Here is a 57,671-nt window from a genome sequence, read left to right as displayed (position 1 = left end):
AACCGGCAACGCGATAAGTTTTAGACAAACCATTGAAGGTCACCGTCAGTAAATCAGGTGCCAGTGCAGCAATCGAATGATGCTGAGCTTCATCGTATAAAATCTTATCGTAGATCTCATCGGCGAAAATAATCAGGTCATTCTGGCGGGCGATTTCGACAATTTCCAGCAACAGCTCTTTGCTGTAGACCGCGCCTGTGGGGTTATTTGGGTTGATAATCACTATCCCGCGAGTGCGTGGCGTGATTTTGCTGCGGATATCATCTAAATCAGGGAACCAGCCTGATTCTTCATCACACATATAATGTACAGCTTTGCCGCTTGAAAGCGACACTGCCGCTGTCCATAACGGATAGTCGGGTGCGGGTACCAGCATTTCATCGCCAAGGTTCAACAATGCTTGCATGGATTGCACGATTAGCTCAGAAACGCCGTTCCCAATGTAGATATCCTCCACTGTCAGGTCGCGCATATTGCGAGCCTGATAGTGCTGCATAATGGCTTTGCGCGCCGAATATAGGCCTTTGGAGTCGCAATAGCCCTGTGCAGTCGGCAAATTACGGATCACATCCACCAGAATTTCATCTGGTGCATCGAAACCAAACGGGGCAGGGTTGCCGATGTTCAGTTTCAGAACCTTGTTACCTTCTTCTTCAAGACGCTTAGCTTCTTTTAGCACTGGGCCACGAATGTCGTAACAGACGTTGTCCAGTTTGCTGGATTTCTCAATGGGGGACATAAAAAATTGAGCCTTTTGCTGGTAAAAGCGTGTCCTCGCGTAGAACACGGTAAGGCGTCCAATGTACTCCGACGCCGTTGATTTTTGAAGCTCTATGCACATCTTTAGTGCAAATGACTGTTGAGTGAAAAGGGCAGGTGATATTGCCGGTATTTTTGTTGTCGAACCCACCCGTTGATGTTTGATTGATGAGTTTACCTGAAGCTTTTTCTGACAGGATTTGGCGTCTGCGGGTTTCAGCAAAAAATAGTTACCAATAAAATAAGGTCCGTTTTTTTAACTGCATGAAGACAGACGGATATGGCAATTATTGGCATCCAATCACGTTGAGTTTTAATGGTTAGGATCTGAATTCAACAGTTTATATCATCATACATATATAGCGGGGTGAAGAAAGCCAAATTTGTAAATAGGAAAACTATTAAGAATAACTAATGTTATCCTTATAGTGGCTTATCGATTATCAAATGTTAATATTTGAAATTACTCAATTAAATAAAAAAAACAGCTAAGAAAATATTGATATTTTTAATATTTTATGACGAGTTAGTCTGGGTGATTTATTTAAAATGGGGTTCTGCCGCTTTATAAATGTTTCAAAAAAGCAGAGTTTATAAAGGAAAAAATCTTCATTTATCGAAGATTTAGCGATTTTTTATGATCATATCCACAAACAAATACAGAATTTCGCCAATAGTTTTTTTTAAAAAGAGATAGCGGTAACGAAATATAAGTAAATTTTTTGCCCTACTCTAATGAGTGGGGTACTGTCATACTTAGCGTTATTCTTTATTGATGGCGCTAATACTTAAACACCAGGGTAGTTTGTAATTAGAATTCAAAAAAGTGAAGAATACACTATGACAAATGCAAATCGTCCGATAATTAATCTCGACCTCGATCTGCTTAGAACCTTTGTAGCTGTTGCTGACTTGAATACTTTTGCCTCTGCTGCGGCAGCGGTTTGTCGAACTCAATCAGCAGTTAGCCAACAAATGCAACGGTTAGAACAGTTAGTTGGTAAGGAGTTATTTGCCCGTCACGGGCGTAACAAATTACTCACTGAACATGGTCTCCAGTTACTTGGCTATGCTAGAAAAATATTACGTTTCAATGATGAAGCTTGTACGTCGCTGATGTATAGCAATGTAGAAGGGTCACTTATTATCGGCGCATCTGATGATACTGCCGATACACTGTTACCTTTCTTGCTAAACCGAGTGGCGACGCTATATCCTCGGCTGGCTATTGATGTGCGGGTAAAACGTAGCCCACTCATTGTTGACATGCTGAGTGATGGCGAAGTGGATCTGGCTATTACCACCGCTAAGGTCGACACCCACCCTCATGTAATTTTAAGAACATCACCGACGCTTTGGTATTGTTCTGCCGATTATCAGTTCCAACCCGGTGAATCAGTCCCTTTAGTCGTTATGGATGAGCCAAGCCCATTCCGTGATATGGCAATAGAATATCTGACCAGGGCCGGTATAGCATGGCGTATTGCCTATGTTGCCTCTTCGCTTTCTGCCATCCGTGCAGCAGTGAGAGCAGGGCTGGGTGTGACCGCCAGACCGATAGAAATGATGAGCCCTGATTTGCGCGTATTGGGAGAAATAGAAGGGCTACCTCGTCTGCCTGAAACCCATTATTCATTATGCAAAGTCAGTGAGTGCGGCAATGAATTGGCCTTGGCCATTTTCGACGCCATGCAGACGGGTCATCAACATGGTTTGCAGTCCGGTGTGGATTTAATGCTAGATTCTGATTATGTCATAGACGATAAAAGTTAAGTTTCTGTTTGCATAAATCATCATAAGCCCCTTATTTTAGGGGCTTTTTTTATGTTCATTTTTATGAAAAACCCTTTTTTATCACTTTCAGTTTAATTCCATGAGTAAAATGTCGTTTTATTTTACTTATAGCGATTTTTTCTACCGCGTACAGCAGTAATAGACCTTATTAAACTGGTGGTTAATATCGTTTTTTTATTAAAAACTTATTTTTTATTAAAACATCGTTTCATTTTTTTAAATAAAAAAACACAACTTTTCGTGCCGAATATTTATGAAATAACACTCAAAACGTGTTCTGGATCAAAAAAATACCCCTAGCTAGTGAGTGGAAGAACCGGTTATTCCTGAGACAATGGTATAGTTATAACGAAACATCCACATTGGTTTATAGGTGTATGTTCTGACTTAACAAATTACTGACTCGATTTAGCTTGCAGGTTCGCACCAATTGTTAAGTAAGATCGTGCGTTTGTAAATTAATCTGTAGTTACTTTTGTCAAAGTTGACAAAAGGTTACTGAAAGGAGTAAAAAGCCCACAGTAAAACACTGGCTAAACAGTTGTAAAGACAGTGTGTTTTGTGTGGTTTTTATCCTTCCCTTTGAATCGATGTGGTGCACTAACTGCCAACACAAGAGCAGGATGTTCGACGCCACTTTTGATGAGTAAGCAATGAGTATGTCAACAACCACTGAAGTTATCGCTCATCATTGGGCGTTTGCTGTATTCCTGATCGGCGCTATCGGGCTGTGCGGTTTGATGCTGCTAGGTGCGTTCTTTCTGGGCGGGAGAGCTCGGGCCCGTGCCAAAAACGTCCCTTATGAGTCGGGTATTGATTCAGTAGGCTCCGCGCGCATGCGTCTGTCTGCCAAATTTTACCTGGTCGCTATGTTCTTTGTTATTTTCGATGTCGAAGCCTTGTACCTGTATGCGTGGTCAATCTCTATTAGAGAGAGTGGCTGGATAGGCTTTATCGAAGCAACCATTTTCATTTTGGTGCTCTTGGCTGGTTTGGTTTATCTGGTGCGTATTGGCGCTCTAGATTGGACTCCTACGCGTTCTAACCGCCGCGTGAGCAAACCGAGCATAGTCAGATACGCCAGCAGTCATCCGCAAGATATACCTAAAGAAATTGATGTTGCAGGTCGGCAGCAAGCGAGCGAATCCCGATAAGTTTACCCAGGTAAGCAATTCAGGTGAGGGCGCACAGCTAACAACCCTGTGGCTTCAAGCACAAAAGGTATAGTGGTCAATAAATACAGCGAGGCATTAACATGGACTATACGCTCACCCGCATAGACCCTAACGGTGAGAATGACCGTTACCCCCTGCAAACTCAGGAAACCGTCAGCGGCGATCCTCTCGAGCAACATGTCCACCGTAGTGTTTACATGGGTAAACTTGAGCATGCCATGCATGACATGGTGAACTGGGGGCGTAAGAACTCTCTTTGGCCGTATAACTTCGGTCTTTCCTGCTGTTATGTCGAGATGGTGACTTCGTTCACTGCCGTGCATGACGTGGCACGTTTCGGTGCCGAAGTATTGCGTGCCTCCCCGCGCCAGGCCGATTTCATGGTCGTGGCCGGTACCTGCTTTACTAAAATGGCCCCAGTTATTCAGCGTTTGTATGAACAAATGCTGGAACCAAAATGGGTTATTTCCATGGGCGCCTGTGCCAACTCCGGCGGTATGTACGATATCTATTCTGTCGTGCAAGGTGTGGATAAATTCCTGCCGGTAGATGTGTACATCCCTGGCTGCCCACCGCGCCCAGAAGCCTATATGCAAGCATTGTTGTTGCTACAGGAATCTATCGGTAAAGAGCGCCGTCCTCTCTCTTGGGTTGTGGGTGATCAAGGTGTTTATCGCGCCAACATGCAGCCAGAAAGAGAACGTAAGCATGCTGAACGAATTGCAGTAACTAACCTGCGTACCCCTGACGAAATCTAATATTGCCTTTAGGCGTAAGATTTTGGTGCGTAAGTGATTTGTTTTTGGAGAGATCCGTTTTTTTTCCAGAACATGTGTGCGGCAAATAACCACAAAATGACACATTCAGTGTGGTGAAAAAACAGTGTGGTGAATAAATAATGACCGATTTAACGACGTCCGACAGCACCCAGCCAGCATGGCAGACCCGAGACCATCTTGATGACCCGGTGATGGGTGAACTGTCGAACCGTTTTGGGCCAGAGGCCTTTGTTGTTCAAGCCACTCGTACCGGTATGCCCGTGGTATGGGTGAAGCGTGAACAATTGCTGGAAGTAATGACGTTCCTGAGAAAACAACCGAAGCCGTATGTCATGCTGTTTGACCTGCATGGTGTAGATGAGCGACTTCGTACTCACCGCCAGGGCCTCCCTGCTGCGGATTTTTCTGTTTTCTATCATCTGCTTTCCATCGAGCGCAACCGCGACATCATGCTGAAAGTGGCACTGTCTGAAAAAGACTTGCACGTGTCCACAGCAACCAAGATTTTCCCTAATGCCAACTGGTATGAGCGCGAAACTTGGGAAATGTTCGGTATTACCTTTGATGGTCACCCGCATCTGACGCGCATCATGATGCCGCAGAGTTGGGAAGGTCATCCGCTGCGAAAAGACTATCCCGCTCGTGCTACCGAGTTTGATCCCTTTGTGCTGACCAAGCAGAAAGAAGATCTGGAAATGGAATCACTGACTTTCAAACCTGAAGATTGGGGTATGAAGCGCGGGACCGAAAATGAGGACTTTATGTTCCTTAACCTCGGCCCAAACCACCCCTCTTCACACGGTGCGTTCCGTATCGTGTTGCAGCTTGATGGTGAAGAGATTGTCGACTGTGTGCCAGATGTGGGTTACCACCACCGTGGTGCGGAGAAGATGGGCGAGCGCCAGTCTTGGCACAGCTACATTCCTTATACCGACCGTATTGAATATCTTGGCGGCTGCGTTAACGAAATGCCTTACGTGCTGGCAGTTGAAAAACTGGCGGGCATTGAAGTGCCGGATCGCGTTAAAACCATCCGCGTCATGCTGTCTGAGTTATTCCGTATTAACAGTCACTTACTGTACATCAGTACTTTCATCCAGGACGTCGGTGCCATGACGCCGGTGTTCTTTGCCTTTACCGATCGGCAGAAAGTATACGATTTAGTGGAAGCAATCACTGGTTTCCGTATGCATCCGGCTTGGTTCCGTATTGGCGGTGTTGCGCATGACCTGCCGCGTGGCTGGGAACGTTTGCTGCGTGACTTCCTTGACTGGATGCCAAAACGCCTTGATTCCTACGTCAAAGCAGCTTTGCAGAACAGTATCCTGAAAGGGCGTTCTGTCGGTGTGGCCGCCTATAATTCCAAAGAAGCATTGGAATGGGGGGTGACCGGTGCTGGCTTGCGTGCTACTGGCGTTGAGTTTGATGTGCGTAAATGGCGTCCATATTCCGGCTACGAAAACTTTGATTTCGAAGTGCCCGTCGGTAACAACGGCGACTGTTATGACCGCGTGATGTTGAAAGTGGAGGAATTGCGTCAAAGCCTGCGCATTCTGGAGCAATGTTATAAAAACATGCCAGAAGGCCCATTCAAGGCCGACCACCCACTCACGACTCCGCCACCGAAAGAAAGAACGCTGCAACATATCGAAACGCTGATTACTCACTTCCTGCAAGTTTCATGGGGCCCAGTGATGCCAGCTAACGAATCATTCCAAATGGTTGAAGCGACCAAAGGGATCAACAGCTACTATCTGACCAGTGACGCCAGCACCATGAGCTATCGCACTCGGATACGCACGCCAAGCTATGCCCATTTGCAGCAGATCCCATCGGTTATCCGTGGCAGCCTGGTATCTGACCTGATCGTCTATCTGGGCAGTATCGATTTTGTAATGTCTGATGTGGACCGCTAATTATGAGCTACCAAAAAGAGACTCAGGTGAGTAACGAAAGCCAAAATGTGGCGAATCTGGCAGTCAATGCGGCTGAACCAGCCATCACAGCTGAAGTTTTCGAATTGAGCGCTGAAGAACGTGATGCTATCGAACATGAAAAGCACCATTACGAAGATGCCCGCGCCGCGTCGATAGAAGCACTGAAAATTGTGCAGAAACAACGCGGTTGGGTGCCGGATGGGGCGATTCACGCCATTGCTGAAGTGCTGGGTATCCCGGCCAGTGATGTTGAAGGTGTCGCGACATTCTACAGCCAGATCTTCCGCCAACCTGTTGGGCGTCATGTGATCCGTTACTGTGACAGCGTGGTGTGCCACATCACCGGTTATCAGGGGATCCAAGCCGCGATTTCGAAAAAACTCAGTATTCAGCCAGGTCAGACGACCTTTGATGGCCGTTTTACACTGCTGCCAACCTGCTGCTTGGGTAACTGTGACCGTGGCCCGACCATGATGATCGACGACGATACGCACAGCTACCTGAAACCTGAAGATATTGAGAAGTTACTGGAGCAATATCCATGACAATTCATTCAGGTTTTACCAAAGAGATCGTCCGCACACCAGAAATGCACCCGCTGACCTGGCGTTTGCGCGATGACAAACAGCCGGTGTGGCTGGATGAATATCGCAGCAAAAACGGCTATGCCGGCGCTGAAAAAGCCTTAAAAGGCATGGCACCGCCTGATGTTGTTAGCTTGGTCAAAGACGCTGGCCTGAAAGGGCGCGGCGGTGCTGGCTTCTCCACTGGTTTGAAGTGGAGCTTGATGCCAAAAGACGAAAGCATGAACATCCGCTATCTGCTGTGTAACGCCGATGAGATGGAACCGGGCACCTATAAAGACCGCCTGCTGATGGAGCAATTACCGCACTTGCTGGTGGAAGGGATGCTGATCAGTGCCTTTGCGCTGAAAGCTTACCGCGGTTACATCTTCCTGCGTGGTGAATATATCGAGGCCGCCGTTCACTTGCGCCGTGCGATTGCCGAGGCCACCGAAGCCGGTTTGCTGGGTAAAAACATTATGGGCAGCGGCTTTGATTTTGAGCTGATTGTGCATACCGGCGCTGGGCGTTATATCTGCGGTGAAGAAACCGCCTTGATTAACTCGCTGGAAGGCCGCCGCGCTAACCCGCGTTCCAAACCGCCGTTCCCGGCCTCTTCCGGTGTTTGGGGCAAGCCAACTTGCGTCAATAACGTGGAAACTCTGTGTAACGTTCCGGCCATTCTTGAGCATGGTGTGGAGTGGTATCAGGGGATTACCGCCGGTAAAAGTAACGATGCCGGTACCAAACTGATGGGCTTCTCAGGCCGGGTGAAAAATCCGGGTTTGTGGGAATTGCCATTTGGTATCAGCGCCCGTGAAATTCTGGAAGATTACGCCGGTGGCATGCGCGATGGCCTGAAGTTCAAAGCCTGGCAGCCGGGTGGGGCAGGGACTGACTTCCTGACCGCCGACCATCTGGACTTGCCGATGGATTTCGAAAACATCGCCAAAGCAGGCAGCCGGTTAGGGACTGCATTGGCCATGGCGGTAGACCACGAAATCGGTATGGTGCCGCTGGTGCGCAATCTGGAAGAGTTCTTTTCCCGTGAATCTTGTGGCTGGTGTACCCCGTGCCGCGATGGTTTGCCATGGAGCGTGAAGATCCTGCGTGCACTGGAACGCGGCGAGGGTCAGCCGGGCGACATCGAGACGCTGGAACAGCTGTGCCGCTTCTTGGGGCCGGGCAAAACCTTCTGTGCTCACGCGCCGGGCGCGGTTGAACCACTACAAAGCGCGATCAAATATTTCCGGGAAGAATTCGAAGCCGGGATCGCCGCGATTGACTATGGCAACACCCAAGCCATAGCCGGTATTCAACCGAATAACCTATTGAAGCAACGTTGGTAGCCCTGATGGATGCCCCCGTCCCGTTTATCCGGAACCGGTCATTCATCCCGCCAGAATTTTTGATTAATGCTTGCCTTATGGCAAGCCACTTGGAAGCATGCTGACTATGGCTACGATTCATGTAGACGGCAAAGAATACGACGTAAACGGGGCCGACAACCTGTTACAAGCTTGTCTCTCCCTGGGACTCGATATTCCTTACTTTTGCTGGCATCCGGCGCTGGGAAGCGTCGGCGCTTGCCGCCAATGTGCGGTAAAGCAATACCAAAACGCCGACGACACTCGTGGGCGTTTGGTGATGTCTTGTATGACGCCAGCCACCGATGGAACCTTTATTTCCATTGATGACGGCGAAGCCAAAGCGTTCCGCGCGAGTGTGGTTGAATGGTTAATGACCAACCATCCGCACGATTGCCCGGTCTGTGAAGAAGGGGGGAACTGTCATCTACAAGATATGACAGTGATGACCGGCCACAGTTTCCGCCGCTATCGCTTTAGCAAACGGACTCACCAAAATCAGGATCTCGGCCCGTTCATTTCCCACGAAATGAACCGCTGTATCGCCTGTTATCGCTGTGTGCGTTACTACAAAGATTATGCTGATGGCACTGACTTTGGCGTCTACGGTGCACACGATAACGTCTACTTTGGTCGCACCGAGAGCGGCACGCTGGAAAGCGAGTTCTCGGGCAACCTGGTCGAAGTGTGCCCGACCGGCGTATTCACCGATAAAACCCATTCCGAGCGTTATAACCGTAAATGGGATATGCAGTTCGCGCCAAGTATCTGCCAACAATGCAGTGTGGGTTGCAACACCAGCCCGGGCGAACGCTACGGTGAATTGCGCCGTATCGAAAACCGTTACAACGGCAGCGTGAACCACTACTTTATGTGTGACCGCGGCCGTTTTGGTTATGGCTACGTCAACCGCAAAGACCGCCCACGTCAGCCGCAGCAATTGCGTGGCAATGACTGGATCCACCTCAACGCCGAGCAGGCGATGCAAGGTGCGGCGGATATTTTACGTCAGGCGAAGAAAACCATTGGTATCGGTTCACCTCGCGCCAGTTTGGAAAGCAACTTTGCGCTGCGCGAATTGGTCGGCGCGGAAAACTTCTATACCGGTATCGCCGCCAGCGAACAACAACGCCTGCAATTGATGCTGAAAGTTCTGCAAGAAGGCGGAGTTTATACGCCGTCACTGCGCGAAATTGAAAGCTATGATGCGGTATTGATTCTGGGTGAAGATTTGACTCAGACCGGCGCACGTATCGCGCTGTCTGTTCGTCAGGCGGTGAAAGGCAAAGCCCGTGAAATGGCTGCCGCACAAAAAGTGGCTGACTGGCAGATTGCCGCCATCATGAACATTGGCCAGCATGCTAAACATCCGCTGTTTATCACTAACGTTGATAATACCCGCATGGATGATATCGCGGCATGGAACTACCGTGCGCCAGTGGATGATCAGGCGCGGTTAGGTTTTGCCATTGCTCATGCATTGGATGAATCCGCGCCCGCAGTGGATGATTTAGCGAAAGAACTGAAAGGTAAAGTGGATATCATTGTGCAGGCGCTAGCCGGTGCGAAGAAGCCATTGATTATTACCGGCAGCAATGCGGGCAGCGATGCCATCATTGAAGCCGCAGCTAACGTGGCGAAAGCTCTGAAAGGCCGTGGTTCTGACGTCGGTATTACTTTCGTCGCCAGCGCGGCTAACAGCATCGGTCTGACCATGATCGGCGGCGGCTCTCTGGATCAAGCATTGGCGTCGTTGACCCAAGGTGATGCAGACAGCGTTATCGTGATGGAAAACGATCTTTATCGCCATGCAGCAAAAGACAAAGTTGATGTGGCATTGGATAAAGTCGCCAACCTGATTGTGGTTGATCATCAGCGCACCGCCATCATGGACAAAGCGAACTTGATTTTGTCAGCAGCCAGTTTTGCTGAAAGTGATGGGACGCTGGTCAATCAGGAGGGCCGCGCTCAGCGCTTCTTCCAGGTTTATGATCCAACCTATTATGACGACCCGAAAAAACCGGAAAACAACAGCATCATGCTGGAAAGCTGGCGTTGGTTGCACTCGCTGCACTCAACTTACACCAGCCGCCATGTGGACTGGACGCAACTTGATCACGTGATTCAAGCCTGTGTTGCGGCATTGCCGCAGTTGGAAGGGATTGTTGAAGCCGCACCGGATGCCACTTTCCGCATTCGTGGTCAGAAACTGGCGCGTTCGCCAATTCGCTACAGTGGCCGTACCGCCATGCGCGCAGATATCAGTGTGCACGAACCGCGCCAGCCGCAGGATATCGACACGCCGTTTGCCTTCTCAATGGAGGGGAACAACAGCCCACTGGCTGACCGCCAGCAGATCCCATTTGCCTGGGCGCCGGGTTGGAACTCACCGCAAGCATGGAATAAATTCCAGGCGGAAGTGGGCGGCAGTCTGCGCTTTGGTGATCCGGGTGTGCGCCTGATTATCGCTGGGGAGGGAACACTGGGTTACTTCGATTCAGTTCCGCCGGCCTTTGCCGCCAATGCTGAAAACTGGCAAATTGCCCCTTACTACCACCTGTTTGGTAGTGAAGAGATGTCTCAGCGTTCAGATGTCATCCAGCAGCGCATGCCAGCACCTTATGTGATGGTCAATCCTGCTGATGCAGCCCGTCTCGGGGTTAATCTCGGTACGCTGGTGGAATTCAACTGCGCCGGTCAGACTTTGCGTCTGCCAGTGCGTTTGAGTGAAACCTTGGCTCAGGGCCAGGTCGGCTTGCCGCTTGGCTTACCGGGTATTCCGCCAATTATGGTGGGTGCGCGCGTTGAGAATCTGCGGGAGGCAGTGCTATGAGCTGGTTTACCCCTGAATTGATTGAGATTTTAATCTCTGTCCTGAAAGCGGTAGTGATTCTGCTGGTCGTGGTGACTTGCGGTGCATTTATGAGCTTCGGCGAGCGCCGCTTGCTGGGCTTGTTCCAGAACCGTTACGGGCCAAACCGTGTCGGCTGGGGCGGGTCATTGCAGCTGGTTGCTGACATGATCAAAATGTTCTTCAAAGAAGACTGGGTGCCGAAGTTCTCCGACCGGGCTATTTTTACCTTAGCCCCGGTGATTGCTTTTACCTCGCTGCTGCTGTCTTTCGCCATCGTCCCGGTCAGCCCGACCTGGGCGGTTGCAGACTTGAATATCGGTATTTTGTTCTTCCTGATGATGGCGGGGCTGGCGGTCTACGCTGTGCTGTTCGCCGGTTGGGCCAGTAATAACAAATATTCTCTGTTAGGGGCAATGCGTGCTTCGGCACAAACCCTGAGCTACGAAGTGTTCCTCGGCCTGTCCTTGATGGGTGTGGTGGCGCAGGCTGGCTCCTTTAACATGCAGGATATTGTTAACTCTCAGGAACACGTCTGGAATGTTATCCCGCAATTCTTTGGTTTCTTGACCTTTGCTATTGCGGGGGTGGCAGTTTGTCACCGTCATCCCTTTGACCAGCCAGAAGCTGAACAAGAACTGGCCGATGGTTACCACATTGAATATTCCGGTATGAAATTCGGTCTGTTCTTCGTCGGTGAATACATTGGTATCGTGACTGTCTCTGCACTGATAGTCACCTTGTTCTTTGGTGGTTGGCAAGGCCCGTTCTTGCCGCCATTTATCTGGTTTGCGCTGAAAACGGCTTTCTTCATGGTGATGTTCATTCTGATCCGTGCATCCTTGCCGCGCCCACGTTATGACCAAGTGATGTCATTCGGCTGGAAAGTTTGCTTGCCGTTGACCCTGCTGAATCTGCTGGCGACTGCCGCGGTCATTTTGTATAACGCTCAATAAGGGGTGAATGAACCATGACGTTGAAAGAGTTAGTGGTTGGTTTCGGCACCCAAGTGCGCAGCCTGTGGATGATTGGCCTTCATGCCTTCCACAAGCGCGAAACCCAAATGTATCCGGAAGAGCCGGTTTACCTGCCGCCGCGCTATCGTGGCCGCATCGTGCTGACGCGCGACCCCGATGGTGAAGAGCGCTGTGTTGCTTGTAACCTGTGTGCGGTTGCCTGCCCGGTTGGCTGTATCTCATTACAGAAAGCTGAGCATAAAGATGGTCGCTGGTATCCGGAGTTCTTCCGTATCAACTTCTCCCGCTGCATTTTCTGTGGCCTGTGTGAAGAAGCTTGCCCGACTACCGCTATCCAGCTGACGCCAGATTTCGAAATGGGTGAGTTCAAACGCCAGGATCTGGTGTATGAGAAAGAAGACTTGTTGATCTCGGGGCCGGGTAAATATCCGGAATATAATTTCTACCGGATGTCCGGTATGGCGATTGACGGCAAGCCGAAAGGCGAAGCCGAAAATGAAGCCAAACCGATCGACGTTAAAGGTCTAATGCCTTAGGAGCCAGCGTCCATGGAATTTGCATTTTATATTGCAGCATTGGTGGCAGTGGTGGCGACTATTCGCGTTATCACTCACACCAACCCGGTACATGCGCTGCTGTACCTGATTATCTCTTTGCTGGCTATCTCGGCGGTATTTTTCTCGCTGGGCGCTTACTTTGCCGGTGCGTTGGAAATCATCGTGTATGCCGGTGCCATTATGGTGCTGTTCGTGTTCGTGGTGATGATGCTGAACCTGGGTAAGGTCGAGCAACAAGAGCGCGATTGGCTGAAACCGAGCTTGTGGATTGGCCCCGGCTTACTGGCCTTGCTGCTGCTGTCGGTACTGATTTATGCCATTAGCTCGTTAACTCATCAAGGTATCACTGGCGAAATGGTCGATGCCAAAGCGGTGGGTATCAGCTTGTTTGGCCCTTATGTGCTGGCGGTTGAATTGGCGTCAATGCTGCTGTTGGCCGGTCTGGTGGTTGCTTTCCATATCGGACGTGAGCACAAGCCGGGTGAAGTGCTGGGCGCAAGTGACAGCGCGAAAAGAAAAACGGAGGAACAAGCATGATCCCTCTACAACATGGCCTTATTTTGGCGGCCATCCTGTTTGTGCTGGGGCTGACAGGGTTAGTGATCCGTCGCAACTTGCTGTTTATGCTGATAAGCCTTGAAGTGATGATCAACGCGGCGGCGCTCGCTTTTGTCGTGGCGGGCAGTTTTTGGGGGCAGGCTGACGGTCAGGTGATGTATATCCTGGTGATTACACTGGCGGCAGCCGAGGCCAGTATTGGTCTGGCATTGCTGTTACAGCTGTATCGTCGCCGTCATACTCTGAATATCGACACAGTCAGTGAGATGCGCGGATGAACCTATTATATTTAACAATTCTGCTGCCACTGCTGGGCTTCTTGCTGTTGGCATTCTCCCGTGGTCGTTGGTCTGAAAACACCTCCGCCACTGTCGGGGTGGGGTCGATTGGCCTGACTGCGTTAGTCACACTGTATGTTGCGGTGGACTTTCTTAGTCAAAAAGCCACCGGGGTTCAGGTGTTTAACCAAACCCTGTGGAACTGGATGTCAGTCGGCACTTTCAACATTCCGTTGACCCTGACACTGGACGGCCTGTCGCTGACCATGCTGTCTGTTGTCACCGGCGTGGGCTTCCTTATCCACATGTATGCCTCTTGGTATATGCGTGGGGAAGAGGGCTATTCCCGCTTCTTCGCCTACACCAACCTGTTTATCGCCAGTATGGTGGTTTTGGTGCTGGCCGATAACCTGATGCTGATGTATCTGGGTTGGGAAGGTGTGGGTCTGTGCAGTTACCTGCTGATCGGTTTCTACTACACTAATCCGGCTAATGGCGCGGCGGCGATGAAAGCCTTTATCGTGACCCGCGTGGGTGACGTGTTCCTGGCCATCGCGCTGTTCATCCTTTATCAAGAATTGGGCACGCTAAACATTCGTGAGCTGATGGTATTGGCACCGCAGCAACTGGAAATGGGCGGAACGGCCATTACCTGGGCGACGCTAATGCTACTCGGTGGGGCGGTCGGTAAGTCGGCGCAGTTGCCATTACAAACCTGGCTGGCCGATGCGATGGCTGGCCCGACCCCAGTTTCCGCGCTTATCCATGCGGCGACCATGGTCACCGCCGGTGTCTATCTGATTGCCCGTACTCACGGCCTGTTCCTGATGGCGCCAGAAGTGTTGCATCTGGTGGGGATTATCGGGGCGGTAACACTGGTATTGGCGGGTTTTGCTGCACTGGTGCAAACCGACATCAAGCGGGTGCTGGCGTATTCCACCATGAGCCAAATTGGTTACATGTTCCTGGCGCTTGGCGTTCAGGCGTGGGATGCGGCTATCTTCCACCTGATGACCCATGCATTCTTCAAAGCATTACTGTTCCTCTCTTCAGGCTCAGTCATTCTGGCCTGTCACCACGAGCAGAATATCTTCAAAATGGGCGGTCTGCGTAAGACCATTCCATTGGTGTATATCTGCTTCCTGGTGGGTGGCGCGGCGCTGGCAGCATTGCCAATCGTCACCGCAGGCTTCTACAGTAAAGACGAAATTCTGTGGGGCGCATTGGCCAGTGGCCATATCAATCTGATGGTCGCCGGGCTGGTGGGGGCATTCCTCACCGCGCTGTATACCTTCCGGATGATTTTCATTGTGTTCCATGGCGAGCCAAAAACCAAAGCGCATCCGGTCAAAGGCATCACTCACAGCCTGCCGCTGCTCGTGTTGCTGGTGCTATCGACATTTGTTGGCGCGCTGATAACTCCGCCACTCGCGGGTGTCTTGCCAGAGCTTCATTTCGGTGAAGAGGGCAAAATGCCGCTGGAAATCTTCTCCGGCGTGCTGGTGGTGATTGGTATCGCACTGGCAGCAATGCTGTATCTGGGCAAACGTCAGCTGGTAAACAGCATCGCGCAAAGTGCGCCGGGCCGCTTCTTTACGGTCTGGTGGTTCCACGCGTGGGGCTTCGACTGGCTGTACCGAAACGTGTTTGTCCGCCCGTATCTGTGGATTGCAAAAGTGTTGCAACGTGATCCGCTGAACTCACTGATGAATACCCCGGCGGTGCTTGCGCGCTGGAGTAATCGCGGTTTGACCGTCAGTGAAAATGGACAGGTGCGTTGGTATGTCGCGTCTATAGGTTTGGGTGCAGTCGTTGTACTGGCTCTGTTGCTTTTCGTTTAATTAGGGACACAAAACGCCATGCTATTACCTTGGCTAATTCTTATCCCCTTTATCGGCGGCTTACTGTCTTGGCAGTGTGAGCGCTTCGGTACCAGAGTACCGCGTTGGATAGCGCTACTCGCGATGGGGCTGACATTGGTGCTCTCCCTACAACTGTGGGTGCAGGGCAACTATTCACTGATGAACCCGGCGGGTATCCCGCAGTGGCAGTCAGAATTCACCTTGCCGTGGATCCCACGGTTCGGCATTTCATTCCATCTGGCTTTAGATGGGTTGTCTTTGCTGATGGTGGTGCTGACCGGCCTGTTGGGCGTGCTGGCTATCCTCTGTTCGTGGCGTGAAATTCAGCGCAACCAGGGTTTCTTCTACCTGAATCTGTTGTGGATTCTGGGTGGAGTTATCGGCGTGTTCCTCGCCATCGACATGTTCCTGTTCTTCTTCTTCTGGGAAATGATGTTGGTGCCGATGTACTTCCTGATTGCCTTGTGGGGTCACAAAGCATCAGACGGTAAAACGCGCATCGCGGCGGCCACCAAGTTCTTCATCTATACCCAGGCCAGCGGTCTTATCATGCTGATCGCCATTCTGGGGCTGGTGTTTGTGCACTACAAAGCCACCGGTATCTGGACTTTCAACTATGAAGATTTGTTGAAAACCCCGATGTCCCATAATGTCGAATGGTTGCTGATGCTGGGCTTCTTTATCGCGTTTGCGGTAAAAATGCCGGTCGTGCCATTGCACGGCTGGTTGCCAGATGCACACAGTCAGGCACCCACGGCGGGTTCTGTCGACTTGGCGGGGATTTTGCTGAAAACCGCGGCCTATGGTTTGCTGCGTTTCAGCTTGCCATTGTTCCCGACCGCCTCGCAAGAGTTTGCGCCAATCGCTATGTGGTTAGGGGTGATAGGCATCTTCTACGGTGCATGGATGGCATTCTGCCAGACCGATATCAAGCGCCTGATTGCTTACACCAGCGTATCGCACATGGGCTTTGTGTTGATTGCCATCTACACCGGTAGCCAACTGGCTTACCAAGGTGCGGTTATCCAGATGATTGCCCACGGTTTGTCAGCCGCCGGTATGTTCATCATCTGCGGCCAGTTGTATGAGCGCCTGCATACCCGTGATATGCGCCAAATGGGCGGCCTGTGGGGCCGAATCAAATATTTGCCTGCGCTGTCGCTGTTCTTCGCGGTGGCCACATTGGGGATGCCGGGTACCGGTAACTTCGTCGGCGAGTTCATGATCCTGTTCGGCAGCTTCCAGGTGGTTCCGGTGATTACCGTTATCTCTACTTTTGGGCTGGTTTTTGCTTCGGTTTACTCGCTTATCATGATGCAGCGTGCCTATTACGGCGCGCCAAAATCTGAAGAAGCGTTGCCGGGTATGAGTGCAAGGGAACTGTCTATCATCCTGCTGTTAGTGGTGTTGCTAGTGTTGCTGGGGGTTTATCCGCAACCCATTCTCGACACTTCCCATGCTGCGATGAGTAATGTACAGCAGTGGTTCAATGCTTCATCTATTATTCCAGCTCAATCACTTATAACAACAAGGCCGTAATTCGCCATGACAATAACTCCTCAACAACTGATCGCAATGCTACCGCTGTTGATCGTCGGATTGACGGTGGTGGTTGTGATGCTGTCCATTGCGTGGCGACGCGATCACTTTATCAACGCCACTCTGACGGTTATCGGGCTTAACCTGGCGCTGCTGTCACTTTACTTTGTCGGCCAGGTCGGGCCGATGGATGTCACGCCGCTGATGCGGGTTGACGGCTACGCGATGTTCTATACCGGGCTGGTGATTGTGGCCAGTCTGGCGACCAGTACTTTTGCTTATCCGTGGCTCAATGGCTATCCGGATAACCGCGAAGAGTTCTACCTGCTGGTGCTGATCGCCACTATGGGCGGCATTCTGCTCGCCAGTGCCAATCATCTGGCGTCGCTGTTCCTCGGTATTGAACTGATTTCCTTGCCGCTGTTTGGTCTGATTGGCTATGCCTATCGCCAGAAGCGCTCATTGGAAGCCAGTATCAAATACATGCTGCTGTCTGCGGCGGCATCGTCATTCCTGCTGTTCGGCATGGCGCTGTTGTATGCGGAATCCGGTAGCTTGTCTTTCGCCGGTCTGGGCAAAAGCCTGAGTGACTCTATGGTCCACAGGCCGCTGATTCTGGCCGGTCTTGGGATGATGATTGTCGGCCTCGGCTTTAAGTTGTCGCTGGTGCCGTTCCAACTGTGGACGCCGGATGTGTATCAGGGCGCGCCTGCCCCGGTATCTACTTTCCTGGCAACCGCCAGTAAGATTGCCATCTTTGCCGTGGTGATGCGCTTGTTCCTGTATGCGCCAGCCGCTGACAGTGAAGCGGTGCGGTTGGTGCTCTCGCTGATTGCAGTGGCATCAATTCTGTTCGGTAACTTGATGGCGATTAGCCAGACCAACATTAAGCGCCTGTTGGGTTACTCCTCTATCGCGCACCTTGGCTATTTGCTGATTGCGTTGGTGGCAGTACAAACTCATCAACTGGCTCTGGAAACTGTCGGCGTTTATCTGGCCGGTTACCTGTTCAGCAGCTTGGGGGCTTTCGGGGTGGTCAGCTTGATGTCCAGCCCATACAAAGGCCCGGATGCAGAGTCACTGTTCTCCTACCGTGGGTTGTTCTGGCACAAGCCAATTTTGTCTGCGGTGATGACGGTGATGATGTTGTCACTGGCCGGTATCCCAATGACATTGGGCTTTATCGGTAAGTTCTTTGTGGTGGCAATGGGGGTGAGCGCCAATCTGTGGTGGCTGACCGGCGCTGTGGTACTGGGCAGCGCCATCGGCCTGTACTACTATCTGCGCGTGACTGTCAGTTTGTTCCTCAGTGCGCCGGAAACATTGGTCCGCGACACACCAAGCAACTGGGCATTGACTGCCGGTGGTGTGGTGGTACTGATTTCCGCGATTCTGGTGCTGTTCCTGGGTGTCTACCCGCAGCCGTTGATTTCGCTGGTGCAGTTGGCTCAGCCGCTGATGTAATTCATTGTTAAGTCGCTCTAAAAAACCCCCTGTTAGCTGAAAGGCGCAGGGGGTTTTGTTTTATGGCAGGGTAAGGTTATATAAGGTGGGGTGGGGTAAAGTACTGAGCGGCAGAGCTATTTCAGTGAGATATATTTGCCACTGATTTCCCTCTCTATTTTTTAAGGATATTTATGCTGTGCTGTGTGCCTATGAACTTACCAAATAGTGATGATTACTATTATAAAAAATATGATCCAGTGGATGATTTTTTATCAATGCCAAATGCAGATGAATTAATTCAAAAAGGTGATTTTTTTAAAGATAGAAAAACCATTAATTTCTCGCTTGAACAGGCCAAAGACAATGAAAGCTTCAACGCGGTGATGATAGAAAAAGCCTATTTTTTAGTCAATGGGGATAATGTTTATACGGAAAAACCTGTTTTTTCTCAAATTGATATGGCTAATATCATTGCTCTAAAGGCGTCGAAATTATTACAGGAAGGAATAGACAAAAGAAATTCGTACTATGTTACAGCGGGAGCACTACTCGATCACGTCATCGCTGAAAATTTCAGCGATGTCCGCGCAATTGATATCAATAATAGTGATTGGGTCGCTAACAATCGGTTAGCTAAGGCAATGAAATCATGCATTAAAGATAATCATGATCAAACTAATATTAATGCGGTAATCTCAGATAGAGTCATCCAGTATTATCAGCATATAAATCAAGGGGATTCTTTTTTAGGTTGCGACCCTAAAGTACTCACTAATGCACTGCTTTCCACTATTTTTAATTTCCAAACGCAAATAACATCATATGCTGACGATAAGGGTTTTTTTAGTGAATTGACAGCAAGTGGTGATAAGCGAACTATTAATAAACGTGAGTGTATGGTATTTCCAGATTACGGATAGTATTTGTTATGCGATCCTAGTCACATAATAAATGTAATAGTAACAGCGGCATTTATATTTTTGTGACAAATATTGCAACTTATCTCCTCGATTTAGGTAAACTGCGCGACTTTCACCCAATCGATATTGGGTTTGATACTTTCGCGCAGGTAAATACTGATGAACGTTATTCTGATGATTGCCATTACCACTGGCATTCTCTCAGGTATTTGGGGTTGGGTTGCGGTCAGCCTGGGGCTTATTAGTTGGGCGGGTTTTCTGGGCTGTACCGCCTACTTTGCTTGCCCACAAGGCGGTTTAAGAGGTTTGCTGATCACCCTGTTAACCTGCGCGAGCGGGGTATTTTGGGCGATGATGATTATTCAGGGCAGCGCGGTGCAGCCAGAATGGGCCATTCTTGGCTATGCTCTGACGGGTATAGTGGCATTTTTGATGTGTATCCAGGCCTGCCAGCAGTGGCTATCTTTTGTCCCCGGTACCTTTATTGGCGCGTGTGCTACTTTTGCCGGTCATGGTGACTGGAAACTGGTGATTGCCTCGTTGTTAGTCGGGGTGGTATTTGGTTATGCCATGAAGAACAGTGGGTTGTGGTTGGCGGCACGGCGGAGCCAAAAGGGGAGTTCCTTGGAGTCTTCGATAGAGGTTGATTAAGTTGAATGGGAGACACAGGATCGGATCAGTTTTCGGTTGATATTCAATCTGTTCTTGCTTGATCTTCAGCGCCTCAACCGAGCAGGAGGGCAAGCCGGCCCTCCTGCACCTGCGGCTGGCGCGAAATATTACTGCTGTTCGCAGTCCCCTCCGGCAGCCGGAGCGATGATTGAGGGAACCCACGAAGTGGGCAAGCGATAGTGCGTAGGCGCGGGATTGCCAAGGGTATGCGCCAACATACCCTTGGCCGGTTGAGGCTCTCAAAGCTAAGTGAGTCGTGAAGTTATGACAACCGAATTTTTTCACCAGTCAATATCAACGAGCTGATCACCAGCAACCACCGAACTTGATCACCGAGAAGCTCCCATCGACCCCCATCTCCCATTATCGACTATCCTTATAAAACCCTATGTCACTCATGGAGAATCCACATGAACCGAGATAAAGAACAGCAAACTTCGCTGGACGACGATCTGACTATGCTCACTGATACGCTGGAAGAAGTGCTGCGCGCCTCGGGCGATGCTGCCGACGAAAGCTATAAGGAAATCAAAGCCCGCGCGGAGAAAGCACTAAAGGAGGTTCAATACCGTTTGAGTGGCCGCAGTAAATGCTATATCAAACGGGCCAAAACGCTCGCGTGTTGTACTGATGATTATGTGCGCGAAAAACCCTGGTGTAGTGTCGGGATTGGGGCAACCGTCGGTCTGGTTGTGGGGCTTTTGCTGGCGCGGCGTTAAACCCGTTACTCGATTGAAAGGGTGTGGTTATTTCCTGCCCTTTCCCCCGATTAAGAGGTAAAGATTTGCATCTATACCTGTCATTCTTCAAGCTGCATGTGTGTTGGCTTCTTTCGTTACTCGGCCCGTGGGCCTCGCCTCGTTGAGGCCGCGGCAAGCAGCGTTCAAATCTGCTCCCGGCAGATTTGTCACCCGAATCATTGACTGGAGTCAACTCATCGGAATTAATAAGCCTCGTCCCTGAGGCTCACCCTACGGGCAGCATAAATGCTGTTCAAATTTGTTCCCGACTAATTTGTCACTCACTTGCCGCCTTCCTGCAACTCGAATTATTTAGGGCATACATCAAAGATTAGTGTGATAACTCATAATAACTTTTCAATCTGACTTTTCTTATTATTCACGGCCCGTATAATCCCACTCTTTCTGTTGATTTGCCGAGGTGGTCGTGAAGCAACTTTCTGGTTTGTTGGGCGAATTACGGCAAAAGTTACGTGCCGGTTTCCCTGACCAGGCCGGTATTCGGCAAATTATCTTGCCCGCGCCGGGACAGGTGGGTAATCAATTGCTTGAATGGCTTGCCGCGCAAGGCCATTTTCCTCAATTCTATTGGCATCATCGCGATGGCCATGAAGAGGCGGCGGTCTGTGGGCAAATCCGGCAATTTAATGATGCAGAATCAGCAGATCAATTTATCCAACAGCATAGTGCTGTGGCGGGGTTACGCATTTGGGGGCTGAATGCGTTTGAGCCGGTCACTATTATTGTCGAAGCAGAAAATACTGCCGAAACAGCAAATATTGTCACACCCGCCGCTGAAGCCCCGCAGCAAACCCAGACCAGTTTCTTGTTTTTACCGCGTATTGAAATTTTGCGGCGCGGTAACCATACCCATTTGACTCTTAATCTGGTCAGTGACTATTCCCTGGCGCAAGATGCTTTGCTCGCCATCGCCTTTATTGACCAATTGGCTGCTGCCAAACCCCTGGCCGCATTGGACGTGGTGGTTGAACATGCCAGCCATATGCCGGAATACCCGCAGTGGAGCCGCCTTATTCAGCAGGCTTTGGACAATATTGAGCAACAAAAAATGGAGAAAGTGGTGCTGGCGCGGGCGACCCGCTTGCAACTGGATAAACCGCTCTCCTGCGCGGCTTTTATGGCCGCCAGTCGCCGGGTTAATCATCACTGTTTTCACTTTATGTTGCGCTTTGATGGCTCCCGAGCATTTTTGGGCTCCAGCCCTGAGCGCCTGTATTTGCGCCAGCTTCATCACCTGGAAACAGAAGCTTTGGCAGGAACCGCGTCAAACGATGACGACAGGGCACAAGCTGCTGAGTTGGCCGATTGGTTGATGCAGAATGAAAAAAATCAGCGCGAGAATTTGCTGGTGGTTGATGACATTTGCCAGCGCTTACAAGGCGGGGTAGTGGCGGTGGATGTGATGCCACCAGAAATTATCCGCTTGCGTAAAGTGCAGCATTTGCGCCGCCGTATTCATGCGCAGCTTAACCGCGCCAATGATGCTGATTGCCTACACCGGCTGCAACCGACGGCGGCGGTGGCTGGGCTGCCACGCAATGTTGCCCGCCAGTTTATTAGCGAAAATGAGCCTTTTTCTCGTGGCTGGTATGCCGGTTCGGCGGGCTATCTTTCCCTGAAACAAACCGAATTCACGGTGACACTGCGCTCGGCATGGCTGGAAGATAGACAAATTCAGCTGTATGCCGGTGCCGGTATTGTCGCCGGTTCGGATGCTGATCAGGAATGGCAAGAAATTAACAATAAATCGGCGGGGTTGCATACTTTGCTGACTAATGAAAATTATAATCCTAAAATGTAGTCATTAACCGCATTCATAATGTGGTTGGATTATGGCTCCTGTGCTGGTTTTGGGGCGATAATGATAAGAATTTTACTATTAATCAGTCACTCCGGGCTTTTCAGAGGAAAACATGTTCCTCATGCTGATTATCGGGATTGCAGTGTCTGTTAACTGACTTTTGGGCGAACCATGTCGACAAGCGTTTTTAACCGTCGTTGGGCGGCATTGCTACTGGAGGCGCTAAGTCGCCACGGTGTGCGTCATATCTGTATTGCGCCGGGATCCCGCTCGACACCGCTAACCTTAGCGGCGGCGGCAAATCCCTCGCTGGTTTGCCATACCCATTTTGATGAGCGCGGCTTAGGGCATCTGGCATTAGGGTTAGCAAAAGCGTCCACTGAGCCAGTGGCGGTGATTGTCACGTCCGGCACGGCGGCGGCCAACCTTTATCCGGCCTTAATTGAAGCCGGGTTGACCGGTGAGCGCCTGATTTTATTGACCGCCGATCGCCCGCCAGAATTGATAGATTGCGGAGCCAATCAGGCCATTCGCCAGCAAGGGCTGTTTGCCAGTCACCCGACGTTAAGTCTTAATTTGCCACGGCCGACGCCAGATATTCCTGCGCGTTGGCTGGTGTCCACCCTCGACAGTGCGATGGCGCAATTACACCATGGCGGGCTGCATATTAACTGCCCGTTTGCTGAACCACTCTATGGCGGTGATGAGCAACTCTATGCCGACTGGTCTGCCACCTTGGGCGACTGGTGGCAAGATGGTCATCCCTGGCTGCGCCAATCCGGTTATTTGCCGCAAATTCAGCAAGCTGACTGGTTTTTCTGGCGTCAAAAGCGCGGGGTCATTATTGCCGGGCGTATGACAGCAGAAGAGGGCGAACAGCTCGCCGAATGGGCAGAATTACTCGGCTGGCCATTGATTGGCGATGTGCTGTCACAGACCGGTCAACCGCTACCTTGTGCGGAGTTATGGATTGAACATCCGGGCGCACAGCGCGTGCTGGCGCAGGCGCAGATTGTCTTGCAGTTTGGCAGCAGCCTGACCGGCAAGCACCTGTTGCAATGGCAAGAACAATGCCAGCCGCAAGAGTACTGGCTGGTCGATAACCTACCGGGCCGCCTTGATCCCGCCAATCACCGTGGGCGCAGAATTATTTCTCCGGTGAATGAATGGCTGAAGCAGCATCCGGCACAGCGCCGAACCCCTTGGGCTACCGAGCTAATTGTATGGTCGGAAAATGCTCATGCTCATGTCGCTGAAGCGCTGAATGAACAATTTAGTGAGGCGGCGGTTGCCCATCTGCTGGCTGAATTATTACCCGAAAATGGGCAGCTTTTTGTCGGTAACAGTTTGATTGTCCGCTTGATTGATGCGCTTGGTCAATTACCGGCGGGCTACCCGGTTTACAGTAACCGCGGTGCCAGTGGTATTGATGGTTTGCTGTCGACCGCCGCGGGTGTCCAGCGCGCCACCGCCAAGCCGACTCTGGCTATTGTCGGGGATTTATCCGCTCTCTATGACCTTAACGCGCTGGCTTTATTGCGCCAAAGTTCAGCCCCGATGGTGTTGTTGGTGGTGAACAATAATGGCGGACAGATTTTCTCTCTGCTGCCAACCCCAGAAGCCGACCGCCAGCGTTTTTATTGCATGCCGCAAAATGTGAGTTTTGAGCATGCCGCCGCGATGTTTGGTTTAGGTTATGCCCGCCCAGAGAGCTGGCTGATGCTCCAGCAACAGGTAGAGCAATGCTGGCACCACGGCGGTGTCACACTGATTGAAATACAGGTGCCGCCGAGTCAGGGGGCAGAAACGCTGCAACAACTGGCACAACAGGTGGCCCAATTATGACGCTGGCATGTCGTAAACTCAGCCCACATCCCCCATCTTCGGCGCGGCAACATAGCGGGCCGTGGTTGGTATGGCTGCATGGTTTGTTGGGAAGCGGTGAGGATTGGCTGCCCGTAGCACAATTATGCGGCGACATTCCCTCACTGCTGGTCGATTTGCCGGGTCACGGCAACTCGGTAGCCCTGACCACCCGTGGCTTTGAAGATGTCAGCCGCCAGTTAAGCGAAACATTGCAAGCTAATGGCATTCGCGAATATTGGCTGGCGGGCTATTCTTTAGGCGGCAGAATCGCGATGTTCCATGCTTGCTATGGCAACCCTGTTGGTTTGCAAGGGCTATTAGTCGAAGGGGGCAACCTTGGGCTGGCAAGTGATGAGCTGCGAGAAGCGCGCTTTCAGCAAGATTGCCAATGGGCGCAGCGTTTTCGCCATGAACCTTTGCCACAAGTGCTCACCGACTGGTATCAGCAGGAGGTATTTGCTGACTTAGATGTGCAACAGCGCGAGCAATGGGTGGCGGTGCGTGCCAATAATCATGGCCCGGCGGTGGCTGATATGCTGGAAGCCACTTCACTTGGGCATCAATCCTGGCTATTACCGGCGCTGCAACAATTGAGAATTCCGTACACGTATTTATGTGGTGAGCGCGACCATAAATTTCAGCAATTAGCGCGTCAGCATACCTTGCCATTACGCACTCTGGCCCGAGCTGGACACAATGCTCACCGGGCAAACCCCGGAGCCTTTGCCGCGCAGGTGCTGTCATTCATATCACAGTCTTCATTGTGACCACCGTCTTCATTTTTACCACTTACTGGTTAAAGGAATGCTTACTATGCTGTATCCGAGCGAAGAACAACTGTACGCCGCCATCGAATGGCAAGATTGCTCCGCTGGGTTTGAAGATATTCGTTATCACAAATCCAGTGATGGGATCGCCAAGATCACCATCAACCGCCCTCATGTGCGTAATGCATTCCGCCCATTGACGGTGAAAGAGATGATTCAGGCGCTGGCTGATGCTCGCTATGATGACAATATCGGCGTCATCATTTTGACCGGCGAGGGCGACAAAGCCTTCTGTTCCGGTGGTGATCAGAAAGTTCGTGGCGACTACGGCGGCTATCAGGATGCCAGTGGCACTCATCATCTGAATGTGTTGGATTTCCAGCGCCAGATCCGCACTTGCCCGAAACCCATTGTAGCAATGGTTGCCGGTTATTCTATTGGCGGCGGGCATGTATTGCATATGATGTGCGACCTGACTGTTGCCGCCGATAATGCCATTTTTGGCCAGACCGGGCCAAAAGTCGGTTCATTCGACGGCGGCTGGGGTGCGGCCTATATGGCTCGGATTGTCGGCCAGAAAAAAGCGCGCGAAATCTGGTTCTTATGCCGCCAGTATGATGCTAAACAAGCATTGGATATGGGGCTGGTGAATACCGTGGTGCCTGTCGCCGAGCTGGAAAAAGAGACGGTGCGCTGGTGCCGTGAAATGCTGCAAAACAGCCCAATGGCGCTGCGCTGCCTGAAAGCGGCATTGAACGCCGATTGCGACGGGCAAGCGGGCCTGCAAGAGCTGGCTGGCAACGCCACCATGCTGTTTTATATGACAGAGGAAGGTCAGGAAGGGCGTAATGCATTCAATGAGAAACGCCAGCCAGACTTCAGCAAATTCAAGCGTAATCCGTAATGCGCGCGGCCACACTTTACCGCTATAGCATCCCGATGGAAGCCGGGGTGATATTGCGGCATCAGCGGCTAAAAAGTCGCGATGGATTATTGGTGAAATTACAGCAAGGCGAGCAGACCGGCTGGGGGGAGATTGCGCCCTTGCCGGAGTTCAGTCAGGAAACCTTGCCAGAGGCGCAAGCCGCCGCTATCACTGAGTTACAGCGCTGGGTAAAGGGTGAGAAGCCGGAACTCAGCGCATTGCCTTCGGTAGCTTTTGGCCTCAGTTGCGCGCTGGCGGAACTCGAGAAATTATTGCCGTTGACGGCGGATTACCGCAAAGCTCCGCTGTGTACTGGCGATCCGGACGAGTTGTTCGCGGTGTTACAGGCTTTGCCGGGTGAGAAAGTCGCCAAGGTAAAAGTCGGGCTGTATGAAGCGGTGCGCGATGGCATGATTGTTAATGTGCTGCTGGAAGCCTTGCCGGATTTAACCCTGCGGTTGGATGCCAATCGCAGTTGGACGCGGGCGAAAGCAGAGGGTTTCGCCAAGTATGTGAATCCCGAATTGCGCTCCCGCATTGCGTTTTTGGAAGAACCCTGCAAAACCCGCGCCGAATCCCGTGAATTTGCCCGTGACACCGGCATCGCCATCGCCTGGGATGAAAGTGTGCGCGAGGCGGATTTCAAGGTGGAAGCCGAGCCAGGTGTGGCGGCGATCGTCATCAAACCGACGCTGGTGGGCAGCATTGCCCGTTGCCAGCAATGGGTGCAGCAAGCGCATCAAGCGGGGTTGGTGGCAGTTATCAGCTCAAGCATTGAGTCGAGCTTGGGGCTGACGCAACTGGCCCGACTGGCGGCTTGGTTAACCCCAGCAACCGTGCCGGGGCTGGATACCTTGAACCTGATGCAGGCGCAAGTTGTTCGTCAGTGGCCGGACAGCACTCTGCCGCTACTGACAGCCGATCAACTGGACGTGCTATGGCGCAGCTAGATGACAGGCCTTGGCAGCATTTATTTCCATGGCAATACTGGGCCAATCTGCAACCTCGGGCGACAGCTATTCGCTCGGGGTCGCAACGGATCAGTTGGCAACAATTAGCGGCTGATATTGATAATCTGGCGGCGGGCTTTCAACAGCAGGGAGTGACGCCCGGCTGTGGCATAGTGTTGCGCGGCAAAAACAGTGATTCATTGCTGCTGGCCTATCTGGCGGCCTTACAGTGCGGCGCTCGCGTATTACCCCTCAACCCGCAATTGCCAGAGCCACTGTTGGCGCAACTTTTGCCGCAGTTGAATATTGATTTTATGCTGAATTTGGCTGATCCGCTCCCCGCGCAACTCAGCTTTATTCTGTTGAATCTCAATACTGAGCATGGCGCGGTAGATTCTGTTGCCTGGGATAGTCAACGGCTAGCGACCATGACATTAACCTCTGGCTCCTCTGGTTTACCCAAAGCAGCGGTGCATACATTGGCGGCCCACCTTGCCAACGCTGACGGCGTATTGCGATTGATGAATTTTACGGCAGATGACAGTTGGTTGCTGTCATTACCGCTGTTTCATGTCTCGGGGCAGGGCATTGTCTGGCGCTGGCTAAGTGCCGGAGCGAGCTTGGTGGTGCGAGCGGGAATGCCGCTATCTGACGCGCTGGTGGGGTGCAGCCATGCATCGCTGGTGCCAACCCAACTTTGGCGTTTATTGGAGAGTTCAGACCCGGTGCTGACCTTGAAAGAGGTGCTGCTGGGGGGCGCGGCTATCCCGACAGCGCTGACCGAGCAAGCTGAAGCTCGCGGGATTGGTTGCTGGTGTGGTTATGGCCTGACAGAGTTAGCCTCGACCTTGTGTGCCAAACGCGCTGACGGCATGCCCGGTGTCGGTGTGGCGCTAGCAGGGCGGCAAGTGAAGTTGGTTGAGGGTGAGGTTTGGGCGAAAGCAGATTGCCTGGCTGCTGGCTATTGGCAACAGGGTGAATTGCAACCCATAACCGACAGCGAAGGTTGGTTCCATACGCGCGATCGTGGTGAATGGCAGCAAGGTGAGCTGCGGATCCTTGGGCGGTTGGATAATCTGTTTTTCAGCGGCGGCGAGGGTATCCAACCGGAGGATATTGAGCGCGTTTTGTTGCAGTATCCGGGGGTGCAGCAAGCTTTTGTTATTCCTGTTGCTGATGCTGAATTTGGTCAGCGGCCGGTGGCGGTGATTGATGCCGATAAGGCCGTGGATGATACCGTTTTAGCGAACTGGTTAGCGCCGCAGTTGGCAATATTCCAGCGCCCGGTGGCCTTTTACCGCTTACCGGTGGAGCTTAAAAATGGCGGGATTAAGATCTCGCGGCGGAGTGTGGCTGATTTTGTGGTTAAGATGAATTGAATTGGTGATTGGGTTCGGTTGTTAAAACTTCACGGCTCACTTAATCTCCGTAGCCTCAACCGCCAAAGGGTGCGGGCGCGCACCCTTGTGGAATCCCGCGCTGGCGCGAAATATTGCCCTGCGGGTAAACCTCCTGCGTCTTTCGGGCTGACGAGCCAGCGCGATGGGCATCCTTGCCCAAGCGCGCTTTTCGCGTGCGTCCTTGCCCGCTCACTCTACCCTCCTTTCTTGTCGGCAATATTCCTGATTGCGCTTCAACATCAAAAGCCAATTCAAAACCACGGTTTTTAGGTTTTGACGTTAAAAGCACATTTGAGCAGCCGAGTGAAGAGTGTAGCAAGGGAAATCCGGCATGGATGCCGGATTTAGGCGTCACGCGGAGGGACCCGTGTAAAGCCGTCCCGTCAGCGAAATGATGAGTGAGGGAATCCACGCAGTGGACAAGCGATACGTGCGCAAGCGCGGGATTGTCAAGGGTGTGCGCTTACACACCCTTGACCGGTTGAGGCTACGGCGGTTAAGTAAACTCAGTTGCTTTAACAACCGAATCCGGCCACCTAATTAACCAATTAACCCCCGCTCACCTAATAGTCATAAACAAAAACGCTAATTTAACCCCAGCGCTTTCTTCACCCCATTACCATAATCCGGGTGAACCTGTGTAAACAACGTTATCTGACGGCGTTGAATTTCTTCAGGAACTTGCGACAATTCCCCCGCAATACGGGTAAACATCCGCTGATGTTCTTCTGCACTGAGCAAGTTGAATAACGCCCGAGGTTGTGAGAAATAATCAGTATCTTCGCGGTGATTCCAGTGATCGGCGGCCCCTTCTAAGGTCAATGGCGGCTCGCTGAAATCAGGTTGTTCCTGGAATAAACCAAAACTGTTTGGCTCGTAAGTTGCCCCATTGCCACTGTTACCATCCACGCGCATTGCGCCGTCACGGTGATAATTATGGAATGGGCATTTAGCACTGTTCACTGGGATCTGGTGATGATTCACCCCTAAGCGATAACGTGCCGCATCGCCATAGGAGAACAGGCGGCCTTGCAGCATACGGTCAGGAGAGAAACTCACCCCCGGCACCACGTTGGCTGGGTTAAATGCGGCTTGTTCTACTTCAGCAAAATAGTTTTCTGGATTGCGGTTCAGTTCGAAGAAACCGACATCAATCAGCGGATAATCACCGTGCGGCCACACTTTGGTCAGGTCGAATGGGTTATATGGGGTTTGTGATGCTTCATGTTCTGGCATCACCTGAATTTGTAGATTCCAGCGCGGGAAGTCTTTGCGCTCTATGGCTTCATACAAATCACGTTGAGAGCTTTCACGATCACTACCAATCAGTTTTTCAGCCTCATCATCCATCATATTTTCAATGCCTTGCTGGCAGCGGAAATGGAATTTAACCCAAAAACGCTCATTAGCGGCATTGATAAAACTGAATGTATGACTGCCGAATCCGTGCATGTGACGATAAGATTTTGGTAGGCCGCGGTCACTGAAATCGATAGTGAGCTGGTGCAGAGATTCAGGAAGCTGAGAGAAGAAATCCCATTTATAAGTTGGGTTGCGTAGGTTGGTGCGCGGGTCGCGTTTCACTACGTGGTTTAGATCAGGGAATTTCAATGGGTCACGTAAATAGAATACTGGCGTATCATTGCCGACCAAATCCCAATTGCCTTCCTCGGTGTAATATTTCATGGCAAAGCCACGAATATCACGCTCGGCATCGGCCGCACCGCGTTCGCCCGCCACTGTTGAAAAACGCACAAACATTTCAGTTTGTTTGCCAGGCTCAGCGAAAATTTTTGCGCGCGTATATTTCGTGATGTCGTGAGTGACAGTAAATGTGCCATAAGCACCAGAGCCTTTAGCATGCATGCGGCGTTCTGGGATAACTTCACGATCGAAATGGGCCAGTTTTTCTAAGAACCAGACATCTTGCAGTAGCATGGGGCCACGTCGGCCAGCAGTGACGACATTATTATTATCAACGACGGGGGCACCAGCTGCGGTGGTTAATCCTTTCTTTTTGCTCATCATTTTCTCCAGTATTGCTGTTGAATTGATTGCTTTTCGGGTGTTTTAAAGCATTACATTTCGCCAAAAGTCTGATGGGTAAAATAATAACTTAAACAACATCAGCGAGTTATTCCGTGTTCTCCACACTAGTTGTAGCCTTATTAGCGGCATTCAGCAAATAGGCACGCCTTATTGTTATCATTGTTTGCATAAGCCACTTCAATGGCATAATGATTTACAATCATTTGAAATACTGTGGTATTTAATCGGTTTTTCCGTGTGTTCATGCTGTTTTTTTCAGTTAAACTCGGTACAGGAAAAATCTGTCGGCCAATAGCGGGTCACGGGTGACATCACGAATAATGAGAGAACAATATGAATAAGCATTTAATCGCCTGCGCAGCTAGCTTGCTGTTTGTTGCAGGTTCAGCCAGTGCAATAAGTTTCAATGCCGAAACCGGGCGTCATTACACCAATTTAGGGTTTGGTCTTGGCACGAACACCGGCGGTTTAGCCATCAGTGGTAACTGGGCACGTAGTGACCATGACGGTGATATCTACGGCATGGGCTTGGGCTTCAATTTACCTATTGGCCCACTAATGGCCACTGTCGGCGGGAAAGGCATTTATATGTCACCGGAAGAGGGTAGCAGCGGTGGCGCAGTCGCGATTGGCGGCGGGTTAACTTACCCAATCAACAAGTCATTTAGCTTATACGGCGAGGGCTATTTCGCGCCGGAAGAACTGACCAGTGGGATGAAATCTTACAGTGAAGCCAATGGCGGCCTGCGCTGGAATGTATTCCGCCCACTGACTGTTGATGTCGGCTATCGCTATATCAATATGGAAGGTAAAGAAGGGCGCCGCGATAACCGCGTAGCTGATGGCGTGTATATTGGCGCTGGCCTGAACTTCTAATTATCCTTCGTCCTTGAAGCCGCAGGGGTGTTAGCTACGCGCACTTACCCGAATCACTTACTTGTGTAAGCTCATCGGGATGTGTTTGCTTGCTGCCTACCTGCGACTCCAATGACTTTGGCTAATACATTTATAATAAATACATTGGTAATATTTTATTGGTGGATTAGATTACCCGACTGCTGGTAATGCGCCGGTCACTATCCCCACCTGAATACCAATCACCAGTACGCCGCAAGCAAATACGGCGGCCAACGCCGGTTTCCCGCCCCAGACGCGATAATTACCCTGATGGATTTTACGTGCTTTCCACGCCAGCATCGCGGGCAGAATTAAGGCTAAGACAGATAAGGCGACGGCGGCAAAGCCCAGCGCCATAATAAAACCACGGGGGTAAAACAGCGCAAACAGCAGCGGCGGTACAAAGGTAATTGCGCCGGTTTGCAGGCGACCCCGCACTGAGTTACGGCGTTTAAATAAATCAGCCAGATAATCAAACAGCCCCAATGCGACCCCCAGGAATGAGGTAGCCAGCGCCAAGTCTGCAAACAGATGAACCGCTAGCTCAACATGGGGTGAGGCCACCACATCGCGCACCGCTTGTAATAACCCGTTCAACCCGGCTTGCTGCGCCAATATTCCGACAAAAGTAGGGGAGGAAATGGCCCCTAATGTTGCTAACTGCCAGAAAATATAGGCAATTAATGGGATCGCACTGCCGATAATAAACACCCAGCGCAGCTTGCGAATATTACCGCCCATATAATTGACAATACTGGGCACGCTGCCATGGAAGCCAAATGAAGTGAAAATGACCGGAATAGCCGAAAGCGCTAATCCTTGTTCCAGCGGCAAGGTCAATAAGTTGGTTTTTTCGATATGCGGCATCATCAATGACAGCATGACTATCAGGAAGATAATTTTGGCGCTGAATAGGATGCGGTTAAACAAGTCAACTGAGTGGGTGCCAATGCATACCACACCGCCAGCCACAAGTGTAAACAATAATACACCGAGATAGGTTGGGAATGATTGCTGAGTCCACTGGCTGATGCTGGTTGCCAGTAGCTCGCCAGCACCGCTGATATAGGCGGCTGTCAGTGCATACATCAAAAACATCATGCTGAAACCGGTGAGCCATTGACCGCGATTACCGAGATAGCGTTTGGCAAGGGTGCCCAGCCCGGTATCGGCCGCTTCATGTTGGTAGACTTCCACCAAGAGTAATGCGGTGTAACACATTAATACCCAAAGAAAAACCAGTAATGCGAGGGTGACGCCGAAGCCGACTCCTGCCGCCGCCAGTGGCATTGCCAACATGCCGGCACCAATAGTGGTGCCCGCAACGATAAATATACTGCCCAGAGTGCGATTCTTCACGCTTTCCTCTACTACATGATAATTTATTAGCATGATAAAGTGCAGCAGAGTAGAGGATTGCCCTATTTGTGTCAAATCGACGTTACGCGCACTGTAAACTTATCATTACAATTTTCAACGCACTGAAATATAGACTTTTACCATTGTTCTTCATTCTGATAATGGATAACGATTGTGTTTATGCGGTTGGCTTCTTAAAGTGAATGCATAAGCACTGACGGAGAAGAAAATGATCAGAGTTGAGATGTTGAGTACCGGAGATGAAGTGCTGCATGGGCAGATTATTGATACTAACGCCGCATGGCTGGCAGATTATTTATTTAATCAGGGTTTGCCAATCAGCAGCCGGGAAACTGTCGGTGACTCGCTTTCCGCTCTTATTGAAGTGTTGACGGAGCGGAGCCAGGTGGCTGATGTATTGATTGTTAATGGTGGTCTTGGGCCGACCAGTGACGACTTAAGTGCTTTGGCAGCAGCGCGTGCTGCCGGGACGGAACTGATTGAGCACCCGGAATGGATTGCGCGGATGGAAGCATTCTTTAAAGAGCGCGGTCGCGTGATGTCGTCGACCAATCGTAAACAAGCGCATATTCCGGCGAATGCCGAAATGCTGGATAACCCGGTCGGAACCGCTTGTGGTTTTGCTTTACAGCTCAATAAATGTTTGATGTTTTTTACCCCCGGTGTGCCGTCTGAATTTAAAGTGATGGTTGAACAGCAGATTATGCCGCGCTTACGTCAACATTTTGATGTGGCTGAACCGCCAGTATGTTTGCGCATGACCACCTTTGGCCGCTCGGAAAGTGATTTGGCCCTTGAGTTAGATTCACTGCCACTCCCGGATGGCGCGGTGCTGGGCTATCGCTCATCCGCCCCTATAATTGAATTGAAGCTAACCGGGCCAGCTTCGCAGCAATCGGCGATGGAGGAAATCTGGCAACAGGTCAGGGCGGTCGCGGGCGAGAGCATTATATTCGAAGGTACGCGGGGCTTACCGGCATTGTTGAGTGAACAATTGACTCAACGCGGGCTGCTATTAGCTGCTAGCGAACAATTTACCGGCGGGTTGTTGCATTGGCAGTTACAAAGCGCCGCTGCACCTTTGGCCGGGGGCGAGTTATTACCGGCGCATTGTCAGGAATCATTAAACGAGGTTGCTGGCCGTGCGCAGTCATTATCGATGCTATGTGGTGCGCAGGTGGTGTTGGCAGTGAGTGCCATGCAAAACGATCGTCTGAGTGTGGCACTGCATACCCCTGATGGGACTTTTGCCCAGACGGTCGCTTATCAGGCCAGCCGCCATAGCTTGCGTATCCGTCAAGAAAGTAGCGCCATGCTGGCATTAGATATGCTGCGTCGTTGGCTGAAAGGGGGCGCGGTCTGTGGTCAACACGGCTGGCTGGAAGTGGTTGAGATTTTGTAGTGAGTCGATAACTTCTAATAATAATATAAAGGCGCATATTTAAAATAGCGCCTTTTTTATTAAGCTCATATTATTTATTAGCCTGCTTTTCTATTTGTTATTTATTTTTGTTTTCATTTTCATCTCTTGTTTTATTTTTATATTCACGTTATTTTCAATTTATTGGTGTTAACAACATACAACTATTTTCACATATTATATAAGAAATTAATTTAATATTACTATAGGGGTTTATTTATATAGGGATGGTGTTAATGAATAAACTTATTGTTGGAACTTTAATTTTGTTATTTAAAATCATGTTATTGATTATATCGCCGCTAGCCTTTGCCGAAAATCGGCCCGGCTTTGTCTGCGGTAAATTTAATGGTCATGTGATGGAAGTACCGGACAGCTATATTATTTACTGGGCAGAGTATGAGGGGGCCAGCGCCTGGGATCCCAATTTTATTTATAATAAAAAAGGTTGTGATGCCAACTTTGTGGTACTGCCGATGATAACCAGCTGGCCGGATATGAAACCCGGCGATCAGAATCTGTGGTATGAGCAGGTATTGAGGTTTGAGGGGCTAACAATAAGTGTCAGACCATTAAAGCGACCAGATAAACATATCACCTATAAGCGAGATTTTTTTCTAAGGAAACAAAAAGATAGAACCTTTGATCCAGCTGTTTACATTGAAAATTTAGAGCTTTTTTTTGTCAAGGCAACCCGGAAAATAGATCGTTTCCCCCCGGTGGAGAAAAATGATCCTTATCGGTTTGATGAGGATGTTAATGGTTATTACTGGGCAGAAGTTAATGGGCAAGTGCCGGTGGTGTTTGACTGTGCTTGGCTACCATTGAAAAAAAAATATTACCGATGTGAGTCTTATTTTGTGATGCCGGAAATAGGTTCACTGGTTGAGGTTACTTTTACCGTGGAAAAATTACCACAATGGAAAAAAATCGTGAGTAATACCCAGCAGTTTCTTTTATCGCATATTAAACGTTAAGGAAGATAATTATGTTACAGCAAAATAGCAATGCAGGAGAATTACAACTGAATGCCGCCGATCTGGCCTGTGCCAGGCAATTATTAGAAGCTCACAAAGAGAGTAAAGACCCCGGCCCGATGTATGATTTTTTAGCCACTAAAGGCGATCGCTATGCCAAATTGGCGAATGGTGTAGCGAAAGGGGATTCTATCTCGGGGCGCATAGCCATTAACTATATGGGAAGTGTTGCCGATAGCCACAATCAGCCTATTACCGACAGTGACATTAATGATATTCGCTATGATATGGCAAGCGGCTATCTGGATATGCAGCAAAGTAGATTGGACGCAAGTCCAGCAGATATTATTTATGGCGATATTGACCATAAACAGGCAGGGCAATTTCACAATGATATATTGGATAAGCATGGATTACCTCCAGAGGCCTGGACATTATATCCCGTTTACAAAGTGTTGCCGAAAAACCAGCAGGAAAGACACTGGGAGAGTACTTTAAATTCGCAGGGCAATCCAGCCGATGAAATGTTGCTCTCTTTTAATACAGTAAAAACTATGGTTGACGCATTATCAACCTCGCCAGCTTCAGACCAGCCGATGATCCATAGCTGGCTAGGTATAGTCATGGATTCCGACAATCTTGGTGCAGCAGCCGGTGCTATAGGCAACCAGCTATTTACCTCCGACGAACCCCCGCCCGTTTTCATCGGTGAGTGTCCGATTGAAATCACCATCACCCCAACCCCCCAAGCAGTGCAGCGCATTGCCGATGAAGATCAAGCCCAGCGCGATGTTAGCAATGGCTATCTGGTCAATAAACCCACCCACAGCTTCTCCTTTAGTGACAGTACCTTAGATAACACCGATTTTACCTCGGTGCAGATGGGTGGGTTGGCATCGGGCGGTATTCGCCCGGGGGAAGTGCAGCTCGACCCCAATGTGCAGCCCAGCCGTTATCTATCGGAATATTACCTTGAACGCCCCGCCTATATGTTGCCGGAAACTGGCTTATTTGATGCCGCCACCCTCAATGGCCTGTCGGCGCAAACCACCATTAATACTTATGTTGACCCACTGCTGCTGGATTTGAGTGGTCAGGGTGTCAGCATGACCGGCATTGAAGATGGCGTGCTGTTTGACACCGATAATAGCGGCAGCTTGAAACGCACCGGTTGGGCAGGGCCGAATACCGGCATGCTGGTGCTGGATAATGGCAGCGGGAAAATCGACAATATTAGCCAGATGTATTCGGAATATTACGGCGGTAGCGCCGGTATTCATGGTCAGCCAGGTGAAAAACGCTATCGGGATGGTTTTGCCGCACTGGCCAGTGAAGATGCCGATGGCAATGGCGAGATTGATAGACATGATCCTGTCTGGCACAAATTGCGTATTTGGCAGGATGTTTCCCATAACGGCAAGGTCGACTCCGGCGAGCTGAAAACACTGGATGACTGGCGGATTACGCAAATTAAAGTCAACGCCAGTGCGGTCGAAGAACAGGATAGTCACGGCAATCGGATAGTGGCGCGAGCTTTTTTCTCCATCAGAGGCCGCAGACGCGAAGTGCTGGCGGTGAATTTCGCCAGTTCGCCGGTGAGTAATACCATTACTAAACGTGATGCCAGTGGCGCATTTATTCGTTCTGACAGCGGCGAGGTCACCACCACCGCTTATATTCAACTCACGGATAACAGCAGAGTGCTATCAGCCGACCGGCTGAAAGTTAATAATATTTATGGCAGTCATGGGGATGATTTTTTAATGGCCAGCGCCAAGGGCAGTTGGTTAGTCGGCCGTGGTGGCAGTAATACTTATATGGGCAAGACTGGCGACGATGTATTTGTTATCAGCGCCAGTGATGATCCAAAAAATATTAAAGGCAATGGCGGGCGCGATACGGTACTGATTGTCGGTAAAAAAGGCGTTGGTCTGAATATGGCCCGCAGCGGCATTACTCTGGCTCAAGGGGGCGATGGCGACGATATTATTGTCAGCGGCGGTAATAACAGTGTGTTTATTAAAGCGGGGCGCGGGAATAGCACCTTGGTGGGCGGGGGCGGCAATGATGTATTGGCCGGTGGCGACGGGAAAAGCTTGATTATTGGCGGCAGTGGCAAAGCCGTGATTTATGCCGGTTCTCAGGGCGACACCATCTATGCCGCCGAGCAGGGCAGCATTATTCACGCCGGTGGCGGTGCGGACAGAATTTACGGCAATAAAGGTCATGATGTGATTGAAGCCGGTCAGGGCAATGCACTGATTGATGGCGGCGGCGGGATTAATGTGGTGGAACTGCATGGCAGCTATGCGGATTACATTATCACTCGCACTGACCGTGGTTATCAGATTAGTGACAAAGTGGCGGGGCGTGATGGCACTCTGACACTGAAAAATATACAAAAACTGAATTTCTCTGATATTTCAGCCATTGATTTGCACGGGAATACCATTATTCCCATTGATGATGTGCTGTCGTTTAGTCAACCGGGTAGGGCTATTCATCGCCGCTGGGAGCAGCGTATTCCGGCGGCAAGTTTGCTCGCCAATGATGTGCAATTTAACAACGGAGAGCCTATTTACCTTGCTTCAGTCAGTGATGCCGTCGGCGGCACAGTCAAGCTTAACACTCAAAAGGACGTCATATTCACACCTGATCGCACATTCACCGGCATGATGAGTTTTAAATATGAGGTGAAGAGTGGCAGCGGCGATCCGGCGATTTCTGTGGTTGATTTGTCTACGGGGGAGTCGGCAGGAATGAGGGGGACGGTAACGCTATTAACACCCGATATTCCCCAGGATCCTTTGGTTGCCAAACAAACTTATTTAAATGATATCAACGTGATACCTGTATGGCCGGATTATACCGGTAAAGGCATAAGAATGGGGCAATTTGAACCCGGCGGGCCGTTTGCCACTGGGCCAGAGATTTTCGATATTCAACACCCCGATTTAGCGGCCAATGTTGATCCCTCCTGGCGGGTAACGCAGCAGAGCGCTGGAACTTTGCCTGCGGATGTGTCCAATCATGCCTCGATGGTTGCTGGTGTGATGGTGGCCGCAAGAAATAACACCGGTGGGGTCGGGGTGGCTTATGACGCGACCTTGGGCGGGCACTATCTTAGCAATGATGGCGCGGACTTGACCACCTTGGGGAAAATGTCCAGCTATGATGTAGTTAACCATAGCTGGGGATTCAAACATCAATTTGCCCTGAGTAATTTATCCGATGGTCAGGTTAATCTGCCTAACATCCTCAATACAACACTGCAATATGCGGCGGCCAATGGTCGTGGGGGATTAGGCACCGTTATTGTAACGGCAGGCGGGAATCAACGCGAACAGGGGGGCAGTGCGCAAGGTTCGCTGATGAGTAATAGCCGCTTTGCTATTCAGGTCGGCGCAATTAATGGGGCAGCTGATTTGTCCATCTTAAAAACGCGGACATTACCTTTCTCCAATCCCGGTGCCAGTTTATTAGTTTCAGCCCCCGGTAACCATGTGCTCTCGAGTAGTGTTGAGTTAGAAACTGAGCGCGGGGCGGTATTTGGTGCTAAATACAGTACCGAACAAGGCACCAGTTTTGCCGCGCCGATGGTCTCCGGTATTGCAGCGTTAATGCTTGAGGCCAATCCCAATCTGGGCTACCGCGATGTGCAGCAGATCCTGGCTTTGTCGGCTAGCCGGGTTAAAGACCCCAGCAGCCACTGGCGTATTAATAGTGCAAAAAATTGGAATGGTGGTGGTATGCATGTCAGCCATGATTACGGTTTTGGCGCGGTGGATGCACGGGCGGCAGTCCGTTTGGCTGAAAGCTGGACAAGTAAAAATACTGATGCTAATCAACAGGATTTGAAACAAAATCATCGCTATTCAGTGTGGAAAAAACTCTATGCCGAGGGTTTTGATAGCTCATCAGTCACCATGGCGGGCGGCCTGAATGTTGAACAGGTAGAGGTTGATTTCAGTGCCAATGTGGGGCGGTTGGGTGATTTGACGCTAAAGTTAATCTCACCGCAGGGAAGTGAAAGTATTTTGCTAGACCGGACAGGGAAAAAAGTCGTGGCCAACGATGCGGATACCGGCAGTGAGCTGGCGGGGCATTTTAACTATACATTTATGTCTACGCATCACCGAGGGGAAGACTCTACCGGCCAGTGGCGGCTGGAAGTTAGCACGGCCAAAAATGCTTTACCGGTCAAGCTCAATAGCTGGTCACTGCGGCTGTTTGGCCGTCAACCTACAGCAGATGATGTCTATTTTTATACCGATGAGTTTGCCACTCAAATTGCGGAGCAGCCAGCGCGAGCAATCTTAAATGATGCCGTCAATGGTGCGAATGGTGGCCGGAATACATTAAATGCTGCGGCTATGTCCGGCGATGTTGAGGTTAACTTAGCCATTGGAAGTGCTAATCTGGCGGGGTCTCGTCTGACGATCCATGCACCAGAAACTATACATAATGTAGTAAGCGGTGATGGCAATGATATTTTAACCGCAGGTCGGAATAACAGTTTACTTGATGGTGGCCGAGGTAGAAATACGCTAGTGGGAGGGGCTGGCAAAGAGATGTTTGTGGTGCGCAAACGCAGCGGGGGACATGACGAAATCATTAATTTTGATGCCCACAAAGGTGAGGTGATCAATCTGGTTGGCTTTGCTGAAAAAAAATTCAGCGAATTACAGTTAAGACAGCAGCAGAAAGACGTTCGCATTCGTCTGGCGGACAATCAAATGATAACTATCAAAGATAGGCAGATTACCGCCTTGCAAGCACAGCATTTTAACTTTCAGAATAGGTTTAGCCCACCAGACAGTTATGTTGATAGCCGTGTGTCAATGGGTACGCCAACACCGCCAGTCATTAAACAACATGGAATTATGCTCAATGGGGGGGGCAGCGGTGTGACTTTACGCACCAATGCTGAGGGTAAAATGGTGGCTTCGTTGTCGGGGACTGTCTATCAGCGGGAGAATACAGAACCCAGTACTTTTGTCGTGGTTCCCCAAGAGGAACAATCGGATTATTGGAATACTGTCCGTGGGTTTAGACATGGCATTGATAAAATTGATTTAAGTACTGTCGGCATTCGTAATTTCAGTGAGTTATCCGTAACGAAAAGAAATGCTATGATTATTAATGGATTGGCTCTTATTCAAGGCGTAGATATTAAGTTTGGCCCTGAGGGTGAAAGCATCAGTTTGATGTATTTAGATGGGGTGGATGTCGAGCAACTCGACGCTCAAGATTTTATTTTTGCTGACACTGAGTCAATGCAGGCGGATGCCCCATTTGTACCAGATAATATTACTCAACTGGTTAATATTATGCCTGATTTTGATGGCGCTACCCGAGCATACGAAGGCCTCTATCCACAACCTAAACTGCCCCAGTTTGTTTCTCATACTCTGACAGCGAGCAATTATTAATCATATGCCAGCGATTAACTATAAAATTCAGATACCCACTCAGTTGAATGGGTATTTTTATGATTTAAGTTTAAAATGCGATGCGATTATTTCACCTGCGCATTTCTGACTTCGTTGCCAGCTTGCCAAATCCGGTATTTCACATCAACCCCCTGCGGCACATAAACCACAATCGGCAGGCGGCTATTGTAACGCTGCATAGCGGCGTCACCCAGATTAGCGGCGATAAATTGCGGGCGGCGAGTGTTATCTGGGCACCCCATCATGGTGGAGGCCGGTTCTGAGATTTTATCCATCACCAGATAATCAAAACCCCAGCCCGATAAGGTTCTGGTTTCCAGATTGCCACTGAGCATATGGCGGTTGCAGTCAACTTCAATAGTTTTTCCGATCAGTAATTCAACTTTGAAGTTGTTTTCATCTTCTTGTGGATCAAGGAAAATGACCTGGCGGCTCATGCCTTTTTCTGCCGCCGGATAAGGCGCAATCTTCTCTAACGGCTGTTGCTGATTAAGCGGCGGCTCTGTAGCGGCAATAGTGCTGGCCGATGCTGCCATTAACAGACTCGTTATTGCGATTGACAGTCTTTTCATCTTTTGTCCCTATGATTTTGATTCCAGATGCAAAAATATCATCCATTCAACTAGCTGATTATAGGTGAAATCTGATTAGAAGGAATATTCCTTTTATGCCCTAAATAATTCGAGTTGCCGCCTTCCTGCAACTCGAAATCTATTAGGTATAAGCTTCATCGATTACAGCTCGAAATCACTCAGGTCGTCAGCACTGATTTCTGAATCAATTTGGCCGACCAGATAAGAACTGACTTCAACTTCCTGCGGTGCAACTTGCACGTTATCAGACACTAACCAGGAGTTGATCCATGGGATCGGGTTGGTGCGAGTATTAAATGGCACACCCAGGCCGACCGCTTGCATGCGGATATTAGTGATATATTCTACGTATTGGCACAGGATCTCTTTGTTCAGACCAATCATTGAGCCGTCACGGAACAAGTATTCTGCCCACTCTTTTTCTTGTTGCGCGGCCAGAACAAACAGGTCATAGCATTGTTGCTGGCATTCTTCAGCAATTTCAGCCATTTCCGGGTCATCTTCACCTGAGCGCATTAAGTTAATAATATGCTGGGTGCCGGTCAAATGTAGGGCTTCATCGCGGGCGATCATTTTGATGATTTTGGCGTTGCCTTCCATCAGTTCGCGCTCGGCAAAGGCAAAGGAGCAGGCGAAACTGACATAGAAACGGATAGCTTCCAGCGCATTCACACTCATTACACACAGATAAAGCTGCTTTTTCAGCTCACGCAGATTGACCCCCACGATTTTACCGTTGACCTGATGGGTACCTTCTCCCAGCAGATGGTAGTAACTGGTCATTTCAATCAGATCGTCGTAATACCCTGAGATATCTTTGGCGCGTTTGAGGATCTCTTCGTTGGTCACGATATCATCGAAAACAATTGAAGGGTCGTTAACGATATTTCGAATGATATGAGTGTAAGAACGCGAGTGAATAGTTTCAGAAAACGACCAGGTTTCTATCCAGGTTTCCAGCTCAGGAATGGAAACCAGCGGCAACAAGGCCACATTAGGGCTACGGCCCTGAATAGAATCCAGCAAGGTTTGGTATTTCAGGTTGCTGATAAAAATGTGTTTTTCGTGATCTGGCAGGGCGTTGTAGTCGATACGATCGCGGGAGACGTCAATCTCCTCCGGACGCCAGAAAAACGAGAGTTGTTTCTCAATCAGCTTTTCGAAAATAGCGTGTTTTTGTTGGTCGAAACGCGCTACGTTGACGGGTTGACCAAAAAACATGGGTTCGAGTAATTGGTTGTTTTTATTTTGCGAAAAAGTGGTATAGGCCATGATTTCCTCAGGGGCAAATGAAGCGGCCCCGCGATGAATATATTGGCTATCATCGCGCAGGCCTTAACTCAAAATCAGATCTTACATGCACCGCCTTCGCAGTCATCATCACCCGGCTGGCTTTGGATATCTTCCTGCACATCATCAGCACCATCGCGGGTGTTTTGATAGTAAAGGGTTTTTACACCAAACTTGTAAGTGGTGAGCAAATCTTTTAGCAACTGCTTCATCGGCACTTTGCCAGACGGGAAGCGGGTTGGGTCGTAATTAGTGTTGGCTGAAATCGCCTGATCGACGAATTTCTGCATCAAGCCCACCAGCTGTAAATAGCCATCGTTATTTGGCATTTCCCACAGCAGCTCATAAGCCTCTTTCAGGCGCTCATATTCAGGAACAACCTGACGCAGAATACCATCTTTCGAGGCTTTGATACTGACATATCCGCGCGGCGGCTCAATACCATTGGTGGCATTGGAGATCTGCGAGGACGTCTCGGAAGGCATCAGCGCTGACAGCGTGGAGTTACGCAGGCCGTGAGTTTGGATGTCCTTACGCAGCGTTTCCCAATCGTAATGCAGAGGTTCGTCGCTGATAGTATCCAAATCTTTCTTATAGGTATCAATTGGCAGAATACCCTGTGAATAGGTGGTTTCGTTGAACCACTGGCAAGCGCCTTGCTCACGGGCCAGCGCATTGGAGGCTTTCAATAAATAATACTGAATAGCTTCAAAGGTGCGGTGAGTCAGGTTGTTGGCACTGCCATCGGAGTAACGAACGCCATTCTTCGCCAGATAATAAGCAAAGTTAATCACACCGATACCCAAGGTACGGCGGCCCATTGCACCACGCTGTGCTGCGGCAATCGGGTAATCCTGATAATCGAGCAGGGCATCCAGCGCCCGCACGGCCAGCACGGCCAAATCTTCTAAATCATCAAGGCTGTCAATGGCACCCAAGTTGAACGCTGACAAAGTACAGAGCGCAATTTCACCATTTTCGTCGTTGATGTCATTCAACGGCTTGGTTGGCAAAGCAATTTCCAAACACAAGTTTGACTGGCGCACTGGCGCAACTTTCGGGTCAAACGGGCTGTGGGTGTTGCAGTGATCCACGTTCTGAATATAGATACGGCCAGTGGAAGCACGCTCTTGCATCATCAGGGAGAATAAATCAACCGCTTTCACGCGCTGTTTGCGGATGCTGCTGTCTTGTTCGTATTTGACATAAAGGCGCTCAAATTCGTCTTGATCGGCGAAGAACGCGTCATACAGGCCCGGAACATCGGAGGGGCTGAACAGGGTGATATCTTCGCCTTTCAGTAAGCGCTGATACATCAGTTTGTTGATTTGTACGCCGTAATCCATATGACGCACGCGGTTGCCTTCAACACCACGGTTGTTTTTCAGAACCAGCAGGCTTTCAACTTCCAAGTGCCACATTGGGTAGAACAACGTGGCTGCACCGCCACGTACGCCGCCCTGCGAACAGGATTTCACCGCAGTTTGGAAGTGTTTGTAGAACGGAATACAACCGGTATGGAAAGCTTCGCCGCCGCGAATTGGGCTACCCAGCGCCCGGATCCGGCCCGCATTGATACCAATACCGGCGCGTTGTGACACATATTTCACAATGGCGCTGGAGGTGGCATTGATAGAATCCAGACTGTCGCCGCACTCAATCAACACGCAAGAGCTGAACTGGCGGGTAGGGGTGCGCACGCCGGACATAATTGGCGTCGGCAATGAGATTTTGAAAGTAGAAATCGCATCATAGAAGCGCTTGATGTAATCCATCCGGGTTTCACGCGGGTAGTTAGAGAACAAACAGGCGGAAACCAGAATGTACAGGAATTGGGCACTTTCATAGATCTCGCCGCTGACGCGGTTTTGCACCAAATATTTGCCTTCCAACTGCTTAACCGCAGCATAGGAGAAGTTCATATCGCGCCAATGGTCGATGAAAGTGTCCATCTGTTCGAATTCTTCTGCGCTGTAGTCTTCCAGCAGATGTTTATCGTATTTGCCCATATCCACCATTTTCGTCACATGGGCGAATAATTTTGGTGGTTCAAACTGACCATAGGCTTTTTTGCGCAGGTGGAAGATAGCCAGACGCGCCGCCAGATATTGGTAATCCGGTGCATCGCGCGAGATCAAATCTGCGGCAGCTTTGATGATAGTTTCATGGATATCAGCGGTTTTAATACCATCATAAAACTGAATGTGTGAACGCAATTCTACTTGAGATACTGAGACGTTATGTAAACCTTCCGCGGCCCAGTCGATGACCCGGTGGATTTTATCCAGATTGATGCGTTCTTTACTGCCATCGCGTTTAGTAACAAGTAGGCTTTGGTTCATGTATTCGTGACCTTTTTTCCCCTGGTTTTGTATCGACACAACACAAATTAACGCTCTCCATGACTGAAATAATCATTGAGGTTGTAGTGTGTTGTTCAGTATGTAAACACAATATATAGGGGGTGGGTAGTGGATAGATAACAAGATAGTGAGTATTGAGACTTTTGGCAAGTGAACAAGATCGCTAAATTGTGTGGATAACTTGGGGGTGAAATGTTACGAAAGGCTCACAAGCAGCGCCATTACTGGCGCTCACCTCCCATCACTCCAGGGGATAAGATTTTACTGAAAATCTTAAAAATTTGATCGTTTGCCGGTTTATTAAACATTAGAAAAAAACGGCATAACTTATCGTTTTTATTGTTTAAAAAAACTGTTTCTGTCGAATATCATGATTGATGGCGTATAAATCAACAAATTGGTGCGCTAAGACACAAAAAATGGTCACATCAAGCGCACTCAACCCTCAAGGATCAGCCGAGTTGCTTGCTTCTTGATAGGCAATAATCAGCGCCTTATTCTTCATCCCGTTGAGTGTGCACCATATAGTTCACATCAACATTGCGGCCCAGCTTGAAATGGTCTGTTATCGGATTGTAATGCAAGCCAATAATATGGCGTTCGCGCAGTGGCGTTTGGTCAACCCAGCCGATAAGTTCTGATGGGCGAATAAACTTTTTCGAGTCATGGGTGCCTTTGGGCACCATCTTCAATATATATTCAGCGCCTACCACCGCCATTAGCCAGGATTTGGTATTGCGGTTGATGGTCGAAAAGAAAACATGCCCACCGGGTTTGACCAATTGCGCACAGGCGCGAATAACCGAAGCCGGGTCAGGGACGTGTTCGAGCATCTCCATACAGGTTACTACATCGTAATGTTGCGGGTGCTTTTGCGCGTGGCTTTCAACTGTTTCCTGAACATAATCGAGTTTGGTGCCGGTTTCCAATGCATGCAACCGCGCAACTTGTAGTGGCTCATAACCCATATCCAGCCCGGTAACCTGAGCACCTTCATGCGCCATGCTTTCAGCCAGAATGCCGCCCCCGCAACCGACATCCAGCACTTTCTTATCGAAAATACCGCCAGCACGCTGCAAAATGTAATCAAGACGCAGCGGGTTGATGCGGTGGAGAGGCTTAAACTCGCCCTCTAAATCCCACCAGCGGGAGGCAACTGCTTCAAACTTAGCAATTTCTTGTTCATCGACATTTATCTGTTCAGCAATTTGACGATGGGGGGCGGTGGTATCTATAGACATGGTCAGTTCTCTCTGTTTTATTTCTTTGCGCGGATTATACGTCATTCGTTTCGACAATCATCATGTAGTTTCGCCAAAATCAGGGTTTTGTGATATAGTTTCGTACCTTTAAATCCGGTAATTAGTAGAGGGATAGCGGCTCAATGAGCGACCTTGCCAGAGAAATAACACCGGTCAACATCGAGGAAGAGCTGAAAAGCTCCTATCTGGATTACGCGATGTCCGTTATTGTCGGACGTGCATTACCAGATGTCCGGGATGGACTGAAGCCCGTTCACCGTCGCGTACTGTTTGCGATGAATGTACTGGGTAATGACTGGAATAAACCATACAAAAAATCGGCCCGTGTAGTCGGGGACGTTATCGGTAAATATCACCCGCATGGTGACAGCGCGGTCTACGACACTATCGTGCGTATGGCTCAGCCGTTCTCACTGCGCTATATGCTGGTGGATGGACAGGGAAACTTCGGTTCCGTTGATGGCGACTCCGCCGCAGCGATGCGTTATACCGAAATCCGTATGTCTAAAATTGCTCACGAGTTGTTAGCGGATTTAGAAAAAGATACCGTTGACTTCGTGCCTAACTATGACGGCACGGAGCAAATTCCTGCCGTAATGCCGACCAAAATCCCTAACTTGCTGGTTAACGGCTCGTCAGGTATTGCCGTCGGGATGGCAACCAATATTCCGCCGCATAACCTTTCTGAGGTTATTGATGGCTGCCTGGCCTATATTGAAGATGAAAACATCACCATTGAAGGGTTGATGGAGTACATCCCTGGGCCAGATTTCCCAACCGCTGCGATTATCAATGGTCGCCGTGGTATTGAAGAAGCTTATCGTACCGGTCGCGGCAAGATTTATGTTCGCGCCCGTGCTGAAGTCGAAGCTGATGCCAAAACCGGCCGTGAGACCATTATTGTTCACGAGATCCCGTATCAGGTGAACAAAGCGCGGTTGATTGAGAAAATCGCCGAGCTGGTCAAAGAAAAACGCGTTGAAGGCATCAGTGCGTTGCGTGATGAGTCTGATAAAGACGGCATGCGCATTGTGATTGAAATCAAACGCGATGCTGTCGGGGAAGTGGTGCTGAATAACCTCTACTCTCTGACGCAATTGCAGGTGACTTTCGGTATCAATATGGTGGCTCTGTCTCAAGGGCAGCCTAAATTGCTTAACCTGAAAGACATCCTGGTGGCCTTTGTTCGTCACCGCCGTGAAGTGGTGACGCGCCGGACTATTTTTGAACTGCGTAAAGCACGTGACCGCGCGCATATCCTTGAAGCGCTGGCCATTGCATTGGCTAACATCGATCCGATTATCGAATTGATTCGCCGTGCGGCAACACCTGCCGAAGCAAAAGCCGGCCTGATTGCCAGCCCATGGGAATTAGGTAACGTCGCGTCGATGCTGGAACGTGCCGGTGATGATGCTGCCCGCCCTGAATGGCTGGAAGAAGAGTTCGGGATCCGCGACGGCAAGTATTATCTCACTGAGCAGCAAGCTCAGGCCATTTTGGATTTGCGTTTGCAGAAACTGACCGGCCTGGAGCATGAAAAACTGCTGGATGAGTATAAAGAGCTGCTGACCGTCATTGGTGAGCTGATCTTTATTCTGGAAAATCCAGAGCGCTTGATGGAAGTTATCCGCGAAGAGTTAGTGGCTATTAAAGAGCTATATAATGATGCGCGTCGTACAGAAATCACTGCGAATACCTCCGACATTAATATTGAAGACCTGATTAATCAGGAAGATGTGGTTGTGACACTGTCTCATCAGGGTTATGTCAAATATCAACCTCTGACTGATTACGAAGCTCAGCGTCGCGGTGGTAAAGGTAAGTCGGCTGCCCGTATCAAAGAAGAAGACTTCATTGATCGTCTGTTGGTCGCCAATACCCACGATACTATTTTGTGCTTCTCCAGCCGTGGCCGCCTCTATTGGATGAAAGTCTATCAGTTGCCGGAAGCTAGCCGTGGGGCGCGTGGTCGTCCGATCGTCAACTTGTTGCCGCTTGAGCCAAATGAGCGAATCACCGCCATTCTGCCCGTGCGGGAATACGAAGAAGGTCGTCATATCTTCATGGCTACCGCGAGCGGTACTGTGAAGAAAACCGCACTGACCGAATTCAGTCGCCCACGCAGTGCCGGTATTATCGCCGTCAATCTGAATGAAGGCGATGAGCTGATCGGCGTCGATCTGACTGATGGCAGCAATGAAGTCATGCTGTTCTCCGCATTGGGTAAAGTGGTTCGCTTCCCTGAGTCGCAGGTCCGTTCTATGGGCCGTACTGCGACCGGTGTCCGTGGTATCAACCTCAATGGCGACGATCGGGTTATTTCTCTTATCATCCCTCGTGGTGATGGTGAAATCCTGACAGTGACTGAAAACGGTTATGGTAAACGTACCGCCGTGGAAGAATATCCAACTAAGTCGCGTGCGACTCAGGGGGTTATCTCCATTAAAGTCAGTGAGCGTAATGGTAAGGTTGTTGGGGCTGTGCAAGTCGCGCCGACTGACCAGATCATGATGATCACAGATGCCGGTACACTGGTGCGTACCCGCGTATCTGAAGTGAGCATCGTGGGCCGTAATACCCAGGGTGTGACACTGATCCGTACCGCTGAAGACGAGCATGTTGTCGGTCTGCAACGTGTTGCTGAGCCGGAAGAGGACGATGAAATCCTTGATGGTGAATCATTAGAAGGTGAAGAGGGCAGTGAAGAAGAGGCTGCGCTGAAGACTCCGGAAGATGAAGATGCTGCTGACGAAGCAGAAGACGATGAAGGCGAGGACGACAACGTATAATGCGCTGTTGATACTCATTCATTGTCAAAACCAAGAACCAGCTTACGAGCTGGTTTTTTTATGCTGACTTTTTTATGAGCCGTGGGTAGTGTATTCTGTAGACCACGCAGCCTGCTCGGCGATGCTTTCACCATGGTATCAGATTGAAATATCTTTCTTCATTTCGCACGACACTGAAAATCTCCCGTTACCTATTTCGGGTTCTGGCTGTCATGTTATGGTCCCTTGGCGCACTGCTGACCACTTTTTATATCCTGAACATCCTTAACGAGAAAAAATCTGATATTCGTCAGGAATATAATACTAACTTCGATTTAGCACAGAGCTACATTCGGCATTCTTCCGATATTATCCGTGATATCAAATATATGGCGGAAAACAGGTTAAACCACAATACAGCAAGCAGTGATATCGCGGCTGGCGCATTTATTAAAAATAAAGCCACGCCCAAATATTACCCACTTAATCCAACGGCCGATTGCGCCACACTTAATGCGTCTCGTCACTCGTCATTAGATTCTCTCAGCAACCTTATCTTGTATTGGAAAGAGAACTTTGCAGCTGCCTATGATCTTAACCGGATATTTTTTATTGGCAGCGACACTATGTGTATGGTGGATTTCGATATTCGAAATGTTCCGATGGAGCAAGAGAGTCTGCTTAAATCTTTGAATGAACACATTGCAAAATATCGTGAGGCAAATAATCAGGATAAAGACAGCCCACTGTATTGGGTTGTTCCCGGTGTGCGGCCTGAAATTGGCACCTTATATGTGCTAAGCCCGCTTTATGTGGGCAATAAATTAGAAGCATTGGTGGGGACAGAGCAGACTATTCGGTTGGAGGATTTCATTTCTCCGGGGCCATTACCTGTTGGTGTGGCTTTGCTGGATGAAAATAATGAGCCCGTATTGCGTCTGGCAACCGGGGAGCGCCACGCTTCAATATTGGATGACTATCCTGATTCACCCTCTTATTTCGGTTATGTAGATGATTATAATTATCTGATTCTGAAAAAGAATTTACTGCCTTCCCCTCTCAGTATTGCCTATTCCTTGCCGGTCAGAACCATAATAGACATATTTAAACTATTAATTTTTAATGCATTATTGCTGAATGCGTTATCTGCTGTGGTGATATTCACTCTGGCCTGGTTGTTTGAACGGAAAATGTTCCATCCAGCTGAAGATAATGCTCTGCGGCTGGAAGAACATGAACAATTTAACCGTAAAATTGTTGCTTCTGCGCCGGTGGGTATTTCTATATTACGCATTAGCGATGGCACCAATATCCTCAGTAACGAACTCGCGCATAACTATATTAATTTACTGACAAATGAGGATCGTGAACGTATTACCCGCATTATTTGTGAGCAGCAGGCAAACTTTGTTGATGTGATGACCAGTAATAATAACAATCTACAAATCAGCTTTGTTCACTCCCGCTATCGTAATGAAAATGTGGCGATTTGTGTGCTGGTGGATGTCAGTTCACGGGTGAAAATGGAAGAGTCATTGCAGGAAATGGCGGCGGCGGCAGAGCAGGCCAGCCAATCGAAATCCATGTTTTTGGCGACAGTCAGTCACGAGCTGCGCACCCCACTGTATGGCATTATCGGCAATCTCGATTTATTACAAACTAAAGAGTTGCCACAGGGTGTTGACCGGCTGGTGACAGCAATGAACAATTCGTCCGGACTATTACTCAAAATTATCAGTGATATTCTCGATTTTTCTAAAATAGAATCTGAGCAACTGAAAATTGAGCCGAGCGAGTTTTCTATTGTCGAAGTAATAACACATATCACGGCGAACTATTTACCGCTGGTGGTGAAGAAGCGCTTAGGTTTGTACTGTTTTATTGAACCGAATGTTCCGCGGATAATGGTGGGTGATGCAGTTCGTCTGCAACAAGTCATTTCTAACTTGCTGAATAACGCTATTAAGTTTACTGATACTGGCTGTATTATTTTGCAAGTCAGGGTGCGGGGTTATTATCTGGAATTCCGTGTGCGGGATACTGGCGTGGGTATTAACTCCCGTGAGATAAATCAGTTATTTGATCCTTTCTTCCAGGTAGGAACCGGAGTACAGCGCCATTTCCAAGGAACCGGCTTAGGGTTGGCAATTTGTGAGAAATTGATCAACTTGATGGACGGCGATGTTGAGGTGGTGTCTGAACTGGGAATGGGCAGCATCTTTGCTATTCGTATTCCTTTGTATTTGAAAGAAAATCAGTATCAGGCCCCAAATGCAGTTTTGCCGGAGAGTGATCGCTGGCAAGGCAAGATATTGTGGCTGGATATTCGCAATGCCCGCCTGGAAAGCTATTTACTCGATCTTTTAAGTCATTTCGGTGCCACTATTCAACGTTACAGCAATGAGCAAACGCTACATGATCAAGTGCTTATTTGTGATTACTTGCCACAAATAAACGCGCCATTATCGACCTGGATTCAGATATCCATTGAGCATATTGGTTTGCCACAAGAAACACGGCCCGGTTATTGGCTGTTGAGTACCGCCACATTGCTGGAAATCATCCCGCTATTGGACCGTATATTGCTGGAACCACAAGTCGTTGAAGAAGCTCCACTCGCGTTACCACCCGCGAAAACCAATCAGGATGATAATGATGACCTGCAAATTCTGGTGGTGGATGACCATCCGATTAATCGGCGGTTATTGGCTGATCAGCTGACGACTTTAGGTTATCGGGTCATTACGGCGAATGATGGGTTGGATGCTCTGGGCGTGTTGAGTGCCAATAATGTTGATATTGTGCTGACGGATGTGAATATGCCGAATATGGATGGTTATCGTCTGACACAGCGCTTGCGGCAACTGAATCATAATTTCCCAGTCATTGGCGTCACTGCCAATGCATTGGCGGAAGGCAAACAGCGCTGTATTGAAGCCGGGATGGATAACTGTTTATCTAAGCCAGTAACATTGGATACCTTGCGCCAGATGTTGCGTTATTATGGCGATAAGGTGCGGAAAACACGCTAAAGAAGAAATAGAAATATATGCCCAAAGTAATTGAAGTTGCAGGTAGGCAGCAAGCGAATGAATCCCGATGAGCTTACACGAGTAAGTGATTCGGGTGAATGAGAGCAGCTAACACCGCTGCAGCTTCAAGTACGAAGGGGATAAAACCCGGCACTGCTGTGCAATACCGGGGTGGAGAACAGAAGTTATTCTTTATCTTGGCCAATAGTGACAGACGAAAGGTAGTTTAACAGGGCAATATCATTATCCACGCCCAGTTTCAGCATCGCCGATTTTTTCTGGCTACTGATGGTTTTAATGCTGCGATTAAGTTTTCTGGCAATCTCAGTGACCAGGAAACCTTCAGCAAATAACCGTAAAACCTCACTTTCTTTCGGTGATAAACGCTTATCGCCGTAGCCATTAGCGCTGATTTTTTCCAGCAGTTTAGCCACACTTTCAGGAGTGAATTTTTTCCCTTTCTGTAATGCTGCCAAAGCCTTAGGTAAATCAGCGGGCGCGCCTTGTTTTAATACAATCCCGTCAATGTCCAAGTCCAAAACTGAACTGAGAATAGCCGGGTTATTATTCATCGTTAGTACAATTATGGCTAAGTCCGGGTAATGCCGTTTTATATATTTTATCAATGTGATGCCATCACCATACTTATCTCCAGGCATGGAGAGGTCGGTAATTAGCACGTTGGCATCAAGCTTAGACAGATTGTTAATCAGCGCTGTTGAGTCTTCAAACTCCCCAACAACATTTACCCACTCAATTTGTTCGAGCGACTTTCGGATGCCAAACAAAACAATTGGATGGTCATCAGCAATAATTACATTAAGGTTGTTCATGGTTATGGGTTACCTTGCTGCAACAGTCTGGTGACGAAAGAATCAATTTGACTGATGCTATTTTCGATCTTCAACCGATCGCCATCTGCGATATGCTGTTCTAATGTTTCACACAGTTGTTTGCCGAGATGCAAATTCAACATAGCAAATACGCCTTTCAATCGATGTGCGGTCTGCGAAAGCGATATGAAATCACGTTGCTGAAGTTCAGTATACAGTTTCTTCAGATCTACCGGTACTGTCTCAACAAATAAGGAATAATAGTCACTGGACTTTAGTTGTTGTTCGTATGCGTTTATATCACCATCAGCAATGGATTCAGACTCATAGTTGGATTCGTCTGATAAAATTTGCTGTTCAATTAATAATAATATTGCATCAATGACTGTACTACCTAAATTATAATTTACCCGAATATAATTATCCTGCAACTGTTGCATTCCTACTTCGTCAGGTGCGAGTAATAAGGTAAATTTATCATAGTGTTGTGGGTTGTCTGTCAGGGTCACATCATAGTCTCGTCCCGGCAAGCGGTCATCAACAATGATGCAGTTAGCGCCGAATGAATTCAATAATGTTGTGATGATAGAACGCACTTCTTCCGACGTTATATCTAATAATACCGTCACACCATCCAATAATTTCTCTTGCTCCTCCTTTTGCTCATTTTGGATAGCAATCGTAACTCGGATTGTATAACGAGTACCTATATCAACTTTGCTACGGATCTCTAATTGTCCGTTTAATTTTTTACATAATTGGTTACATAAAAAGAAAGTTAATCCCGAACTGTGATTGTATCTGTCGGCCAATGTTTGGCTGAGGAAAGGATAATTAAGATTGCTAATTTCTTCATCAGAAATACCTGCGCCAGTATCGGTTATTTGGATAATCAATTGTTCTGGATGCCCAGGCTCATGGCTCACATTAAGGGTAATTTTGCCGTAAGCCGTCGTAATAACAGAATAATGCAGCAGTAACGAAAGTATTTTCCGTAATACTTTTTCATCGCCTATGTAATTTTGTTCAAGATCAACAAGATAATGATTAAACAGAGTTAAACCTTTCTGATTAATCGAGGGAAGGATCTCCAGCAGGAGGCCATCGATTAATGCCGACAGGGAGAAACTATGCTGTTCAGGTTGCCAGTCTTGGGTTTCCAGGCGAGTAAGCAGGGTAATATTATCAACCAGCTCAATAATACTTTCAGATTGTTCTACTAATTTAGCCGTCAGTTCATATCGCAGCGCTAAATCAGAGGTGTTTTGTAATGTTTTAGCCGTCTGATTGAGGTTAGTCAGGGGCTGATTCAGTTCAATCCCAAGGTTATGCAACATAAGCTTACGCGCTTGAAGGCTTTTGTCGTATTCACGCCTTGCTTGTTGCAGGCGTTTATTAACCAAGACTTCTTTATCTTGATCATGAAGCAAGAAAAGGTAGGTTTCGGGCGAAAACTTACTGCGGAATATTCGGATTTCGTACACTTCATTATTTACGGTGCCCTGAATGACCCCGTGGTGTTGTTCCGCCATATGGGCAATTTTTTGCAGGTTAAGGTGCGGCATCAGGTTATCAGCAATCTGATTACTGGCGACAACGGTATTACTGCTGAAGTTATAGACTAATAACCCTTGCGGTAAGCTGGTAATGATTTCCTGACTCAGTGATTTTTGGGCCTCTAATTGCTCAATCATATCTGAACTTGGGCGAACGAATTGGCGGCGAGCTAACCAGGCCCCTAAGATTGCCAGGAATAACAGCAAGATATTGGTCAGGATCAGCCAGAAATTATTCCTCAATAAATCAATGGCTAGCACTGTAACAGGAACACGATAAACAATTTTCAGTGAGGTGTTAGCCAGTGGTGCAGAGACTTCAACCCAATAGCCATTTAACGCTACGCTGGCCGTGGCGGTATCCTCAGGTGCCATACCCTCATTAATCGGGGTTTTGTCAGGTTGGAGGAGGAAGTTCGATCGCGCCATATTCGGCGGGATTAAGTCATTAATTGGCAGATCAAAGGCAATGACCGTGGCCAAATGGCCGGGATGGTTAAAGGTGGTCCGGATAGTAAAATAGTAAGCATTCTGGAAGCGTAATTTTCGCAATGGCGAGAAACTCTCACGCTCATCTAATGTATTGGCCTGTTGCAGCATTTCTGCACGCCGAGACTCTGCGGCGGCGGTCAGGTAGCTCTCTTTAAAACGCGATGTCACTTCTTTTAACGGCTGCGTGGTAATGAGCGCCAGACTATTATCCTGACCATTAAGATAATACATCGAGTAAATATCATTTTGGGCTCCCCAATGGTTGTCGAGATAGTCCGACAACTGCAAAACCATAGCCAGTGTCGCGGGGTTATGATTACCAAAAATGACGGCGTCAGTTTTTTTGCGGGGCTTTTCAATATAATAAATATCAGGACGCAGACGAGTTTCTTGGACGTTAAGAACATTCTTGTCCGAAATATCTGGATTGTTGGCAAAATCGTATATCTGGTAGGTATGGTAACGATAATCATCAATACGCTGCTGCAAGCCGGTGGCAATATAGGCCAATGTGTGTTTTTTTTCTGTCAGGTAAGCATTGGTATAGTTGTAACCATACAGCCCAATCGAGATGAGCAGCAATAGGATAAACAGCCAGAAACAACGTGTAATGTTAGCTGAACTGGATGGTAACGAGTTATTTTGCATAAAGATAATGCAGTTCCCTTGGTTAGCGCGTGACGGCTCTGGCGCTGGCAGTGACAGTCAGTAACAACAGTGCCACGCAGCCAAAAGCGACCGATAAATTACTGACCTGGGCGACAAAACCAATTGCCGCCGGGCCTGCCAGAATACCGGCATAACCGATGGTGGTGATGGATGCGACAGCTAAATTAGCCGGCATCACGGTTTGGTTACCCGCAGCGGTAAACAGGATTGGCACCACATTCGATGCGCCTAACCCCACGAGCATAAAGCCAATAAGGGCCGCAATTGAGTTATCAATGCTTATCGCGGTAATAATCCCCACTGCTGCACATAAGCTCCCTCCTAATAATACCTTGTATCGGCCCAATCCGTTGACTATCCGATCACCATTTAAACGGCCCAACGTCATGGCAATGGCAAATACTGCATAACCCATACCGGCTTGCGAGGGATCCATACCGCGCAGTGTGGTCAGGAAGACGGCACTCCAGTCAAGCATTGAGCCTTCAGCCAGGAACATGACAAAGCATAAAAAGCCGATAAACATCACCCATCCGCGCGGGAGCACAAATAACGGGCCATCATGCGGCTCTCCGCTGCCCTGTAACAGGTTTTTATTGGCGGTCAGCAATAAGATAATCATTAACGCGACGGTGGCAAGAATGGCTGTCAGGGGGCTTAAACCGAGCCACAATAATGCGCTCACACCGCCCGCGCCAGCAATACCGCCGACGCTGAATAACCCGTGGAAACCGGACATCATCGCCCGGCCACTCGCTTTCTCAACAATGACCGCCTGAATATTCATCGCGACATCTATTATGCCCATCGCCGCCCCGAAGACTAACAAGGCGAGCGCCATCGTGACGGGAGTATTCATCAAAACCAGCAAGGGGAGGTCAAGACAAAGAACCGCCCCAGCCAATAAAATCACCGCCCGACACCCCCATTTGGCGGTTAGCACACCCGTCAAGGGCATGGCGAGCATCGAACCGACACCAATACACAATAACAGTAAACCCAGTGAAGCATCATTCAGGCCAATACGTTCCTTGGCAAAGGGGACTAACGGTGCCCAGGCAGCCATCCCTAATCCGGAGATAAAAAATGCAAGCCGAGTCGAGATTTGCTGTGCAACACCGGGCTGCAATGTGGATTGACGTGTTTTGGCGGTCATGAGGTATAGGATCTGCGATTGATATGAATAATAAATATAGACAGACGTTTCTATCACAAAGCGAAATGCGGGTCGAAGGGATTTGTCTGGATTATCACAATACTGGGTCATCTTATTCATCATGCTGCCGGTTATATCATTGCCTTGCTTGAATATTAATCAATCAGCAGATTTATGATAACAATCCAATAAATCTAAACTATGGTGAGAACCATCGCGCCATTAATGCAACTGACCATGGCTTTCTCGCGCGGGCAGCATGCCAAAAGCGCCATGACCGGCTTGAATGAACCGCTCAAAAAAACATTGGGTCGCCCCGACGAGGGGAGCGCATTGCCCGACCCTGAACGGCCCCTATCAATTGCATAAGCTGCTTGAGCATCAGCATGGCTATAATCGCGATAACCTGATTGTGAACGGGCGGTTCCAGTTCATATCCTATAAGCTAGATATTTTCATAAATAGTCGGAGATGTTTTATCTTATATTGTCTTACTTACACAGTAGTTCAGTTTTCATCCATGCTAATGGAAAACCAATAAATATGAATAAAAACTAATAAATAGCGAGATGATAATTAGACGATCAGGTTAATTATTGTTCTTAATCACTTGAGCTATTCGTGCTTAAATATAAGTGTGAAACTATATCATTTATCTATAATTTAATTGTGTAAGTATAACAAAAAATTATAAATATACTTTTGACTATATATCGCGGGCAATAAAAAGCCGGTCAAAAGACCGGCCGTAACACTAACGAATTATCTGGCTGCGTGAGCCACAATGAAGGAAATAGTAAAATAATGATGATAGCGGATTTATTATAGTTCCTGACCGTTAGATATTGCTTGTCAATTTGTGCTATACGATGCATTGCATATATTATTGATTTATATAACAAAAAATTATTTATTGATTATGGGTGCTATATTTTTTAGTGTTTTTAAATTCAGTTAAAGTTCGCTGTAATTAACAT

Annotated in this window: 40 protein-coding genes and 1 pseudogene (1 of these 41 running past the window's edge); 30 read left to right on the top strand and 11 right to left on the bottom strand. The window is 49.1% G+C overall.

Annotated elements, in window-relative coordinates:
- Positions 1-739 carry the 5' portion of a pyridoxal phosphate-dependent aminotransferase gene (locus FTA91_RS09220; RefSeq protein WP_050112987.1) on the bottom strand. Its footprint begins 476 nt before the window's first position, so only the first 739 of its 1,215 coding nucleotides appear in the window; the start codon lies at positions 737-739; its stop codon lies beyond the left edge, outside the window.
- 860 nt (positions 740-1,599) lie between these two features.
- Between FTA91_RS09220 and rovM the strand changes: the two genes are divergently transcribed.
- The 23 genes from rovM (at position 1,600) to menE (ending at position 28,483) form a co-directional block, all read left to right on the top strand.
- A complete protein-coding gene (rovM, locus tag FTA91_RS09215; RefSeq protein WP_050112988.1) occupies positions 1,600-2,532 on the top strand; it encodes a virulence transcriptional regulator RovM in 933 nt (310 codons plus the stop codon).
- 674 nt (positions 2,533-3,206) lie between these two features.
- A complete protein-coding gene (gene nuoA / locus FTA91_RS09210) occupies positions 3,207-3,707 on the top strand; it encodes an NADH-quinone oxidoreductase subunit NuoA (RefSeq protein ID WP_050112989.1) in 501 nt (166 codons plus the stop codon).
- 101 nt (positions 3,708-3,808) lie between these two features.
- Positions 3,809-4,486 carry a NuoB/complex I 20 kDa subunit family protein gene (locus tag FTA91_RS09205; RefSeq protein ID WP_038631819.1) on the top strand — a complete coding sequence of 226 codons (678 nt, stop codon included), beginning with the start codon at positions 3,809-3,811 and terminating at the stop codon, positions 4,484-4,486.
- 140 nt (positions 4,487-4,626) lie between these two features.
- A complete protein-coding gene (gene nuoC / locus FTA91_RS09200; protein WP_145536129.1) occupies positions 4,627-6,423 on the top strand; it encodes an NADH-quinone oxidoreductase subunit C/D in 1,797 nt (598 codons plus the stop codon).
- A 2-nt stretch (positions 6,424-6,425) separates the two neighbouring features.
- Positions 6,426-6,989: an NADH-quinone oxidoreductase subunit NuoE gene (gene nuoE, locus FTA91_RS09195; RefSeq protein WP_235896840.1), complete on the top strand. Its 564-nt coding sequence runs from the start codon at positions 6,426-6,428 to the stop codon at positions 6,987-6,989.
- Positions 6,986-8,356, top strand: coding sequence for an NADH-quinone oxidoreductase subunit NuoF (nuoF, locus tag FTA91_RS09190; protein ID WP_145536130.1), 1,371 nt, complete (start codon positions 6,986-6,988; stop codon positions 8,354-8,356). Before nuoE ends, nuoF begins: the two co-directional genes overlap by 4 nt.
- A gap of 106 nt (positions 8,357-8,462) precedes the next feature.
- Positions 8,463-11,207 (top strand): NADH-quinone oxidoreductase subunit NuoG, encoded by a 2,745-nt coding sequence (nuoG, locus tag FTA91_RS09185; protein WP_050113151.1) that lies wholly within the window; start codon positions 8,463-8,465, stop codon positions 11,205-11,207.
- Positions 11,204-12,181, top strand: coding sequence for an NADH-quinone oxidoreductase subunit NuoH (nuoH, locus tag FTA91_RS09180; RefSeq protein ID WP_050112991.1), 978 nt, complete (start codon positions 11,204-11,206; stop codon positions 12,179-12,181). The genes nuoG and nuoH overlap by 4 nt, the downstream gene beginning before the upstream one ends.
- Before the next feature lie 14 nt (positions 12,182-12,195).
- Positions 12,196-12,738: an NADH-quinone oxidoreductase subunit NuoI gene (nuoI, locus tag FTA91_RS09175; RefSeq protein ID WP_038631826.1), complete on the top strand. Its 543-nt coding sequence runs from the start codon at positions 12,196-12,198 to the stop codon at positions 12,736-12,738.
- A gap of 12 nt (positions 12,739-12,750) precedes the next feature.
- Positions 12,751-13,296, top strand: coding sequence for an NADH-quinone oxidoreductase subunit J (gene nuoJ / locus FTA91_RS09170; RefSeq protein WP_050112992.1), 546 nt, complete (start codon positions 12,751-12,753; stop codon positions 13,294-13,296).
- Positions 13,293-13,595, top strand: coding sequence for an NADH-quinone oxidoreductase subunit NuoK (gene nuoK, locus FTA91_RS09165; protein WP_145583221.1), 303 nt, complete (start codon positions 13,293-13,295; stop codon positions 13,593-13,595). The genes nuoJ and nuoK overlap by 4 nt, the downstream gene beginning before the upstream one ends.
- Positions 13,592-15,436: an NADH-quinone oxidoreductase subunit L gene (nuoL, locus tag FTA91_RS09160; protein WP_050112994.1), complete on the top strand. Its 1,845-nt coding sequence runs from the start codon at positions 13,592-13,594 to the stop codon at positions 15,434-15,436. Before nuoK ends, nuoL begins: the two co-directional genes overlap by 4 nt.
- Before the next feature lie 18 nt (positions 15,437-15,454).
- Complete coding sequence (gene nuoM, locus FTA91_RS09155; RefSeq protein ID WP_050112995.1) at positions 15,455-16,996, top strand: NADH-quinone oxidoreductase subunit M; 1,542 nt, start codon at positions 15,455-15,457, stop codon at positions 16,994-16,996.
- Between the two features lie 6 nt (positions 16,997-17,002).
- Positions 17,003-18,460, top strand: a complete 1,458-nt coding sequence (gene nuoN / locus FTA91_RS09150; protein WP_038631834.1) for an NADH-quinone oxidoreductase subunit NuoN — start codon at positions 17,003-17,005, stop codon at positions 18,458-18,460.
- A 191-nt stretch (positions 18,461-18,651) separates the two neighbouring features.
- Positions 18,652-19,362 carry a hypothetical protein gene (locus FTA91_RS09145; protein ID WP_145583219.1) on the top strand — a complete coding sequence of 237 codons (711 nt, stop codon included), beginning with the start codon at positions 18,652-18,654 and terminating at the stop codon, positions 19,360-19,362.
- Between the two features lie 159 nt (positions 19,363-19,521).
- Positions 19,522-20,013, top strand: coding sequence for a DUF1097 domain-containing protein (locus tag FTA91_RS09140; RefSeq protein ID WP_145583217.1), 492 nt, complete (start codon positions 19,522-19,524; stop codon positions 20,011-20,013).
- 431 nt (positions 20,014-20,444) lie between these two features.
- Positions 20,445-20,753, top strand: coding sequence for an ElaB/YgaM/YqjD family protein (locus FTA91_RS09130; protein WP_049559729.1), 309 nt, complete (start codon positions 20,445-20,447; stop codon positions 20,751-20,753).
- Between the two features lie 448 nt (positions 20,754-21,201).
- Complete coding sequence (locus FTA91_RS09125) at positions 21,202-22,596, top strand: isochorismate synthase (RefSeq protein ID WP_145583215.1); 1,395 nt, start codon at positions 21,202-21,204, stop codon at positions 22,594-22,596.
- A gap of 171 nt (positions 22,597-22,767) precedes the next feature.
- Positions 22,768-24,441 carry a 2-succinyl-5-enolpyruvyl-6-hydroxy-3-cyclohexene-1-carboxylic-acid synthase gene (gene menD, locus FTA91_RS09120; protein ID WP_050112999.1) on the top strand — a complete coding sequence of 558 codons (1,674 nt, stop codon included), beginning with the start codon at positions 22,768-22,770 and terminating at the stop codon, positions 24,439-24,441.
- A complete protein-coding gene (menH, locus tag FTA91_RS09115) occupies positions 24,435-25,229 on the top strand; it encodes a 2-succinyl-6-hydroxy-2,4-cyclohexadiene-1-carboxylate synthase (protein ID WP_145536134.1) in 795 nt (264 codons plus the stop codon). The genes menD and menH overlap by 7 nt, the downstream gene beginning before the upstream one ends.
- Before the next feature lie 46 nt (positions 25,230-25,275).
- Positions 25,276-26,133, top strand: coding sequence for a 1,4-dihydroxy-2-naphthoyl-CoA synthase (gene menB / locus FTA91_RS09110; RefSeq protein ID WP_050113001.1), 858 nt, complete (start codon positions 25,276-25,278; stop codon positions 26,131-26,133).
- The gene (gene menC / locus FTA91_RS09105; RefSeq protein WP_050113002.1) at positions 26,133-27,104 is read left to right on the top strand and encodes an o-succinylbenzoate synthase; all 972 of its coding nucleotides are present in this window, start codon (positions 26,133-26,135) and stop codon (positions 27,102-27,104) included. The genes menB and menC overlap by 1 nt, the downstream gene beginning before the upstream one ends.
- On the top strand, positions 27,092-28,483 hold the full coding sequence (gene menE / locus FTA91_RS09100; RefSeq protein ID WP_145583213.1) for an o-succinylbenzoate--CoA ligase: 1,392 nt from the start codon (positions 27,092-27,094) through the stop codon (positions 28,481-28,483). The genes menC and menE overlap by 13 nt, the downstream gene beginning before the upstream one ends.
- A 55-nt stretch (positions 28,484-28,538) precedes the next feature.
- Here menE and FTA91_RS20075 read toward each other — a convergent pair whose 3' ends face one another.
- Together FTA91_RS20075 and FTA91_RS09090 are read right to left on the bottom strand one after the other, a co-directional pair.
- A complete protein-coding gene (locus tag FTA91_RS20075) occupies positions 28,539-28,697 on the bottom strand; it encodes a hypothetical protein (protein WP_155407213.1) in 159 nt (52 codons plus the stop codon).
- 392 nt (positions 28,698-29,089) lie between these two features.
- Entirely contained in the window at positions 29,090-30,529 is a 1,440-nt protein-coding gene (locus FTA91_RS09090) for a catalase (RefSeq protein ID WP_174635101.1), read from the bottom strand.
- Between the two features lie 357 nt (positions 30,530-30,886).
- Here FTA91_RS09090 and FTA91_RS09085 point away from each other — a divergent pair, with 357 nt between their 5' ends.
- Positions 30,887-31,429 carry a YfaZ family protein gene (locus FTA91_RS09085; protein WP_050113005.1) on the top strand — a complete coding sequence of 181 codons (543 nt, stop codon included), beginning with the start codon at positions 30,887-30,889 and terminating at the stop codon, positions 31,427-31,429.
- 171 nt (positions 31,430-31,600) lie between these two features.
- On the opposite strand, the gene tyrP is transcribed toward FTA91_RS09085, so the two are convergent.
- Complete coding sequence (tyrP, locus tag FTA91_RS09080) at positions 31,601-32,809, bottom strand: tyrosine transporter TyrP (protein ID WP_050113006.1); 1,209 nt, start codon at positions 32,807-32,809, stop codon at positions 31,601-31,603.
- 229 nt (positions 32,810-33,038) lie between these two features.
- On the opposite strand from tyrP, the gene FTA91_RS09075 reads away from it, so the two are divergent.
- The 3 genes from FTA91_RS09075 (at position 33,039) to FTA91_RS09065 (ending at position 40,659) form a co-directional block, all read left to right on the top strand.
- Positions 33,039-34,232, top strand: a complete 1,194-nt coding sequence (locus tag FTA91_RS09075) for a nicotinamide mononucleotide deamidase-related protein YfaY (protein WP_145536138.1) — start codon at positions 33,039-33,041, stop codon at positions 34,230-34,232.
- Positions 34,233-34,486: 254 nt separating this feature from the next.
- On the top strand, positions 34,487-35,227 hold the full coding sequence (locus FTA91_RS09070; RefSeq protein WP_186377356.1) for a hypothetical protein: 741 nt from the start codon (positions 34,487-34,489) through the stop codon (positions 35,225-35,227).
- Between the two features lie 11 nt (positions 35,228-35,238).
- Positions 35,239-40,659, top strand: a complete 5,421-nt coding sequence (locus FTA91_RS09065; protein WP_145583209.1) for a S8 family serine peptidase — start codon at positions 35,239-35,241, stop codon at positions 40,657-40,659.
- 86 nt (positions 40,660-40,745) lie between these two features.
- Here the strand turns inward: FTA91_RS09065 and eco are convergent, their stop codons facing one another.
- The 4 genes from eco to ubiG all read right to left on the bottom strand — a co-directional run bounded on the left by eco (position 40,746) and on the right by ubiG (position 46,167).
- Positions 40,746-41,252, bottom strand: coding sequence for a serine protease inhibitor ecotin (gene eco / locus FTA91_RS09060; protein ID WP_038631879.1), 507 nt, complete (start codon positions 41,250-41,252; stop codon positions 40,746-40,748).
- A 162-nt stretch (positions 41,253-41,414) separates the two neighbouring features.
- Positions 41,415-42,545: a class Ia ribonucleoside-diphosphate reductase subunit beta gene (gene nrdB / locus FTA91_RS09055; protein ID WP_050113011.1), complete on the bottom strand. Its 1,131-nt coding sequence runs from the start codon at positions 42,543-42,545 to the stop codon at positions 41,415-41,417.
- Between the two features lie 74 nt (positions 42,546-42,619).
- The gene (gene nrdA / locus FTA91_RS09050; protein WP_050113012.1) at positions 42,620-44,905 is read right to left on the bottom strand and encodes a class 1a ribonucleoside-diphosphate reductase subunit alpha; all 2,286 of its coding nucleotides are present in this window, start codon (positions 44,903-44,905) and stop codon (positions 42,620-42,622) included.
- A 515-nt stretch (positions 44,906-45,420) separates the two neighbouring features.
- A complete protein-coding gene (gene ubiG / locus FTA91_RS09045) occupies positions 45,421-46,167 on the bottom strand; it encodes a bifunctional 2-polyprenyl-6-hydroxyphenol methylase/3-demethylubiquinol 3-O-methyltransferase UbiG (RefSeq protein WP_050113013.1) in 747 nt (248 codons plus the stop codon).
- 143 nt (positions 46,168-46,310) lie between these two features.
- On the opposite strand from ubiG, the gene gyrA reads away from it, so the two are divergent.
- Complete coding sequence (gene gyrA, locus FTA91_RS09040; RefSeq protein ID WP_050113014.1) at positions 46,311-48,977, top strand: DNA topoisomerase (ATP-hydrolyzing) subunit A; 2,667 nt, start codon at positions 46,311-46,313, stop codon at positions 48,975-48,977.
- Between the two features lie 143 nt (positions 48,978-49,120).
- Positions 49,121-51,988 carry a two-component system sensor histidine kinase RcsC gene (rcsC, locus tag FTA91_RS09035; RefSeq protein ID WP_145583208.1) on the top strand — a complete coding sequence of 956 codons (2,868 nt, stop codon included), beginning with the start codon at positions 49,121-49,123 and terminating at the stop codon, positions 51,986-51,988.
- 185 nt (positions 51,989-52,173) lie between these two features.
- Here the strand turns inward: rcsC and rcsB are convergent, their stop codons facing one another.
- The 3 genes from rcsB to FTA91_RS09020 are packed head-to-tail and all read right to left on the bottom strand — an operon-like array spanning position 52,174 to position 56,694.
- On the bottom strand, positions 52,174-52,821 hold the full coding sequence (gene rcsB / locus FTA91_RS09030; protein WP_004389433.1) for a response regulator transcription factor RcsB: 648 nt from the start codon (positions 52,819-52,821) through the stop codon (positions 52,174-52,176).
- A 2-nt stretch (positions 52,822-52,823) separates the two neighbouring features.
- Positions 52,824-55,517: a phosphotransferase RcsD gene (gene rcsD / locus FTA91_RS09025; protein ID WP_050113016.1), complete on the bottom strand. Its 2,694-nt coding sequence runs from the start codon at positions 55,515-55,517 to the stop codon at positions 52,824-52,826.
- Positions 55,518-55,539: 22 nt separating this feature from the next.
- Complete coding sequence (locus tag FTA91_RS09020; protein WP_050113017.1) at positions 55,540-56,694, bottom strand: MFS transporter; 1,155 nt, start codon at positions 56,692-56,694, stop codon at positions 55,540-55,542.
- Between the two features lie 207 nt (positions 56,695-56,901).
- Between FTA91_RS09020 and FTA91_RS20070 the strand changes: the two are divergent.
- Positions 56,902-57,091, top strand: a pseudogene (locus FTA91_RS20070) (hypothetical protein); the annotation flags it as partial.
- Between the last annotated feature and the right edge of the window lie 580 nt (positions 57,092-57,671).

Origin of the sequence: Yersinia thracica (assembly GCF_902170565.1) — a bacterium.
GTDB lineage: Bacteria > Pseudomonadota > Gammaproteobacteria > Enterobacterales > Enterobacteriaceae > Yersinia > Yersinia thracica.
The sequence above is the reverse complement of the archived record's forward strand: the minus strand, read 5'-3'. Positions and strand labels throughout refer to the sequence as shown.

What these genes read in the sequence shown, in the direction of transcription:
- rovM (WP_050112988.1), top strand. Translation starts at nt 1,600, where the DNA reads ATGACAAATGCAAATCGTCCGATAATTAATCTCGACCTCGATCTGCTT.
- nuoA (WP_050112989.1), top strand. Translation starts at nt 3,207, where the DNA reads ATGAGTATGTCAACAACCACTGAAGTTATCGCTCATCATTGGGCGTTT.
- FTA91_RS09205 (WP_038631819.1), top strand. Translation starts at nt 3,809, where the DNA reads ATGGACTATACGCTCACCCGCATAGACCCTAACGGTGAGAATGACCGT.
- nuoC (WP_145536129.1), top strand. Translation starts at nt 4,627, where the DNA reads ATGACCGATTTAACGACGTCCGACAGCACCCAGCCAGCATGGCAGACC.
- nuoE (WP_235896840.1), top strand. Translation starts at nt 6,426, where the DNA reads ATGAGCTACCAAAAAGAGACTCAGGTGAGTAACGAAAGCCAAAATGTG.
- nuoF (WP_145536130.1), top strand. Translation starts at nt 6,986, where the DNA reads ATGACAATTCATTCAGGTTTTACCAAAGAGATCGTCCGCACACCAGAA.
- nuoG (WP_050113151.1), top strand. Translation starts at nt 8,463, where the DNA reads ATGGCTACGATTCATGTAGACGGCAAAGAATACGACGTAAACGGGGCC.
- nuoH (WP_050112991.1), top strand. Translation starts at nt 11,204, where the DNA reads ATGAGCTGGTTTACCCCTGAATTGATTGAGATTTTAATCTCTGTCCTG.
- nuoI (WP_038631826.1), top strand. Translation starts at nt 12,196, where the DNA reads ATGACGTTGAAAGAGTTAGTGGTTGGTTTCGGCACCCAAGTGCGCAGC.
- nuoJ (WP_050112992.1), top strand. Translation starts at nt 12,751, where the DNA reads ATGGAATTTGCATTTTATATTGCAGCATTGGTGGCAGTGGTGGCGACT.
- nuoK (WP_145583221.1), top strand. Translation starts at nt 13,293, where the DNA reads ATGATCCCTCTACAACATGGCCTTATTTTGGCGGCCATCCTGTTTGTG.
- nuoL (WP_050112994.1), top strand. Translation starts at nt 13,592, where the DNA reads ATGAACCTATTATATTTAACAATTCTGCTGCCACTGCTGGGCTTCTTG.
- nuoM (WP_050112995.1), top strand. Translation starts at nt 15,455, where the DNA reads ATGCTATTACCTTGGCTAATTCTTATCCCCTTTATCGGCGGCTTACTG.
- nuoN (WP_038631834.1), top strand. Translation starts at nt 17,003, where the DNA reads ATGACAATAACTCCTCAACAACTGATCGCAATGCTACCGCTGTTGATC.
- FTA91_RS09145 (WP_145583219.1), top strand. Translation starts at nt 18,652, where the DNA reads ATGAACTTACCAAATAGTGATGATTACTATTATAAAAAATATGATCCA.
- FTA91_RS09140 (WP_145583217.1), top strand. Translation starts at nt 19,522, where the DNA reads ATGAACGTTATTCTGATGATTGCCATTACCACTGGCATTCTCTCAGGT.
- FTA91_RS09130 (WP_049559729.1), top strand. Translation starts at nt 20,445, where the DNA reads ATGAACCGAGATAAAGAACAGCAAACTTCGCTGGACGACGATCTGACT.
- menD (WP_050112999.1), top strand. Translation starts at nt 22,768, where the DNA reads ATGTCGACAAGCGTTTTTAACCGTCGTTGGGCGGCATTGCTACTGGAG.
- menB (WP_050113001.1), top strand. Translation starts at nt 25,276, where the DNA reads ATGCTGTATCCGAGCGAAGAACAACTGTACGCCGCCATCGAATGGCAA.
- menC (WP_050113002.1), top strand. Translation starts at nt 26,133, where the DNA reads ATGCGCGCGGCCACACTTTACCGCTATAGCATCCCGATGGAAGCCGGG.
- menE (WP_145583213.1), top strand. Translation starts at nt 27,092, where the DNA reads ATGGCGCAGCTAGATGACAGGCCTTGGCAGCATTTATTTCCATGGCAA.
- FTA91_RS09090 (WP_174635101.1), bottom strand. Translation starts at nt 30,529, where the DNA reads ATGAGCAAAAAGAAAGGATTAACCACCGCAGCTGGTGCCCCCGTCGTT.
- FTA91_RS09085 (WP_050113005.1), top strand. Translation starts at nt 30,887, where the DNA reads ATGAATAAGCATTTAATCGCCTGCGCAGCTAGCTTGCTGTTTGTTGCA.
- FTA91_RS09075 (WP_145536138.1), top strand. Translation starts at nt 33,039, where the DNA reads ATGATCAGAGTTGAGATGTTGAGTACCGGAGATGAAGTGCTGCATGGG.
- FTA91_RS09070 (WP_186377356.1), top strand. Translation starts at nt 34,487, where the DNA reads ATGAATAAACTTATTGTTGGAACTTTAATTTTGTTATTTAAAATCATG.
- FTA91_RS09065 (WP_145583209.1), top strand. Translation starts at nt 35,239, where the DNA reads ATGTTACAGCAAAATAGCAATGCAGGAGAATTACAACTGAATGCCGCC.
- eco (WP_038631879.1), bottom strand. Translation starts at nt 41,252, where the DNA reads ATGAAAAGACTGTCAATCGCAATAACGAGTCTGTTAATGGCAGCATCG.
- nrdB (WP_050113011.1), bottom strand. Translation starts at nt 42,545, where the DNA reads ATGGCCTATACCACTTTTTCGCAAAATAAAAACAACCAATTACTCGAA.
- nrdA (WP_050113012.1), bottom strand. Translation starts at nt 44,905, where the DNA reads ATGAACCAAAGCCTACTTGTTACTAAACGCGATGGCAGTAAAGAACGC.
- ubiG (WP_050113013.1), bottom strand. Translation starts at nt 46,167, where the DNA reads ATGTCTATAGATACCACCGCCCCCCATCGTCAAATTGCTGAACAGATA.
- gyrA (WP_050113014.1), top strand. Translation starts at nt 46,311, where the DNA reads ATGAGCGACCTTGCCAGAGAAATAACACCGGTCAACATCGAGGAAGAG.
- rcsB (WP_004389433.1), bottom strand. Translation starts at nt 52,821, where the DNA reads ATGAACAACCTTAATGTAATTATTGCTGATGACCATCCAATTGTTTTG.
- rcsD (WP_050113016.1), bottom strand. Translation starts at nt 55,517, where the DNA reads ATGCAAAATAACTCGTTACCATCCAGTTCAGCTAACATTACACGTTGT.
- FTA91_RS09020 (WP_050113017.1), bottom strand. Translation starts at nt 56,694, where the DNA reads ATGACCGCCAAAACACGTCAATCCACATTGCAGCCCGGTGTTGCACAG.